Source organism: Pullulanibacillus camelliae (assembly GCF_014642655.1).
Classification (GTDB): domain Bacteria; phylum Bacillota; class Bacilli; order Bacillales; family Sporolactobacillaceae; genus Pullulanibacillus; species Pullulanibacillus camelliae.
The window spans coordinates 1-57,671 of the sequence record NZ_BMIR01000021.1 but is presented as its reverse complement, the minus strand read 5'-3'; the positions used below and the strand labels follow the sequence as shown (position 1 = coordinate 57,671).

At 41.1% G+C, this 57,671-nt stretch carries 56 protein-coding genes, 2 tRNA genes, 1 pseudogene and 1 other annotated feature; of the genes and pseudogenes, 43 read left to right on the top strand and 16 right to left on the bottom strand.

The features are described from left to right. Positions 1-110: 110 nt before the first annotated feature. From IEW82_RS16860 to IEW82_RS16840, 5 genes are all read left to right on the top strand, one after another. Entirely contained in the window at positions 111-458 is a 348-nt protein-coding gene (locus tag IEW82_RS16860) for an ArsR/SmtB family transcription factor (RefSeq protein WP_188697323.1), read from the top strand. A gap of 14 nt (positions 459-472) precedes the next feature. Further along, positions 473-1,771: an arsenic transporter gene (locus IEW82_RS16855; protein WP_308422170.1), complete on the top strand. Its 1,299-nt coding sequence runs from the start codon at positions 473-475 to the stop codon at positions 1,769-1,771. Between the two features lie 14 nt (positions 1,772-1,785). After that, complete coding sequence (gene arsC, locus IEW82_RS16850; protein WP_188697320.1) at positions 1,786-2,208, top strand: arsenate reductase (thioredoxin); 423 nt, start codon at positions 1,786-1,788, stop codon at positions 2,206-2,208. A 388-nt stretch (positions 2,209-2,596) separates the two neighbouring features. Next, complete coding sequence (locus tag IEW82_RS16845; RefSeq protein WP_188697317.1) at positions 2,597-3,181, top strand: DUF6944 family repetitive protein; 585 nt, start codon at positions 2,597-2,599, stop codon at positions 3,179-3,181. Between the two features lie 163 nt (positions 3,182-3,344). Continuing rightward, on the top strand, positions 3,345-4,403 hold the full coding sequence (locus tag IEW82_RS16840; protein WP_188697315.1) for an NAD(P)/FAD-dependent oxidoreductase: 1,059 nt from the start codon (positions 3,345-3,347) through the stop codon (positions 4,401-4,403). A 64-nt stretch (positions 4,404-4,467) separates the two neighbouring features. Here IEW82_RS16840 and IEW82_RS16835 read toward each other — a convergent pair whose 3' ends face one another. Then, on the bottom strand, positions 4,468-5,526 hold the full coding sequence (locus IEW82_RS16835) for a YkvI family membrane protein (protein ID WP_188697310.1): 1,059 nt from the start codon (positions 5,524-5,526) through the stop codon (positions 4,468-4,470). A 202-nt stretch (positions 5,527-5,728) separates the two neighbouring features. Here IEW82_RS16835 and IEW82_RS16830 point away from each other — a divergent pair, with 202 nt between their 5' ends. From IEW82_RS16830 to IEW82_RS16820, 3 genes are all read left to right on the top strand, one after another. Further along, positions 5,729-5,923: a twin-arginine translocase TatA/TatE family subunit gene (locus tag IEW82_RS16830; RefSeq protein WP_188697307.1), complete on the top strand. Its 195-nt coding sequence runs from the start codon at positions 5,729-5,731 to the stop codon at positions 5,921-5,923. 110 nt (positions 5,924-6,033) lie between these two features. Next, on the top strand, positions 6,034-6,852 hold the full coding sequence (locus IEW82_RS16825) for a YitT family protein (RefSeq protein WP_188697364.1): 819 nt from the start codon (positions 6,034-6,036) through the stop codon (positions 6,850-6,852). A gap of 322 nt (positions 6,853-7,174) precedes the next feature. Continuing rightward, on the top strand, positions 7,175-7,507 hold the full coding sequence (locus IEW82_RS16820) for a L,D-transpeptidase (RefSeq protein WP_188697303.1): 333 nt from the start codon (positions 7,175-7,177) through the stop codon (positions 7,505-7,507). Between the two features lie 85 nt (positions 7,508-7,592). Here IEW82_RS16820 and lexA read toward each other — a convergent pair whose 3' ends face one another. Continuing rightward, positions 7,593-8,207: a transcriptional repressor LexA gene (gene lexA, locus IEW82_RS16815; RefSeq protein WP_188697300.1), complete on the bottom strand. Its 615-nt coding sequence runs from the start codon at positions 8,205-8,207 to the stop codon at positions 7,593-7,595. A 200-nt stretch (positions 8,208-8,407) separates the two neighbouring features. Between lexA and yneA the strand changes: the two genes are divergently transcribed. From yneA to IEW82_RS16755, 12 genes are all read left to right on the top strand, one after another. After that, positions 8,408-8,722: a cell division suppressor protein YneA gene (gene yneA, locus IEW82_RS16810; protein WP_188697297.1), complete on the top strand. Its 315-nt coding sequence runs from the start codon at positions 8,408-8,410 to the stop codon at positions 8,720-8,722. Between the two features lie 87 nt (positions 8,723-8,809). After that, a complete protein-coding gene (locus tag IEW82_RS16805) occupies positions 8,810-9,043 on the top strand; it encodes a DUF896 domain-containing protein (protein WP_188697293.1) in 234 nt (77 codons plus the stop codon). Positions 9,044-9,334: 291 nt separating this feature from the next. Then, a complete protein-coding gene (tkt, locus tag IEW82_RS16800; RefSeq protein WP_188697290.1) occupies positions 9,335-11,332 on the top strand; it encodes a transketolase in 1,998 nt (665 codons plus the stop codon). Positions 11,333-11,474: 142 nt separating this feature from the next. Next, entirely contained in the window at positions 11,475-11,936 is a 462-nt protein-coding gene (gene sirA, locus IEW82_RS16795) for a sporulation inhibitor of replication protein SirA (protein ID WP_188697287.1), read from the top strand. A 212-nt stretch (positions 11,937-12,148) separates the two neighbouring features. After that, complete coding sequence (locus tag IEW82_RS16790) at positions 12,149-12,367, top strand: YneF family protein (protein WP_188697284.1); 219 nt, start codon at positions 12,149-12,151, stop codon at positions 12,365-12,367. Between the two features lie 369 nt (positions 12,368-12,736). Continuing rightward, complete coding sequence (locus IEW82_RS16785; protein WP_188697281.1) at positions 12,737-14,731, top strand: BglG family transcription antiterminator; 1,995 nt, start codon at positions 12,737-12,739, stop codon at positions 14,729-14,731. Between the two features lie 47 nt (positions 14,732-14,778). Beyond that, positions 14,779-16,056: a PTS sugar transporter subunit IIC gene (locus IEW82_RS16780; RefSeq protein ID WP_188697278.1), complete on the top strand. Its 1,278-nt coding sequence runs from the start codon at positions 14,779-14,781 to the stop codon at positions 16,054-16,056. 11 nt (positions 16,057-16,067) lie between these two features. Next, positions 16,068-17,138 (top strand): SIS domain-containing protein, encoded by a 1,071-nt coding sequence (locus IEW82_RS16775; protein ID WP_188697273.1) that lies wholly within the window; start codon positions 16,068-16,070, stop codon positions 17,136-17,138. A 33-nt stretch (positions 17,139-17,171) separates the two neighbouring features. After that, on the top strand, positions 17,172-17,501 hold the full coding sequence (locus IEW82_RS16770) for a PTS sugar transporter subunit IIB (RefSeq protein WP_188697270.1): 330 nt from the start codon (positions 17,172-17,174) through the stop codon (positions 17,499-17,501). Further along, entirely contained in the window at positions 17,491-17,835 is a 345-nt protein-coding gene (locus IEW82_RS16765; protein ID WP_188697268.1) for a PTS lactose/cellobiose transporter subunit IIA, read from the top strand. The genes IEW82_RS16770 and IEW82_RS16765 overlap by 11 nt, the downstream gene beginning before the upstream one ends. Then, complete coding sequence (locus tag IEW82_RS16760; RefSeq protein ID WP_188697265.1) at positions 17,823-19,103, top strand: 6-phospho-beta-glucosidase; 1,281 nt, start codon at positions 17,823-17,825, stop codon at positions 19,101-19,103. Before IEW82_RS16765 ends, IEW82_RS16760 begins: the two co-directional genes overlap by 13 nt. A gap of 372 nt (positions 19,104-19,475) precedes the next feature. Then, positions 19,476-19,802, top strand: coding sequence for a helix-turn-helix domain-containing protein (locus IEW82_RS16755; protein ID WP_188697262.1), 327 nt, complete (start codon positions 19,476-19,478; stop codon positions 19,800-19,802). Between the two features lie 10 nt (positions 19,803-19,812). On the opposite strand, the gene sinI is transcribed toward IEW82_RS16755, so the two are convergent. Then, positions 19,813-19,944: a DNA-binding anti-repressor SinI gene (gene sinI / locus IEW82_RS16750; protein WP_229672714.1), complete on the bottom strand. Its 132-nt coding sequence runs from the start codon at positions 19,942-19,944 to the stop codon at positions 19,813-19,815. Positions 19,945-20,254: 310 nt separating this feature from the next. On the opposite strand from sinI, the gene mnmH reads away from it, so the two are divergent. The 5 genes from mnmH (at position 20,255) to IEW82_RS16725 (ending at position 24,455) form a co-directional block, all read left to right on the top strand. Beyond that, positions 20,255-21,310, top strand: a complete 1,056-nt coding sequence (gene mnmH, locus IEW82_RS16745; protein WP_188697256.1) for a tRNA 2-selenouridine(34) synthase MnmH — start codon at positions 20,255-20,257, stop codon at positions 21,308-21,310. A gap of 86 nt (positions 21,311-21,396) precedes the next feature. Continuing rightward, complete coding sequence (locus IEW82_RS16740) at positions 21,397-21,768, top strand: cupredoxin domain-containing protein (RefSeq protein WP_188697253.1); 372 nt, start codon at positions 21,397-21,399, stop codon at positions 21,766-21,768. A 178-nt stretch (positions 21,769-21,946) separates the two neighbouring features. After that, positions 21,947-22,768, top strand: coding sequence for a M15 family metallopeptidase (locus tag IEW82_RS16735; RefSeq protein ID WP_188697250.1), 822 nt, complete (start codon positions 21,947-21,949; stop codon positions 22,766-22,768). A gap of 100 nt (positions 22,769-22,868) precedes the next feature. After that, positions 22,869-23,360, top strand: a complete 492-nt coding sequence (locus IEW82_RS16730) for a CcdC family protein (protein ID WP_373285732.1) — start codon at positions 22,869-22,871, stop codon at positions 23,358-23,360. A 486-nt stretch (positions 23,361-23,846) separates the two neighbouring features. Continuing rightward, on the top strand, positions 23,847-24,455 hold the full coding sequence (locus IEW82_RS16725; RefSeq protein WP_188697247.1) for a DUF4352 domain-containing protein: 609 nt from the start codon (positions 23,847-23,849) through the stop codon (positions 24,453-24,455). A 686-nt stretch (positions 24,456-25,141) separates the two neighbouring features. Here IEW82_RS16725 and IEW82_RS16720 read toward each other — a convergent pair. The 3 genes from IEW82_RS16720 to IEW82_RS16710 form a co-directional block, all read right to left on the bottom strand. Further along, positions 25,142-26,653 carry an AMP-binding protein gene (locus IEW82_RS16720; protein WP_188697244.1) on the bottom strand — a complete coding sequence of 504 codons (1,512 nt, stop codon included), beginning with the start codon at positions 26,651-26,653 and terminating at the stop codon, positions 25,142-25,144. 172 nt (positions 26,654-26,825) lie between these two features. Then, positions 26,826-27,248 (bottom strand): DUF2621 family protein, encoded by a 423-nt coding sequence (locus IEW82_RS16715; RefSeq protein ID WP_188697240.1) that lies wholly within the window; start codon positions 27,246-27,248, stop codon positions 26,826-26,828. Between the two features lie 100 nt (positions 27,249-27,348). After that, positions 27,349-27,423: transfer RNA gene (locus IEW82_RS16710), tRNA-Gln, on the bottom strand. Positions 27,424-28,336: 913 nt separating this feature from the next. Between IEW82_RS16710 and IEW82_RS16705 the strand changes: the two genes are divergently transcribed. Together IEW82_RS16705 and IEW82_RS16700 are read left to right on the top strand one after the other, a co-directional pair. Continuing rightward, the gene (locus IEW82_RS16705; RefSeq protein ID WP_229672712.1) at positions 28,337-29,140 is read left to right on the top strand and encodes a hypothetical protein; all 804 of its coding nucleotides are present in this window, start codon (positions 28,337-28,339) and stop codon (positions 29,138-29,140) included. After that, positions 29,118-29,570 carry a hypothetical protein gene (locus IEW82_RS16700; protein ID WP_188697237.1) on the top strand — a complete coding sequence of 151 codons (453 nt, stop codon included), beginning with the start codon at positions 29,118-29,120 and terminating at the stop codon, positions 29,568-29,570. Before IEW82_RS16705 ends, IEW82_RS16700 begins: the two co-directional genes overlap by 23 nt. A 7-nt stretch (positions 29,571-29,577) precedes the next feature. Here the strand turns inward: IEW82_RS16700 and IEW82_RS16695 are convergent. Further along, positions 29,578-29,675 (bottom strand) — tRNA-Sec (locus IEW82_RS16695). 104 nt (positions 29,676-29,779) lie between these two features. Next, positions 29,780-30,772 (bottom strand): acyltransferase family protein, encoded by a 993-nt coding sequence (locus IEW82_RS16690; RefSeq protein WP_229672711.1) that lies wholly within the window; start codon positions 30,770-30,772, stop codon positions 29,780-29,782. A gap of 121 nt (positions 30,773-30,893) precedes the next feature. On the opposite strand from IEW82_RS16690, the gene IEW82_RS16685 reads away from it, so the two are divergent. After that, complete coding sequence (locus IEW82_RS16685; protein ID WP_188697232.1) at positions 30,894-31,526, top strand: GNAT family N-acetyltransferase; 633 nt, start codon at positions 30,894-30,896, stop codon at positions 31,524-31,526. Between the two features lie 106 nt (positions 31,527-31,632). Here the strand turns inward: IEW82_RS16685 and nagE are convergent, their stop codons facing one another. Beyond that, entirely contained in the window at positions 31,633-33,549 is a 1,917-nt protein-coding gene (gene nagE, locus IEW82_RS16680) for an N-acetylglucosamine-specific PTS transporter subunit IIBC (protein ID WP_188697229.1), read from the bottom strand. A 123-nt stretch (positions 33,550-33,672) separates the two neighbouring features. Here nagE and nagA point away from each other — a divergent pair, with 123 nt between their 5' ends. The 5 genes from nagA (at position 33,673) to IEW82_RS16655 (ending at position 37,377) form a co-directional block, all read left to right on the top strand. After that, positions 33,673-34,827, top strand: a complete 1,155-nt coding sequence (nagA, locus tag IEW82_RS16675; RefSeq protein WP_188697226.1) for an N-acetylglucosamine-6-phosphate deacetylase — start codon at positions 33,673-33,675, stop codon at positions 34,825-34,827. A gap of 11 nt (positions 34,828-34,838) precedes the next feature. Beyond that, positions 34,839-35,591 (top strand): glucosamine-6-phosphate deaminase, encoded by a 753-nt coding sequence (gene nagB / locus IEW82_RS16670; RefSeq protein ID WP_188697224.1) that lies wholly within the window; start codon positions 34,839-34,841, stop codon positions 35,589-35,591. After that, positions 35,591-36,316 (top strand): GntR family transcriptional regulator, encoded by a 726-nt coding sequence (locus IEW82_RS16665; RefSeq protein WP_188697221.1) that lies wholly within the window; start codon positions 35,591-35,593, stop codon positions 36,314-36,316. Before nagB ends, IEW82_RS16665 begins: the two co-directional genes overlap by 1 nt. An 89-nt stretch (positions 36,317-36,405) precedes the next feature. Further along, a complete protein-coding gene (locus tag IEW82_RS16660) occupies positions 36,406-36,672 on the top strand; it encodes a phosphocarrier protein HPr (RefSeq protein WP_188697215.1) in 267 nt (88 codons plus the stop codon). Between the two features lie 240 nt (positions 36,673-36,912). Beyond that, positions 36,913-37,377: a flavin reductase family protein gene (locus tag IEW82_RS16655; RefSeq protein ID WP_188697355.1), complete on the top strand. Its 465-nt coding sequence runs from the start codon at positions 36,913-36,915 to the stop codon at positions 37,375-37,377. Positions 37,378-37,589: 212 nt separating this feature from the next. On the opposite strand, the gene IEW82_RS16650 is transcribed toward IEW82_RS16655, so the two are convergent. Then, on the bottom strand, positions 37,590-38,588 hold the full coding sequence (locus IEW82_RS16650) for a tryptophan--tRNA ligase (RefSeq protein WP_188697212.1): 999 nt from the start codon (positions 38,586-38,588) through the stop codon (positions 37,590-37,592). Between the two features lie 97 nt (positions 38,589-38,685). Then, positions 38,686-38,897: a binding site (T-box leader), on the bottom strand. A 361-nt stretch (positions 38,898-39,258) separates the two neighbouring features. Between IEW82_RS16650 and selB the strand changes: the two genes are divergently transcribed. Then, positions 39,259-41,142, top strand: a complete 1,884-nt coding sequence (selB, locus tag IEW82_RS16645; protein WP_188697208.1) for a selenocysteine-specific translation elongation factor — start codon at positions 39,259-39,261, stop codon at positions 41,140-41,142. Positions 41,143-41,181: 39 nt separating this feature from the next. On the opposite strand, the gene selD is transcribed toward selB, so the two are convergent. Beyond that, positions 41,182-42,228 carry a selenide, water dikinase SelD gene (gene selD, locus IEW82_RS16640; protein ID WP_188697205.1) on the bottom strand — a complete coding sequence of 349 codons (1,047 nt, stop codon included), beginning with the start codon at positions 42,226-42,228 and terminating at the stop codon, positions 41,182-41,184. A gap of 166 nt (positions 42,229-42,394) precedes the next feature. On the opposite strand from selD, the gene selA reads away from it, so the two are divergent. Next, on the top strand, positions 42,395-43,813 hold the full coding sequence (gene selA / locus IEW82_RS16635; protein ID WP_188697202.1) for an L-seryl-tRNA(Sec) selenium transferase: 1,419 nt from the start codon (positions 42,395-42,397) through the stop codon (positions 43,811-43,813). Positions 43,814-43,920: 107 nt separating this feature from the next. Further along, positions 43,921-46,656, top strand: a complete 2,736-nt coding sequence (gene acnA / locus IEW82_RS16630; RefSeq protein WP_188697200.1) for an aconitate hydratase AcnA — start codon at positions 43,921-43,923, stop codon at positions 46,654-46,656. Here the strand turns inward: acnA and IEW82_RS16625 are convergent. From IEW82_RS16625 to uptA, 3 genes and pseudogenes are all read right to left on the bottom strand, one after another. Beyond that, positions 46,649-47,200 (bottom strand): annotated as a pseudogene (locus tag IEW82_RS16625) (transposase); the annotation flags it as partial. The gene acnA and the pseudogene IEW82_RS16625 overlap by 8 nt on opposite strands. 259 nt (positions 47,201-47,459) lie before the next feature. Further along, the gene (locus tag IEW82_RS16620; RefSeq protein ID WP_188697196.1) at positions 47,460-48,851 is read right to left on the bottom strand and encodes a dipeptidase; all 1,392 of its coding nucleotides are present in this window, start codon (positions 48,849-48,851) and stop codon (positions 47,460-47,462) included. Between the two features lie 51 nt (positions 48,852-48,902). Further along, positions 48,903-49,463, bottom strand: a complete 561-nt coding sequence (uptA, locus tag IEW82_RS16615) for an undecaprenyl phosphate transporter UptA (RefSeq protein ID WP_505891275.1) — start codon at positions 49,461-49,463, stop codon at positions 48,903-48,905. Between the two features lie 305 nt (positions 49,464-49,768). Between uptA and IEW82_RS16610 the strand changes: the two genes are divergently transcribed. The 6 genes from IEW82_RS16610 (at position 49,769) to dat (ending at position 53,766) form a co-directional block, all read left to right on the top strand. Beyond that, on the top strand, positions 49,769-50,062 hold the full coding sequence (locus tag IEW82_RS16610; protein WP_188697190.1) for a DUF5316 family protein: 294 nt from the start codon (positions 49,769-49,771) through the stop codon (positions 50,060-50,062). A 366-nt stretch (positions 50,063-50,428) separates the two neighbouring features. Further along, a complete protein-coding gene (locus tag IEW82_RS16605; protein WP_188697187.1) occupies positions 50,429-50,983 on the top strand; it encodes a GNAT family N-acetyltransferase in 555 nt (184 codons plus the stop codon). A 93-nt stretch (positions 50,984-51,076) separates the two neighbouring features. Next, positions 51,077-51,196 carry an FbpB family small basic protein gene (locus IEW82_RS16600; protein ID WP_188697184.1) on the top strand — a complete coding sequence of 40 codons (120 nt, stop codon included), beginning with the start codon at positions 51,077-51,079 and terminating at the stop codon, positions 51,194-51,196. A 202-nt stretch (positions 51,197-51,398) separates the two neighbouring features. After that, positions 51,399-51,704, top strand: a complete 306-nt coding sequence (locus tag IEW82_RS16595) for a hypothetical protein (RefSeq protein ID WP_188697181.1) — start codon at positions 51,399-51,401, stop codon at positions 51,702-51,704. A gap of 40 nt (positions 51,705-51,744) precedes the next feature. Next, positions 51,745-52,542, top strand: coding sequence for an SGNH/GDSL hydrolase family protein (locus IEW82_RS16590; RefSeq protein ID WP_188697178.1), 798 nt, complete (start codon positions 51,745-51,747; stop codon positions 52,540-52,542). A gap of 393 nt (positions 52,543-52,935) precedes the next feature. Then, positions 52,936-53,766 (top strand): D-amino-acid transaminase, encoded by an 831-nt coding sequence (dat, locus tag IEW82_RS16585; protein WP_308422169.1) that lies wholly within the window; start codon positions 52,936-52,938, stop codon positions 53,764-53,766. Between the two features lie 99 nt (positions 53,767-53,865). On the opposite strand, the gene IEW82_RS16580 is transcribed toward dat, so the two are convergent. Beyond that, positions 53,866-54,153, bottom strand: coding sequence for a hypothetical protein (locus tag IEW82_RS16580; protein WP_188697172.1), 288 nt, complete (start codon positions 54,151-54,153; stop codon positions 53,866-53,868). Between the two features lie 152 nt (positions 54,154-54,305). Between IEW82_RS16580 and IEW82_RS16575 the strand changes: the two genes are divergently transcribed. Further along, entirely contained in the window at positions 54,306-55,535 is a 1,230-nt protein-coding gene (locus IEW82_RS16575; protein ID WP_188697170.1) for an MFS transporter, read from the top strand. Positions 55,536-55,830: 295 nt separating this feature from the next. On the opposite strand, the gene zwf is transcribed toward IEW82_RS16575, so the two are convergent. Beyond that, positions 55,831-57,303, bottom strand: coding sequence for a glucose-6-phosphate dehydrogenase (zwf, locus tag IEW82_RS16570; protein WP_188697167.1), 1,473 nt, complete (start codon positions 57,301-57,303; stop codon positions 55,831-55,833). Positions 57,304-57,671 lie beyond the last annotated feature (368 nt).

Below are 57,671 nucleotides of genomic sequence, written 5' to 3'. Positions count from 1 at the left end.
GTTCGGGTACTGATTGCAATGGAAGGCACTTACTCTTCACTTGAGCATATAATTATATGCTTATATAATTATATTTGACTGTGAGCATTGAAGGAGAGGGGGAGCAAGTTATGGAGAAGACAATCATGGCTATTGAACAAGTGGCTGGGGTACTCAAGCTTTTTGGCGATAAAACAAGGCTAGCAATGATAAGCTTATTAGCCCATAATGAATGCTGTGTATGCGAATTTGTAGAGATTTTTCAAATGAGTCAACCGGCAATCAGCCAGCATCTCAGGAAGCTGAAGGATAGCGGCCTGGTCAAAGAACGGCGCAGTGGTCAATGGATGTTCTTTTCTTTAAATAAAGAAAACGAAGCTTATCCTTTGATCCGCTCTTTATTACCACACGTTCCTGATCAAAAGGAAAGATTAGAAGCGTTGGAGGCTGAAGGATTACGCATGAGCTGCTGTGATTAAGGAGGATCTGATTTGTGATGGCATTGATTTTAGCTGTGGTTATTTTCATCATTACTCTTGGGCTGGTCATATGGCAGCCTAAGGGGTTAGGCATTGGCTGGACAGCATGCGGTGGTGCCCTGCTTGCTCTGATTGTGGGTGTTGTTGATTTTCATGATGTTGCAATAGTGACAGGGATTGTTTGGAACGCGACACTGACATTTGTAGGCATCATCATCATTTCCCTTATTTTGGATAATATTGGATTTTTCGAATGGTCAGCACTCCACATGGCAAGGGCAGCGAGAGGGGGCGGCACTAGAATGTTTTTATTCATTGCGTTCTTGGGTGCGCTCGTTTCAGCGTTGTTTGCCAATGATGGGGCGGCGTTGATCCTAACCCCAATTGTATTGGCGATGGTACGGGCATTGAATCTCAATGACAAAATGGTTCTTCCTTTTATCATGGCAAGCGGATTTATTGCTGATACAACCTCCTTACCCTTGGTTGTGAGCAACCTCGTGAATATTGTATCAGCAGATTTTTTTCACATTGGTTTTGGACATTATGCGTTACATATGGTGGTTCCAGATCTGTTCTCTCTAGGGGCTAGTATTCTAGTACTCTATCTCTTTTTTAGAAAAAGCATACCTAAGCAGTACGATATGACGCAACTTAAGCTTCCCTCAGAAGCAATTAAGGATAAGCGATTATTTAAGCTATCATGGTTTGTTCTGGCGATACTCCTCATCGGTTATTTTTTCGGAGAGTGGTTGCATATCCCTGTATCCTTCGTTGCCGGGATCATGGCGATTTTCTTATTGGGGATGGCGAAGAAAAGTGCGGCTGTGTCAATTCGTCAAGTCATAAAAGGGGCCCCGTGGGCCATTGTCTTTTTTTCTGTTGGCATGTACGTCGTGATTTATGGTTTAAAGAATGTTGGATTAACAAAAGTGTTAGCCACAGTTATTCAAAGCGTGGCACATCAAGGGTTATTTGTAGGCACCGTTGGGATGGGGTTTATAGCTGCCCTTTTATCCTCCGTGATGAATAACATGCCTACTGTCATGATTGATGCGCTTGCGATCGCTCATACAGACATTACTGGGAGTGTCAAAGATGGTTTAGTCTATGCGAATGTAATAGGGTCTGATTTGGGACCTAAAATTACACCGATTGGTTCTTTAGCGACTTTACTGTGGCTGCATGTTCTTAAACAAAAGGGTGTCACGATTTCTTGGGGATATTACTTTAAAATGGGCATTATACTGACCATTCCCACGCTATTTATTACACTTTTAGGTTTGTACCTTTGGTTAGTTTGGATAAGTTAAATAGGAGGATTCTGATGAAAGAAAAACCGATCATTTATTTTTTGTGTACAGGAAATTCGTGTCGAAGTCAAATGGCGGAAGGCTTTGGACATCAGTACCTTGCTCAAGCTTATCATGTGTATTCGGCCGGTATAGAAGCCCATGGCTTAAATCCAAAAGCAGTTGAAGCGATGCAGGAGGTAGGCATCGATATCTCCACTCAACAGTCGACGATTATTGACGCGTCTTTATTAGCAAAAGCAGACTATGTTATTACCTTATGTGGAGATGCTAAGGATAAGTGTCCAATGACGCCGCAACATGTCAAACGCTTGCATTGGGGGCTGGAGGATCCTGCCCGAGCTACAGGGACGGATGAAGAAAAATGGGCGGTCTTCCAACGGGTCAGAGATCAAATTGGAGAGAAAATCAAGGCGTTTGCATTGGCCCATGCCTAAGTAAGAATTTAAAATGTTGAGGAGAAGTGTATCCTATTGCGTAGACACTAAAAAGTTTACCTATAGGGTCCATTTTTTTTAATTTTTCCTTATGCTATAAAAATTTATAAATTGGGAGCTCTTAGAGGGCATGTTTTGATGAGATTTTAATGCTTTTAGCATGAACCAAATAGAACAAATCAGAGGATGCAAGCTTCCAAATTAATAAAGAGTGGGGCATTTTAACAATGCTCGGCTCAACATAACAAAAGGCTGTCAAGGTTCAAGTGACTATTCTCATCTATTGGGAATAACGCACAAATAGACAAATCTATGCGCATGCACCTTTCCCTGGGGCTTCTAAATGAATAATGTATAATAAGTAAAAATTGGAATAGGTTGATTACAAATGAATAATCATTCAAAAGAAATATGGGGTGCAATCACCGTCGCTTTGGGAACGATTGAATCAGCAATCGGCAGTACGCCGCTTAAGGAACTGAGCTATGATATGCGGTATAATTTGCAGCTTATGGGCAATGTTTTGCAAGCGACTGGCAACGGATTAGAAGCGGATGGTCAAGATACGATTTCTCTTGAGATGCTTGGAGATGAAATCCAAGCGATTGGAAATATCACCGTCATTTCTGGAATGCTCATTTACCTTAATCAAACAGAGGGGCAAAAGCTGATCATCACTGGGAATTGGTTACAAGCCTTAGGGAGCTTTGTCGCTCTGACGGATGAATTTGAGGATACAACAGAGTCGGGACGTGCCTATAACATTATTGGGAATCTCCTGCAAGGTATAGGGAATGCGTTGCAAGCAATGAGTGGCACCTATCAACTCGAACAGACGACAAGGCTCAATACCAATGATGTGAACCTTCTTGGTGTGCTTGGAAATTGGGTACAAGCAATAGGTTCTGTTGTCACTTTAATTGGACAAATTAAAGAGGAAACAGAGGAGGTTGAAGAGGGAAACAGTGAATAAGAAATAAGGCGGATTAAGCTTAGAAGATACTTTTAAAATAACGTCATGCAATTTGCATATTTTAAGCTGTCGCTTAGTAAAGATTTGTAGAGGATTCGTTTGCTGAGCTGACTTATATAAAGGCGGTTGAAGCACCGGGATGTGAAAAGCGAGGAGGAACCTCATGAGTCACATTGTCGTTTTAGGTGGAGGATATGGAGGACTTGAGGCCATTAAGCAATTGATTAAAAAACACACTAAACAGCCCTTTTATATCACTTTAGTAGATCGTCATCCTTTTCATTCCTTAAAAACTCAACACCATGCCTTGGCAGCTGGAACTCTTTCAGATGAAAAAACGAGAATGAAATTCCCAAAGCATGAGTGTTTAAATGTTTATTATGCAGAAATCCTTCGTGTCGATCTCAAACAGCGATGTGTCGTAACCGATAGGGAGACAGTGTATTATGACTATTTGATCATTGCTTTAGGCGCTGAAGATAAATGGCAGTCGCTTAAAGGGGCACAAACGTTTACGAGAAGCTTGCAAACGATAGAACAGACTAGAAAAACCTATGAAGAGATACAAAATACAAAGCCCTATGGAACTATCAAGATCATCGGGGGCGGATTAACAGGCGTCGAATTAGCGAGTGAACTCAGGGAGTCGAGAAAGGATTTAAACATACATATCCTTGAAAGAGGACACAGTGTTTTAAAACATTTTTCGCCAATGATTCAATCCTATGTGAATGAGTGGTTTAATGCTCATGATATTCAAGTTAAACAACGGTCTCATCTCGAATACATTAGCGATCACGCCATATACAATAATGGTCAACGAGAATATGCGGATCTCATCATATGGGCAGCTGGCATCCAGCCGAGTCATGTTGTTAGCAAGCTTCAGGTAGAAAAGGATCGGTTTGGCAGAATCCTTATCAATCGCCAGAGTCGATTAATCAGTGATAAGCGGGTGTTTGTGGTTGGGGATTGCTCCTCAACGCCCTTTTTCCCCAGCGCTCAAATTGCTAAGCAGCAGGGGAGGATTGTTGGCAACAGTCTGTTAGATGAGTTGAGTCATAGAGCAATCAAGCAAAAAAAGGGACTGACTCATAAAGGGACTCTTGGTTCTCTAGGTAGAAAAGTAGGATTTGGTGCTATTGGGAACCGGTCATTGATTGGCCGCGTGCCTAAGATAATGAAAAATTATGTAGAATATTTACATGCTAAAGGCCATTGATAGATAAGGTTAAGCATAGGCTCATGCTATGAAAAAGGGGATGAGCCTTTTTTTCAATACAGACCTACTTCAGTCGCTTTTGTGAACGTAGAGTAAAGACAGGGAAAAAAATAATAAAGAAAAGAATAAATAAACCGATGGTTCCAAATAAGCGATAAAAGAAGGCCAGAAGAGTGCCAAAATCACCTAGCCCGATACAGACGCAAATCAATAAAATGAGTATAACGATTTTATTCTGCGAAAGGTGGAGCCAGTTTTGGAGTTGACGCCCTAAGCCGAAGACATTACCAATAACTGTCGAGAAAATTTCTCCAAAAACGACGGCAACATAGACATAATGGATGAGTGGACCATAAGCTTTAATAGCTTGAGCCATTGGGATATTAAATGTCTTAACATGAGGAAGGGTGCCCAAGACAATGAACGAGGATAAGAGGATCACTGTTAAGCCAAGTCCCCCTATGAACCCGCCCCATTTCAATATTCTTTCATCATTAATTTCATTGCCCAAGGGAGCCAACACAACAATAGCCATGGTGACATTATAAGAGACGTAGACGAGTGCATTGATGAACCAACGTGAATCGCTCCAAAGCTCTGGAAATGGAAAGGACCAATGTGATAAGGTAGGGTTCCCTAGTGTCAAATAGGCGATTAAAAGTGTGAAACCAATCATAATCGGAACGATAATCGAATTGACGGTAAGAATCCCTTGCAGCCCTTTTAACATCGCCAAAAAGCAGAACAGGACAATGAAAAGAATCCCCCAAATTTTTGCAATCCCTAATTGCTCTTGAAACAGGGAACCTGTGCCAGCAATCATGACAGATGTTGTGCCAAATAAAATGACAAGAAAAAGGCTGTTGATAAACAGGCCAAATTTTTTCCCGAATAAATAATCATTAAAGGCTTGATAGGAGTCAAAGCCATACTGGCTGGACAGGCGCATAATCTTTGTGCCAATCCAAATAAAGCCTAAGCCTGTGAACAAAATCCCCAATAAGCCAGCCACTCCCGAGCTAATAAAAAACTCTACAATTTCTTTACCCGTAGCAAAGCCGGCCCCCACCACGGTTCCTATATATGTCGCTGCGACTTGTAATATCTTTTTTTTGTTGCTCAATCGTGTCGACCCCTTATTGATCTGATATGTTAATGCCTTGTCCTTTTCATTATATTCTTGAGTTGGTCCTTCATTAATAAAATTGGCAGAGAGTTTGATGAAGGCTGGACGGGGAATTGAAAATCTCTTGCCCAGGCTCTGTCAAATGCGCAATCATTTGATTTAATGTATAATGAAATAAAACGATTAGGAGATGTTATAGATGGGTGATCTTTTTGCTCCAAGTCATATCATATTGATTGTTATAGCTGCTTTGCTTATATTTGGTCCTAAAAAACTTCCTGAATTAGGAAGAGCAATGGGGAAAACACTGCGTGAATTTAAGGCAGGAACAAAGGGTCTCTTGACGGATGACGATGAAGAGACGAAGCATTCTAAACAAATATCAAAAGAGTAAAAAACACCCACACCTACATAGATAAAAGCATTAATAAAAGAGGTGGCAAGTTGTTAGACACACCAAAAGTTAAACACCGTAAAATAACCAAAGCGGAAGTTACGCGACGCATGATCTTTATCCTTATCGGTGTCTCGTTAGAAGCTGTCGCACTTGAGATTTTTCTTGTCCCAAATGGGATTATAGATGGGGGAATTACCGGGATATCCATCATGCTATCGCATATTACTGGAATATCCCTTGGACTATTTCTATTTATAGTCAATCTGCCGTTTTTTATTTTAGGGTACAAGCACATGGGGAAAACCTTCACGATTACTTCCTTGGGTGCCATAGTTGTTTTGTCGATTTTGACCGTGCTCTTTACACCTATTCAAGCCTTTACTGATGATCCGCTTCTCGCTGCTGTTTTTGGTGGTATTTTTCTTGGGATTGGTATCGGTTTGGTCATTCGTAACGGTGGAACATCAGATGGTACCGAGATTTTAGCGATTCTTTTTAATAAATCGATTCCATTCTCTGTTGGAGAAACCGTGATGTTTTTTAATATCTTCATTTTAGGGAGTGCAGGTTTCGTCTTTGGATGGAATCACGCGATGTATTCCTTGATCGCTTATTTTATTGCCTTTAAAATGATCGATGTTACTGTGGAAGGGCTTGAATCCTCTAAATCCGTTTGGATCATCAGTGATAAGCATACCGAGATTGGGGATACCCTCAATGATCGTTTAGGACGAGGTGTGACCTATCTCAATGGTGAGGGTGCTTATTCAGGGGATGATAAGCAGGTGATTTTCACAGTTGTCACCCGACTTGAAGAAGCGAAGCTCAAAAATATTGTCAGTGAAATCGATCCCTCCGCATTTTTGGCGATTGGAGACATTCATGATGTCAAGGGTGGAAATTTCAAAAAAAGAAATATTCATTAATTCAAGAAACCAGGGCTGCTGTTACCATACAGCAGCCTTTTTTAAAAGAAAAGAAAGCATAAAATTTCTGGTCATGAGGACGGTGCGGATTTCCGTTCCAGGCCGCTCGCTTTCCGCGGGGGAGTGGTAAGCCTCCTCGCGCCTTCGGACTGCTAAGTTCTTACCGATCTCCCACTTCCTGCAGGACTAAACACATGATAAATGTTTTGTTTGAATCTATAAAAAATGCCGTGCGTTTCCGTCTGGTTTTCACATCACGCTTTGTGTGACAGATTCATATGCAATAGGGAGGGACTTCACCTAAAAAATAGGAGTGTTGATTGTGGCACTATGGATCGATATCAATAAAAAACGGCATCAACTCACTCTTTATGATGGGAATCAAAAGATTAAAAGCTATTCCATTGCGATAGGGAAAATGCTAACACCGACTCCTCCAGGAAATTTTCAAATTATAAATAAGGCGCCCAATCCTGGAGGCCCATTCGGCGCCATGTGGATGGGACTGTCTAAGCCGCACTATGGAATACACGGTACCAATGATCCTTCATCGATCGGTAAAGATGTTTCTCATGGCTGTGTAAGAATGAACAATTGGGACGTTTTGGAACTGTCGGCACGTGTTCCAATTGGCACCAATGTTTATATCCACTAAAAAAGCTTAGAGGACAAGAAAGCGTCTCTAAGCTTTTTCTTTTGCATTAAGTTATGTAAGACACAAGGAAGTCTCTACACATTTATTAATGAATTCTTCTGTAAACGCCGATCACTTTCCCTAATATTATACAGTTTTTAACAATAATAGGCGCCATGTTCGGATTTTCAGGCTGTAATCTGATATGATCTTTTTCCTTAAAAAAGCGTTTGATCGTTGCTTCATCTTCCTCGGTCATTGCCACGACGATTTCTCCATTATCCGCCGATTGTTGCGAACGGACAATCACCTGATCACCACTTAAAATACCGGCATTGATCATACTGTCCCCAACGACATTAAGGATATAAGCATCACCGCCACTAGCTAAGCTTTCAGGGACGGGTAAGTATTCATCGATGTTTTCAATGGCAGTAATCGGCTCGCCTGCAGTGACTTTTCCGATAACAGGTAAAAGCGTGCTTCCTTGCTTTGGAAGGGAAGCCGTATCCGGATCGATGACTTCAATCGCGCGTGGTTTTGTTGGATCTCTTCTTAAATAGCCTTTTTTCTCAAGTCTTTCTAGATGGCCGTGGACCGTTGAGGTTGATGCTAACCCAACAGCATTTCCAATTTCCCGAACGGACGGTGGATATCCCTTTGCCTTAACCTCATTTTTTATAAAATCAATAATGGCTTGTTGTCTTTTGGAAAGCTTCATAAATAGGCCTCCATTCATAGATTAATAACTTCCTAAATTACCAAAAGAACGCTTATTCGTTTTTTCTAAAATCAGTATAGCATTTATGAATTCTTAACGCAAACATTCGTTCGAAAAAAAGCATTGACACGAACGTATTTTCGTTTTAGAATAAAAACAACAAAAACGAACGTTTATTCTTATGGATGGGAGAGTTAGTCATGAACAAACGAAAAACTATTAAGAATGAGATCATTTTATATGGATTATTTATTGCAATAGCTCTGGGTTGTATTTGGGCAGTTATTCATGCGCTTACACCCGTTGATAAATCATCTTATCAAACCATCACCGTTGAGAAAGGCGATACACTGTGGGCCATCGCAAAAAAACAAGGAAAGCGCGAAGATACAGATATTTCTTCATTTGTTACTTGGGTTGAAAAAAATAATCGTATCGAGGGAGATAGTATTCATTCAGGGGATAAGCTAGTGATTCCTATTAAGAAAGAAGTTAATGAAATGGCTTCTCAATAAAGCCGTCATTCCCTTCATACTAAAAAGCTTGAAGAATAGAGAGAGATAAGTTAAGCTGATGTCAATATGTATGAAAAGGGAGATACTATGTTACCAAGTGATCTGCTAACCCGTATTAATGAATTAGCTCGCAAAGCTAAGCAGGATGGGTTGACAAAAGAAGAAAAAATTGAACAGCAAGAATTACGTGCAAAATATTTACAAGCTTTTCGCAATCGCTTTAAAGAACAGTTGCACTCCATTACAGTTGTTGATGAAGAAGGCAACGATGTCACGCCTCCAAAGCTAAAGCAAAGCAAACAAAGGCGTAAAAAACACTAATCTTCATTATAATAATTTATTGCTATATTGCCAAAGGTCATTTGGGTGATTTCGTTTATCATAGCTGCTTTAGTTCAATGAGTGGCAGGAGCAAATCCAATATGAGGTTGGGCAACACTGCTAATTAGTGTATGATTGGGAAGGTAATGGAGAAGTGATAGGCTTTATCCTTTTGGGAAAAGATAAAATGAAAGATAAGGTCTTTAGTGCCGCTGAAGTATTAACAGTTTAGCTCTTTTTTGTGCTAAAATAAGAGAATAAGTATCAATTATTGGAAGGAATGATCTTAAATTGGGACAATCCATTGATCAATTATCTATTAATACGATTCGTACGCTTTCCATTGATGCCATTGAAAAAGCCAATTCTGGGCATCCTGGGATGCCAATGGGCGCTGCTCCAATGGCCTATGCATTATGGAAAGATTTTATGAACCATAATCCACATCATCCAAAATGGTTTAATCGCGATCGATTTGTTCTTTCGGCTGGGCATGGTTCGATGCTTTTATATAGTCTGTTGCATTTGTTTAATTACGATGTGAGTATTGAAGACTTAAAATCATTTCGTCAATGGGGTTCCAAAACGCCTGGACATCCCGAATTTGGACATACACCTGGCGTTGATGCAACAACAGGTCCATTAGGGCAAGGGGTAGCGATGGCTGTCGGTATGGCAATGGCTGAGCGCCATTTGGCTGCTACTTATAACCGCGACGATTATAATGTTGTTGATCATTTTACATATTCCATTTGTGGTGACGGCGATATGATGGAAGGTGTAGCGTCTGAAGCTGCTTCTTTAGCTGGGCGTCTTAAATTAGGAAAATTGGTCGTCCTCTACGATTCCAACGACATCTCTCTTGATGGTGATCTTAATATATCTTTTAATGAGAATGTACAAAAACGTTTTGAAGCCTATGGCTGGGATGTGTTACGTGTTGAAGATGGTAATGATCTTGACGCTTTAAACAAGGCGCTAGCCCAAGCAACACAAAACATTGACAAGCCCACTCTAATCGAAGTGAAAACGACTATTGGTTATGGATCGCCTACACACGGCGGAACAAATAAGGTCCATGGTAATCCTTTAGGTGCAGAAGAAGCCAGTGCTGCAAAGAAATTCTATGAATGGACTGAAGAGCCGTTCACTGTCCCAAGTGCTGTTCGTGATCACTTTGCTAAGCTCACTGAAAAAGGTGAAGCGATTGAAACCGATTGGAACCGTCTTGTTTCAGAATATGAAAAGGCCTATCCAGAGCTTGCTAAGCAATTTAAGCAAGTCATTAATAATGAATTACCAGAAGGCTATGATGCAAATCTTCCTCAGTATAAAATTGGTGATAATGAGGCAACGCGAGCAACTTCATATGAAGTCATTAATGCTTTAGCAGACACAGTGCCTGCATTATTTGGTGGTGCTGCTGACTTAGTGTCATCAACAAAAACAGTGATTAAAAATAGTGAGGATTTCTTACCTGAGCATTATCAAGGGCGCAACGTCTGGTTTGGTGTTCGCGAGTTTGCTATGGCGGCAGCTGTCAATGGTATGGCGCTACACGGCGGTGTCAAACCTTATGGCTCGACATTCTTTGTCTTTTCCGATTATCTGCGTCCAGCGATGCGGCTATCTGCTATCATGTCTGTACCATCTATTTATGTGTTTACACATGATAGCATTGCAGTCGGAGAGGATGGCCCAACTCATGAGCCTATTGAACAGCTTGCTTCCATGCGGGCGATTCCGAATCTATCGGTTATTCGTCCAGCGGATGGCAATGAAACGCGCGAAGCTTGGAGATTAGCAGTTGAGAGTGTGAACAAGCCTACTGCTTTAGTTCTTACGCGTCAAGGGCTGCCAACACTTGAAGGAACGATCGCCCATGCAGCTGAAGGGGTAAAGCGCGGTGCTTATGTTGTCGCTGAAGCTGATGGACAGCCAGATGGCATTATTCTTGCTACGGGTTCAGAGGTTCATCTTGCTGTAGAGGCTCAAAAAGTATTGAAAGCCGATGGTATCAATGTTCGCGTTGTAAGCATGCCATCTTGGGATCTTTTCGAAGCACAGTCAGAGGATTACAAAAACAGTATTCTTCCATCTGAAGTGAAGAACCGTTTAGCAGTAGAGGTAGGAAGCTCACTTGGTTGGGCGCGTTATGTTGGTGATAAGGGACGAACAATTACCATTGATCGCTTTGGTGCATCAGCTAACGGCAATAAAGTTCTTGAAGAATATGGCTTTACTGTTGATAATGTTGTGAAAGAAATGAAGGCTGTTATTGGCAAGTAATCCGAGCCTTTTGCCATTATTATGAAAAACGACAAATTATTATAATATTTTCGCCTCATGGCTCCCTTGTTTAGACATAATGTGAAGTCTTCGATCATTATAATAATGGTAGGTAGACAGGCTAATATGGGGAGGGGTTGCCATGAGGCTTTATGAAATTTATCTCGTACATGAGCATGTTGCAAATGATTACTTCGGTAAGGATGAAAAACTCTTTCAATTATTTGTAGAAATGAAAACGACTCAAGATATGGATTTAAAGGAAATTATCAATAAGCAAATTAAGTATGTGACGCAAACTATTCCTGCTCTGACTGTTTTTCATTGTGTTGAGCGAAAAGCGAGATTCACTCAAAATAAATATTTACATAAAGCGTGGCAAGACCTGCGAATATCGGATGGTAAAGGCTTTGTCAATCTGCGCTGTCTCTCGGGGCATCTTATTGTTGAAGCAACAGGAAGTTTAAATCAAGAAGCGTGGGTATTTGAAGTCCTACGAACATTAGACGATTATTTTTTAGCAGTTGATTGTCAAAACTATAACAGTGGATGGCTAAAGCCGCCAAAGACAGTGGCTTTAATTAAAACAAAATCAGAAGTTTGAGATGAATAGATGTAAAGGTGCACTTTGCTTCAAGCGCTGGATCGATAAATCAGCATTAAGTGAATCATAAAAGCACTGAGGATATATAAGGTATTGTGTTCAAACAGGGCTTATAGTACACTATGAAAGGGAATGACTCTATAGTGTCTTTTTGGCTATAAGAACGAAATTTGGCACATATGGAAAGATTTTAGAAGGAGGACACAGGCGGTATGTTGTGGCTATATATATTAATTGGAGTCCTAGCGCTGATCGTAGGCATTTTATTAGGATTCTTTATTGCCCGGAAATACATGATGGATTATTTGAAAAAGAATCCGCCGATTAATGAAAAAATGTTACGTGTCATGATGATGCAAATGGGACAAAACCCGTCGCAAAAGAAAATCAATCAAATGATGAAAGCGATGCAAAATCAGCAAAACAAGTGATACGAAGCACAGCATCATTTCAATCGGATGTTTTTAAAACCACTTATTCTGTTTAACCGCAGAATAAGTGGTTTTTTATTTTGCTCTCAGACCAATGCGCTGACACGAGCGGGCTGGTAGGAGCGACTTTAATAATCAAACGACAAATCCTTTTTCATACTATCAGAATTTGCTGATGGTAAGGAGATTGCCAAACAAGGCGAAGACATTTGGTATATGCAGCATTTCTCATTTCGTTATAATTAAATCCATAAAGAAAAAAGATTCTAAATTCACCAAAAACAGCGGCTTGTTAATCAGGTTAGGGTGATTCCTAAAAGCTATTATGGGAGAGATTTTATATTCAGAGAGTATAAAGGGGATGAAAAGATGCAGCGAGTTTTTCTTACTTCAAGGCAAAACGAAATGCTGAAATTAATGTTGTCAGAAGACAATTATCAGCCTCTTCAATACTTTTCACAAAAGATGGGGGTGTCCATTCGATCGATTCAAAATTATTTACACGACCTAAAGGATTTCTGTAACACTGAAGAGATCATTATCATTAAGAAACCAGGTGTTGGGATTAAGCTAGAAGCTTCTACTAGTAAAAGAGCTCGACTCTTAAGTGAGGTCTTAACAAAGCGTGCAGGGGGCCAAACAGATAGCATTAACATCAGAAGATTAAAAATGATTGCGCAACTATTGGTGAGTAAAGACAAGGGAACCTCCATTAATAGACTTTCTGAACAATTCTTTTTAAGTAAAACCTCCATTGTAAATGATCTCACTTTTGTTGAAAAATGGGCGCAAAATTGTAACCTTGCTTTACTTAAAACAAAAAAGGGAACAAGATTGGCGGGAGAGGCAGAAGCTTTTAGAAAAGCGATAGTGGAAATTATCAATGCGTTGGAAAAAAATATTGGCAGACATAACAAGGGACGCTCAGAAAGAATACCACCTGCAACCTTTCAAGCGCTTTCGATTGTTTTTGGTGAAGAGCATGTAAAACGTGTGGAAGCCACTCTATTACAAGTGGAAGACAAAGTTTTGGGTTTAATGAATGAACTTTACTTTGTGAGTATCGTTACAAATATTTTGATTGATTCAGTATTTAAAGAACATGTCACGGATCGTTTTCGAATTGCAGAAGAGCATTTTCAAGCCGTAAATGGCACGATGCTTTATGCTACTGCCCAGAAGATCGTCTTTGACTTATCAAAGTGTCATATAGTGGATGTTTCTCCTGCTGAAATTCACAATGTGTATTGTTATTTGTTAAGCGGGGGTTATCAAAAACATCAGGAATCCTCTATACATCCTACTGTTTTTAATGATGCTAACAAGTCGCTGGTTGCTTCATTCACAAATGAGCTGATTTCGGTCATCTCCAAAAATATCGACATTAACTTTTCAGAGAATAGAAAACTCTACTTAGGTCTTTTATCACATATCAAAGCCATGTTTCATAGATTTCAATATCATATCAAAGTAAAAAATCCACTTCTTGAAGATGTCAAAAAGAAATATACTGCGTTATTTAGTGTGATTAGACTGGCGTGTTCATTGATGGAAGATCGTTACACTATCAAGGTAGATGATGATGAGCTTTCATTCTTAACCATCTATTTTCAAGCGGCCATTGAAGAGAGCAAAGTGTACAAAAGAGTAGTTATTGTCTGTTCCTTTGGTGTTGGGACCTCTCAACTTATTGCAAACAAAATCAAACATAGTGTGCCACAGCTTGACATTGTCGATTGTCTAGCTGTGCCAGAGTTAAATCAGCTGAATCTTAATGCGATTGACTTGATTATATCTACAGTACCTTTACAGATTTCTTCAGTCCCTGTCATTGTGATTTCTCAACTTATCAATTTTTATGATATCAAGACGATACACCAATTTATTATGAAGGATGAAAAGAAGCTGATTCAATGCCGACATTTAAAGCAGATTTTGGACAATGAGTTGATTTATTTAGACCTTAATTATAGCACTAAACAAGAAATCCTTACTTTTCTTTGCCATCAGGTCATTCAAAGGGGCTATGTAAAGGATGGGTACCTTCAGTCTGTTCTTAATCGCGAAAAACAGGCACCAACATGTTTTGGCAACGGCGTGGCTCTGCCGCATGGAGAAAGTCAATATATTATAAAGCCCTTCATTGCAATCGCAGTGCTACGAGGACGTGTGGATTGGGGAGACACCGTCTGGGAGGATAAATCAGTCACTATTGTTTTTCTTACGGGATTAAAGATAGATGACCCTGCACATATTCAAAGTATTATTTCGGATTTATACACGCTTTTCAACTCACAGGAGGCGCTTAAAGCTATATCTACATGCCGCACGGAAACTGAATTAGTAGAGCTGTTTACAGGATAGAAGATCACTGTTATTTTTCCAATCTATTATAAAGTGAGGCGAGACCAATGGATAGGTTAATGAGGCTATTTGATGATAGGATTACCCCCTTTTTAGTCAAAATAGGGGAAAACCGTTACATGATTGGTGTGAAGGATGGAATGATTGTCACCATTCCCTTTACGATTATTGGTTCCTTATTCTTGATTATTGCTTATTTTCCTGTCAAGGCTTGGACGGACTTCATTCAGCCCTATCAAGCAGTATTGACAGTTCCAGTCTCTGTAACCTTTGATATGCTTGGTGTCATTGCGGTTATAGGTATCTCTTATCACCTGGCTAAAAACTACGGCTTGGATCCAATATTAAGCGCGATTCTATCATTAATCGCTTTTTTGATTGTGCAAACAGGCAAAGTAGGTCAGGAGTACACACTCACCATTGATAATTTTGGTACAAAAGGCATCTTTGCAGCGATTATTGTAGCGATTATTTCTGTTGAGATTTTAAGGTTTATGCTGAAGCGGAATTGGGTGATTAGAATGCCGGCATCTGTACCGGCTACAATTAGCAAATCATTTGAATTGCTCACCCCACTTGCTGTTGTGATTATGTTCTTTTGGTTGATCCGCGTTGTCATCGGTATAGATATTAATCATGTTTTGAATTTACTTTTTAGTCCGCTTGTCTTCTCGTTAAACACACTTTGGGGGATTCTTCTCTTTATGCTCCTTAGATCACTCTTATGGTGTGTGGGAATTCATGGAGCAGCTGTTCTATCTGTTGCTGATCCGATATTCTTGCAAATGTTGGGCGCCAATACAAGTGCTGTGACCCATGGAGACCCTGTCCCGTTCATTACGGCAGCTGGCTTCATGAATTATGTATTTATTGGCGGCGGTGGCGCGACCTTAATGCTGGTTGTTTTCATGCTTTTTTCAAAGGATAAGGGTTTAAGAACATTAGGTAAGCTATGTTTGCCTGGAAGTATTTTTGAGATCAATGAGCCTGTTGTCTTCGGCGTTCCTGTCGTATTAAATCCTATTATGATGATTCCTTATATCCTCGGAAATATCATTCTAACCTTTACCACTTACCTTGTGATGTATTTTGGTCTAATTGGTAAGCCGGTCGTCAACGTTCCTTTTACGATGCCACCCATACTCATGCAGTACTTATCATCAGGAGGTGATTGGCGTGCAGCAGTGTACGGTGTGATAGAAATTATCATATCCGCAGTCATCTATTATCCTTTCTTTAAAGCTCTAGAAAAACAGCGCTTAAACCAAGGGCAACAAGGTGGTGAACAGCATGAGTCAGATTTGACGCAACCTATGAATGGATAAGGAGGAGAGCTATGGAGTCAAATCTCATGGAAGCGTATATCAACAAACAACAGGAGACATTGCTAGACCTACTAGAAGATGAACAGTCCATTAAAAATGTGGTGAAAAGCATTGATGAAGAACAGAATTACTTAGTGTGTCTCGTTGCATGTGGAAGTTCATTAAACGCCGCCATGGCAGTCAAACCAATATGGGAACACTATACCACTGCTGAGATCGTTGTCTGCAATGCATTCCAATTCAGGCATTATGCATTTAAAAAGTATCAAGGTAGAAAAGGGATAGCCATAGTTATCTCACAGTCGGGAAGAAGCACAGGAACGTTAGACTGTATCCAAGTCGCCCGACAAATGGGCTTATCTGTGGTCTCATTAACGGCGGATGCGACTAGTCCAATTGCAAAAGCAGGGGATAGCGTCATTGACATTGGGTGTGGGGAAGAAGCTATTGGCCCGAAAACCGCAGGCTATACAGCCACCCTTATGAGATTGATACAAATAGCCGTAGCATTTGGTGAAAAGCATGCATCCCTATCAAGACGTGATCATCAGCAGCTTATGGATACATTGAAGAAAGACCTTAATGATATTCAGACACTTATTTTACAAATGAAGCACTGGGTAAAGCAACATGTGGCTTGGAAACAGGCGCCATATATCACTGTTGTTGGTTATGGTCAGGAGCTTGGGACATTGTATGAAGGACAGCTCAAGCTTCTTGAAACGTTGAGAATTCCTGTTTTAGCCTATGACATTGAGGAATTTACACATGGCCCCCATCGCTTGATTCAAAGCGATAGCTTTCATATTTTTATTAAAACAGATGAGAGTGGAAGGGCGATGACAGATGCGATCACTCAATTTATTGAAGGGGTCAACCGTAATATCCTTGTTTTGACAGTGTTTGAACCCCATTCGAAATATGAGTTAACTATTCAATGTCAAGGGCAACTTTCGAAAGCTATCAAATTTGTCATCCCTTTTCAAGTCTTGGCAAATGAATTGGCACTGCTCACGGGATTTAATCCTGATACGAGCGTTTATCCCGAGTTTTTTTCGAAATTACGGACAAAAACAACCTAGATATCTAATCATTATTAAGGGGTGTGAATGAGGTTGAAGATTTTATTAGCATGTATTGCAGGAATGTCGACGGGATTATTAGTGGAAAGAATGAATGAAAGTTTAATAAAGAAAGGCAGAAATGACATTAGTGTGCAAGCGGTCTCGATGGATAAGCTGGATAAGGACTTTGTCCAGCAGTATGATGTGGTTTTAATTGGACCACAGGCGCGCTTTAAGGCTCCCGCGATTCAGAAAATGTGTGCAGAATTTAATATTCATAGTGGAGTGATCCCTATGGACATTTATGGGAATTTAGATGGAGAACGGGCGATAGCCTTCGCCTTCCAGTTGAGCAATGATGGTGAAAATCATGAGCCTTGAAGAACAAGCCATGCGATTAATCTTATTTGCCGGTGATGCGAAGTGTTTATGTCAGGAGGCCATAACCATAGCCAAGAAAGAGGAATTCACTCGAGCCTTAGACTTACTAGAAGAGGCTAGAATACATTTGCTTAAGGCCCATAATATTCAAACACAGTTAATCTCAGAGGAAGCCAAAGGAATCAGTATGGACATTAACCTTATTTTGATTCATGCGGAAGACCATTTAATGAATGCGATCAATTTTAGGGATATGGCAGTGGAACATATTCAACTCTATCAAGAAATGAATGACTTAAAAAGGGAAGTGGAAAAATTAAAATGTCTAAAATGAAGCTGACGATTATAGGTGCTGGAAGCGGCTATAGTCCTGAGATTTTGGAAGGGCTTGCTAGCCATAAAGCAACATTACCTGTTGAAGAAATTATGCTGATGGATATAAACCCTGAAAGATTAGAGATCATGTATCATTTTTCTAAACGTTATGCAGCGTTTCATGGGTTAGATGTGACTATTAATAGGACAACGGATCTTGAGGAAGCTGTAAAAAACAAGGAGATTATTTTGACGCAAATTCGGGTGGGTGGCAACCAAGCCCGTGTCAATGATGAAAAAATTCCTCTAAAATACGGGATCATTGGTCAAGAAACAACAGGACCGGGTGGATTTATGAAAGCTCTGAGAACCCTACCGGCCATGCTTAAAATTGCCAAAGCTGTTGAAAAACACAGTCCTAATGCTTGGATTATCAATTATACCAATCCCACAGGGATTGTAGCGGAAGCAGTCAATAAATACACAAAAGCAAAATTTATTGGGCTATGCGCTGGCGGTATGCGCCCGCGCACTTGGGTTGAGCAAGCGCTTGGCATTCCTTATCAGCAGGTTAAGTATGATTTTATTGGTTTGAATCATATGAATTTTGCTTATAACATCAAGGTGAATGGCAGAGCTTTAACAGATGAAGAGTTTGATAAAGTTGCCGAAGTTCATGCAACCATTGATCCAGCTTTAATTAAGAAGCTGAGAATGCTCCCTAGTCAATATTGCCAATACTATTTTCACAAGCAAAGGAAATATAACGAGTTGAAAAAGCAGGAGCAGACTAGGGGTGAAACGATATTGGAATTAGAGGCAGAGATTTTTAAGGCATTCTCAAGAGAGGATCAGGTTGAGAAGCCGGAGCTCTTAAAGAAGCGTGGCGGTGGTGGTTATTCAGAAATTGCCCTTCAAGCGATTCATTCTATTTATAATGATCAGGATATGTGGATCGTGGCTAATGTTCAAAATAGAGGTACGCTCTCATTTTTGCCAAATGACGCAACCATTGAGACTGCCTGCCTATTAAATAAATCAGGTATTAAACCACTACAAATTGATGATATTCCAGACACTGTACGGGGGCTGATTAGTTCAGTGAAAAATTATGAATCACTTACAGTGGAAGCTGCTGTGAGTGAAAATAGAGATAGGGCATTGCTGGCTCTTTTAGCCCATCCATTTATCGGGGATTATGATCTTGCTCAACCTTTATTGAATGAATTGCTCGAAGCGAATAAAGCATGGTTGGGATCCGGATTTTATCAAACACAACGGGTATAACGCATGCACGCTGATAAATCGCTCCTTTGGTTGATGAACTAAGGGAGTGATTTCTTCATCCCATCAACGCAAACCTCCTCAAGCTTCTATTTTCCCCAGAACTCTAGCTCAAGCATTCCTTTACCTAGTGGTGCTGCGGAACATGTCATGCGGTCGATTCAGACGTAGAGCCACTTTCAAAGGTGGTATCATCCCCTTAATCTAGAAGTGTCAATCGAATAAATTTTAATAAGATGTGGATAGGCAAATTTTGGACGGTTATTTTTTATAGTTGTCATCACAATGCTAAAGACAATATGAACGAAATGGTATATAATAAGTTATGAATTTCTACTAAAAGTTCGGTGTAATGTTATGATGATGGGTGATTAGATGATTGGAAAAAAAATAAAAGAATTAAGAGTGCAGAAACGCCTTTCACTAACCGAGTTATCTGAAAAAGCAGGTGTCTCTAAATCCTATTTGAGTACTATTGAGAGAAACTTACAACAGAACCCATCTGTCCACTTCTTAGAAAAGATTGCTGAGGTGCTGGGGGTCAGTGTTTTAAGCTTGATTCATAGTGAAGAAGATCCACGGGAATGGCTAGACCCAGAATGGGTTGAATTGATTGAAGAGGCAATGGATTCCGGGATGGATAAAGAAGAATTCAAAGAATTTTTAGATTATCAAAAATGGAGAAAGAGCCAGAAGAGTTAATTTCTATTGATTAGGAAGTAACTCTTTTCTGTGTTTCAATCGTTTTTTTATGTAGGAAAAGACGAATGTCTTCTTTTGAGAGATGTAATTCTTTCGCTTTTAAAATAAGAAGTACCCATTCGGTGTCTAGTATTTTTTCCATTCTCATTCCTCCAATGTAGGGTTTGTTTTTTGTAAAACTATGGACTGATATTATGTATAAACTTGTAAGTATTATAAGGCAAAGGGACTATCGAATTTGTCAAATTAGCGACATTTATTGAAATAAATATCAGCAATAAATAACAAAAAAATACACATTTCACTGAGGGATGAGGTTTAAAATCTGGAATGTTGAGTAAATGTTGTAGCCGAAAGAAAATAAATGGCTCATGACGATTACATTTCAGTTATTTTGTCAAAACAATGAATAGAGGTATGACGGCTTATTATACTATGTTAGGGATGAAATCATGGACTTAAAGCAAATCGAAATCAATGATCTTTTAGCGATTCAACATAAACTGGCACTTATCGATGTGCGCTCACCTTTAGAATATGAAGAGTTTCATATTCCCGGAGCTATAAATCTTCCGCTGTTTTCAAATGATGAGCGGGCAGAGGTTGGGACTTTGTATAAGCAGAAAGGACCAGAAGAAGCTAAGGAGCGTGGCGTTGAAATTGTTTCACACAAGCTCCCTTCCCTTTATAAGAAGATTAAGGCTCTGGCGGCAGAGGCTGAGCAAACTGTGATTTACTGTTGGCGTGGGGGGATGCGCAGTAAAAGCCTTGCTAATTTTATGACTGTCATGGGTGTCATGTGCTGGCAACTAAGAGGGGGCATTCGCTCTTTTAGGAAGCTCGTCACTGAACAGCTTCATGTTTTTTCACAAGAAAAAAAGCCTTTTGTTGTCATTGAAGGGTATACAGGGAGTCGTAAGACAGACATACTCAAGCAGTTAAGCGAAAAAGGATATCCAGTTATTGATCTTGAAGGGCTAGCCGGTCATCGGGGGTCGATTTTTGGTTCAGTGGGCCTTAACCCGCAGTCACAAAAGGCTTTTGAATGTGGGCTATGGCAGCGGCTATGTGATTTAAAGGATGCTCCCTATTATATCGTTGAAGGCGAGAGTAAGCGGATTGGTCGCGTGGTCCTCCCACCATTCATTAATGAGGGAAAGGCACAAGGGGAGCGTATCATGATTGACTATCCTTTTCAGGCGCGGGTTGAGGCCATTTTAAAAGAGTATAATCCGGAAGAAAATAAGGCAGCGGTGAATGAAGCCTTTTGGCATTTACAAAAATATTTACGACAACCATTCCTTGGAGAATTAGAAGCAGCATTACAGAACGAGGATTACGCTTTATTTATAGAACAGCTCCTTGAGCATTATTACGATCCAAGGTATCAGCATCAATTAAAAAAGTATCCAAAGGAAGCGAAGCGTCTCTCGATAACGTCAGTTGCTGAAGGGGTCGAAGGTGTCGAAGCTATCCTTAATACACTGTACGCGCCAGCGCTCGGATAAATAGAAAAGTTCACATGATCGCCTTTGCAATAGCTGTTTTCATCCATTAATATAGGCATGAGAACATGACTTTGGAGGTAACATCTATGAAGAAACACAGATGGCTTATAGGCCTAGCGCTATTATTGATCAGTATTGGTCTTGCAGGCTGTGGCAGTGATAAGAGTGATCATCATCAATCATCAACCAAGACGATCAAAGGGACTACATTAAATGTAACAGCAACCAACTTTCAATTTGATAGTAAAACATATAAGGTTCCTGCAAATAAAGAATTAACGATACACTTTGAAAGTAAAGAAGGGAACCACGGCATGAGTATTGAGGGGACGAAAGTGGATATCAAAGGGAAGGGAATGGCCAAAGTTAAGCTAAAGCCTGGAACCTATATGGTGCACTGTAGCGTCTTTTGTGGAAGTGGACATGCCGATATGATGTCAAAAATAATCGCTGAATAATGCAACAGATGTGGGTGGATGGCTGCTTAAGCAGCCACCTTTTTATTAAGCTGCTTTTTGAAGAGAATAAAGACATCTCTTTTATCCATTATTACTATACAATTCGAAGTGAACATGATACGCTAGGGTTGCCCTTTGCCAAGCGGGAAGGCGAGGGAGAAGGAGAACATATGACACCATGAAGATAATTAAAATTGTAGCCTTATGTTTAGGCGTATTACTGCTTATCGCTGGCTGCTCATCGGACAAGTCCAGTCAGTCAGAACAGAAGCAATCTGAAAAGAAAACTGAACAGAATAAGACAGAGAGCCCAGCAGATAAAGGGAGTAGTGAAAAAAAGGCTGATAAAAAGAGTCAGGAAAATAAACAGCCGACGCCCGTTAAGCGTGATAAGGATGGGCTGATTATTGATCAAAATCCAGAATCTCTTTTAGTGCTTGTAAATAAAACACATAAATTGCCCGATGGTTATGTACCACCAAATCTTGTCTATCCAGATGTGCGTTTCCCGTATTCTGATATGATAGAGAAAAGACAGGTGCGCTCGGTCACTGCTAAAGCACTGAAACAGCTTTTCAAAGCCGCAGACCAAGCTGGGTATAAGCTGTATGGTGAATCAGGTTATCGCTCCTATGATCGACAAGTGAATATTTATAATGGAAATGTCGATAAATATGGAGCCGCTAAAGCAAGCACGATCAGTGCGCATCCTGGCACTAGTGAGCACCAAACGGGGCTGGCAATTGATATAACCTCACAAGAGATGCTGGATAATAACTCGGCCGATCCGTTAGTAGAAAAATTTGGAGATACTGCTGCAGGAAAATGGGTGGCAGCCAATGCCCATAAATACGGTTTTATCATTCGCTATCCTAAGGGGAAAGAACAGATTACCGGCTATGAGTATGAGCCTTGGCATATCCGCTATGTCGGTGTTAAGGTTGCCACGGACATCTACAATCATGGATGGACGTTAGAGGAGTACTTGCAGCATCAATAATCACTAAAGGCGGAGAGAGTGGCGATAAAACCACTCGTCTCCTTTTTAAAAGATGTGGTATAATAGGATACGACTTACTTTGTGAAGAAGGTAGATACCCTTGTTAGTTGAAATCATAAGCTTATTGATTGGTATCCTTTTTGCGACGTCGATTATTATTGTCCGATTGAAGGCTGCGAATCAGCCCACTAACAGCAGAAAAATTTTATTGCCGCCTTTGTTTATGTCTACGGGGTTTCTCATGTTCATTGCCCCACAGGTGCGCGTATCGGTCGTTGAGCTTTTGGAAGCGTTCTTAGTGGGTGTCATCTTTTCGATATTGCTTGTTAAGACGTCAAAATTTAGTGTGCATGATGGTGACATTTATTTAAAACGGTCCAAGGCCTTTATTTTTATCCTCGTTGGCCTCCTTTTGGTAAGAACGATTTTAAAAATTGTCCTCGAAAAGGATATGAACATTGATATCGGACAAACTGCCGGTTTGTTTTTTACCTTAGCCTTTGGCATGATCCTTCCATGGCGGATTGCAATGTATGTCATGTACAAACGCTTGGAAAAGCAAATCAACAATGGAGATATCCTATCAACATAAATGCGGCTGTCTCCATAGCCTAGATGTCTAACCAGATACCGTTTCAATGAAATGGATATCGGCCTATAGCTTAGATTATTTCACTATTGTTATTAATGGAATAAGCAGGCTACAGGCCGTTACTTTTTTATAACACCAGAATTTATAACTTTAATTGGGAAAATACATAGGAGCACCAAAGTGGAAGCGCTACGAGTAGGCGCAGGAACAGGGAATTGGTAGCTTAAATACCTGGAACACAAATCGCCATTCCAAAATGGGCTGAGGCCACTAAAGGCGATCAGCTAAACCTGTCACATTCATTAAGGAACGTCGGTTAAGTGCGTCACATCCATGTGACAACACCGAAGCTAGCACCTCAATATCCTCGATTGAGTGTCTTGGGAGTGTGCTTGCAGAATGCGGCTACCTTAGTATTCTACTATGAAGTGGATGGATTTATTTTCTTATATTCTTATAAAACTGTGGATTGAGGAGGGACAATTTATGAAAACAAAAACACTGAAGGTGATGCTAGGCATGTTATTATTGATCAGCATGTTAGCAGCTTGTTCAGAAAAAGGAAATTCTGGTGAGAAAAGTGGCAAAAATGATCCATCAGAAACAGAACAAAGTGAAAATAAAGATGATGATTCAGCGCCGGATCCCAAGGCCACTAAGCAACAGGGAAAGCTGACTATCGGTGATACCGGTAAAGTAAAGATCGCATATCAGGGAACTTTTAAGGTCACTTTAGAATCGGTAGAAAAAAAGGATAAGATAGGCATTGAAAAGCCAAATAACGATCTGTTTATCGTCGCTAAAGTAAAAGTTGAAAATATTGGTAAAGAGACGATGGATCTTGCAGATTTAACAGGTTTTGTCGACTTATTAGATCTCGGGGAAAATGGTGGAAGCGCACCAGATTATGCTAACCAAATAGAGGGTGTTCAAGATCCATTGAGTAATAAAGGGCAAATTCAACCCGGAAACGCTGCTGAAGGTGAATTGGTTTTTGATACTTGGAATACCGATAACTATCAATTTGTATTCGGACATGCAAATTCATCAGTCACTAAGACAATATGGGCGTTTACAAGGGATGAGTTGCAGTAGCTGACGGATTAAACTTAAGAAAAGTGATAACGTGTTTGCCAGAGAAGCCTTCGCAAAATGTGAAGGCTTCAAAAAGTCGAAAATGAAAATAGAGCTGGAGTGAAGTATTCACCTCATAGAAAAGAAAGTATAAAATTTCTGGTCATGAGGACGGTGCGGATTTCCGCTCTAGGAAGCTCACTCACTTTCTACGGGAGAGTGAGTGGTAAGTCTCCTCGCGCCTTCGCACTGCTAAGGTCTTACCGATCTTCTACTTCCCGCAGGGCTCTAGTCTTCGCATCATGAGTCAGCGGCGCCCTAGGAACACACGATTTTAGAGTGTTCCGAATCTCGCGCCTTGCGCTCCCTTCCACTTGACCAGGCAATGAAGCCTCTTTCATATTGGATGATGCTCTATACTAAGGACAAGGACCGGGCATGCTTTTCGCCCGGTTTTTCTTAGTATGTCATGAAGCGCTTCGCCCAAACACTTCACTTTCCGCGGGGGAGTCTCCTTGAGCTGCTGCCTTGCGGGGGATTGCTGATCCGCAGGATTCTGATTGAGTACCTAAGAGTCAGCGAGCTGCAGAACATACCATGTCTGAAGTTTTCCCATCACGCCCCTTTTGTCCCATTCCTGCTGATAGGAGATTATTGTTTCAGGTGGTAGCAGTTTTTCAGTGCTGCGCCTTGTTCGTCTCTTGGTATTAAGCTTCTTCTTTTGCTATTTTAGTTAAGGCTTGGTAATCCGCCTTGCCGCTTTGAAGGGCGGGAATTTCTTCTATAAACGCCAATTTATTCGGAATATATAAAGACGACATTTGCTTTTCTTTAATAAATTTCTTGAATACCTTCTCGGAAATGTTCGTTTCTGTTGTGAATAGCACAATTTTTTCACCCTTGCGCTGATCGGGAATGCTCACGGCATAAAAGCCTGACTTTCCAAAGCATTCCAGGGCGAGCTCCTCAATTTTATTTAATGAAATCATCTCGCCAGCAATTTTAGCAAAGCGTTTTAATCTTGAGATGATAAAGAGATATCCTTCCTCGTCAATGGTGACAATATCTCCTGTGTTATACCATTCGCCACAAGGGATAAAGCCTTTGCCATGAATCAAATAACCTTTCATGACATTGGGGCCTTTTAAGAGTAAGCTGCCACCTTCAGTAATGCCTTCCACTTTATCAAGCTTATAGTTCATTGAAGGGAGCGGCTTACCGACTGAGCCGTATTTGCTAAATGTCGGCGTATTAAGTGAAATAATTGGAGAGGTTTCGGTGGCGCCATAGCCTTGCAGGATAGTAACGCCAAAATCTTGTTGGTATTTATCATAGGTATTCTTTTTTAATTTTTCAGCCCCGGCGACGACAATACGTAGAGTTGCTAGATTTTCCCGTGTTGCGTATTTCGCGTAGTGATCAAAAAATGTGTTGGTTGCAACAAAAACTGTACTTTTATCTTTTCCAATCATTCTCGGTATTTCTTTGTAATGTAGGGGAGAAGGGTATAAAAATGATTTGACATTGGAAATGAGCGGAAGGACTGCCCCAACCGTTAGCCCAAAAGCATGAAAGAGTGGTAACGGATTAAAGATACGATCCTTTTCAGTCAAATCAACCGTCGATAAGGATTGTTTGATATTGGCATAAATATTTCTATGCGTTAAAATCACTCCCTTAGGTTTACTCTCAGTCCCTGAAGTAAACAATATCACTTCTTTTTGTTGCCGCTTTTTGAGAGAAGGCAGCTTAGCTTCAGCAGCTCCCTTTAATTTGTGAGTAAGGGTAATACCATGCTTCAAATCTTCAAGGTAAACAATCCTTACCTTTTTTTCCATTTCATCTATTACAGAGGTTAACTGCGCCACTTTAATAAATTCTTTGGATGTAAAGACAGTTTTTAAGCGGGCAGTTTCAATACAATCCATCAAATTTTGCGTCCCCATAGAAAAATTTAACAGGCAGGGATTTTGTTCATTTTTAAAAAGAGCAAACAGCGCCACCACTTGAGCGATCACATTAGGTAAATAAAAGCCGACCCTTTCTTCATGGACAGTGACTTCTTTGATTTTCAAGCTCAGAACATTAACGGCTAGCAAAAATTGATTATACGTCAGTTTACCGGTAGGCTCCTCAAGAATAACCCTTTTGGGATGCAGCTTGGCTTGTTTTCTCATTTCATCATATAGATTGACTTGATCAGGTAAATTCAAGTTCATTGATACAACTCCCCATATGTAGTCAATACTTAACGGATTCTTGCAGGATAAAACCTTTTGTAAAGCGTTTACAATTATTTGTTCTTCACCAGTGGCTAAAGAAATTTGACACTATCATCCGGATGTTCATGAAGGCTGGACTCATTTGTATGTAGCCATGATTTATTTAACTTTAGAAAAATTGTTCATATGGCAATGTGTCGATATTATGCTTGATGAGTGTCTTGCGTAAAAACTTATGGTCTCGCTTAGGTGTAGCCTTGATATATCCCTCAATGATGAGTGCCTGAGTCATCTGCTTTGCTTTCTTTCTCAGGGCAAGCTCCCCAATTTTTCCAGCGATTTTTTGCTTGGCCACATCACGAAAGAGCGGAGGGACGGGGGAAACGAGTTCATCTAAGAAGCGGAGCTGTTCTTCAGACCATAGCTTGCGTGTTTTTTTGATATAGTAATTTTGCCAATCTAATAATGATTTACCATCACTCTTTGGTAGGCTCTTTAAAAATTTGCGAAACATAAAAAAACCACCGATGCCCATGAAAACAATGAGAAGAACGGACCAAAATATGATGAAAAGCATAAAGTAAGAAGACATGCTAAAATCACCTCTAGCTATAATCGTCTGATTATCGTCATTATAGCCCGAGAGGTTTTAGAGAGGCAAGTCATTTATAAAAAATAAGGCATTATCTAAATGGCTGGGCCAGCTGGATTCGAACCAGCGCATCATGGAGTCAAAGTCCATTGCCTTACCGCTTGGCTATGGCCCATCAATTTACTTAAGGCGCCTTGTCGATACTTATCATGAACCAATTCGCTTTCCTTTATTCGCATCCTGAGCTTTTTTTCTAAAAGATTTGGGTGTTGTTTTGTTATAAACTCAAAGCGCCTTAAAGGTCAACACACAGCTTTGTCAAAGAGCGCTGATTTATCTCATCCTAGACTATTCATAGAAGTTCCCAAAACACAGTAAAAAGGCTTATCTATCAAGTGGTTTATTCTGTATTTCAACGCATCAAATAAATGAAAAAAGAATCCGTTTCTGATAAGGTTAAAACGACGAAGAAATAACCATCAGAAAGGCTTCTTATAATGGCTCCTTTACCGCAAATAACGCTTGATTTCAATCGTAGAATTAAATTGTCAAATGATGGAGGAGCCCTTTCCTCCAAGGAGGCTGAGGCCGTGCCCGTGGAAAGCGAGCATCCTGGAGCGGAAATCACCTGCCAATACCATGCCTAAACTTCAGAAGGCTAATAACCTACAAATCTTTAGAAGACCTTTTTAACATTATTTTAGGCCCCAAGGGAGCAGTATGCCCAAAAACAGGTGATTTTGTGGAGAGTGACCGTTTTAATTCCTCAATCGGAGACAATTCCAACATAAATTCCATAAAAGGGGCATGGAAAATTTAGCTTTGATCCCAGATCTCGTTTTCTCCCGAAGTATGAATAAATCAGGCTCATATATATTTTTTTGCTGGAGATAGTAATAATGAGTTAACGTTTAGAATGGATGTCATTGACGAAAGACAGCTTTCTTCCTTTGATAAATAGACGCTGGCTTTTACATAGAAGATCGACTTTACAATAAAAAACAAAGGTCAAGTCATAAATAAAAGTATCACATGAGAATCACCACAACTAGTGAAACCTTTTGTCATTCAAACGGGAGGGGTGTATCGTGATTCAGTGGAAGAGGGGGTCTCGTCGTGAGATTGCCAACTTGAGCATTTGGGGAACATCCTATATTCACCCGAGAAATCCTTATATCGTTGCACTTTGGTCAACCACTTTTCCGGGGTATGGGCATCTGTTATTACATAAATATATACGTGGATTTGCCTTAATCATATGGGAAATATTTATTAACCAAAGTTCCCATTTAAATCTTGCTATGGTCTATTCATTCACTGGACATATTGAGGCAGCCAAGCACGTATTAGACGTCAATTATGTTTACATGTACATTCCGCTCTACTTATTTGCTATTTGGGACAGTTACCGGACAACAGTCGAGCTCAATAATCTTTATCAATTAATTGAAACAGAAAAACCTTCCGTCAATGCCTTCACGATTAAACCATTAGAAAATAACTATCTTGATAAAAGGAATCCATTTATGGCTATCCTTTGGTCAGCAACTGTCCCCAGTGTTGGGCAGCTCTATCTCAACCAGATTATCTCTGCCTTTTTTACTTTGGTTGTCACAGTTATTTTCGTTCATTACTCTCATTTTATTGAGGGCATTCATTATATATTGCAAGGGAATATACCGAAGTCCACTGCTGTTATGGACAAACAGTGGCTTCTCTATATGCCCTCTCTATATTTATTTAACATTTTTGAAACCTACATGAATGTCATTGAAAATAATAAATTGTTTAAAACCGAGCAAAGGCTTTTTTTAAAAAGAGCATATCAAACCAAAAATTTGAAGATTAAAGGTAACAAGGTGACAGGAAATGCAAATCGTAGCAACTTTTGAGCATTCAATACAGCTAGAAATGGCCATCTCTAAAATGGAACAGATGGGGATAAATGACATCTTTGCTATACCCATGGACAATAGACCTGAGCAACCTAGACTATTTGATACCATTCATCGATCAGATGGAATCTCGCTGTTCAGCACAGGGATGATTCTTGCCGTTTTTTTCTCAGTGATTGGGGCAAGCAGAGGGTTTGCCCTCAATTGGGGACCCATTTATTGGGGGTTGATCGGAGCAGGATTTGGATTTATCGTAGGCTTCTGTATTGATCTATTTAGACAGACGCGTAAAAAGAAACGTCATCGAGAGATTAGAGGGAAAAAAACAGAGGTGGTTCTCATTATAGAATGCAAAGATTCGGATGGACAAGAGGTAGAGAAAATTCTTTGGGAGCAATTAGCTGTAGGAGTGGGAAAAGTGCATTAAGGCAATTTGGCGGGACTGTGTCGGAATCGAACCGACCAGAGACGAACACGCGCCTCTCAAAAAGTTTTGAAGACTCAGGCAAGCACCAGCTACGCAACCAGCCCCATTTTTTCACGCCGATTTCTATTATAAAGACTTAATGACGCTAGGACAAGAAAAAAACCAAACCTCCTTAATAAAAGGGGTTTGGCAAGGAGCTCATCTACCTGCTATTCTCGCTGAGCAGCAAGAAAGCGAGGAGGCTTTAGCTCTATCAAAGGCTGTGTCAGCCGCTTGACAGGCCGACTTCCCAGTATAAGACAAAGGGTTATTGCAATCAATAACAATGTAAAATACTGTAAGAAGGAACTCAGATTTTCTAATGGATTGTTTAAGCCGATAATCTTGATGAAAAAGCCATGGAGCAAGTAAATATAGAGCGTGCGCTGCCCGTATTTGGTAAAAGAGAACTGTTTAGACGGTACAATAGCTAGAAAACTAAAGGTTGTGACGAGCATCGCCAGATAAAAGAAGGCTCTAAAGACACCACCTGTCCAGTCCCCAGCGCCCATATCTGCATAAGAGTTGGAGCAGAGCAGCCATGTTCTTAAAGAATCTGGGAATATCGTGTAGCACACAGCGAAAATCCCAATTAACACGGGGATTGAAATCCATTTAAATGTTGACCGCCTCAAAATTAAGAAGTCTTTTTTATTGAGCATATACCCGAGTAAGAATATCGGGAAAAATGTAAAGGTGCGGTCAATGCTAAGATACGAACCAAAAAAGGGGACATAGCCGACGGCGATCCCTAATGCAAAAGCGATGGGTAAGGCATAGGGAAGCTTTGCAAAGAGCTTCAATAAAAGATTCCAGAAGAAGAGGCTCATTAAGAACCATAATGTCCAGTGTGGATCAAATAATTTTAATGTTAATTGATCCTCATACCCTGTTGCGTAATAAAAGATGCAGTAAATCAATTGAAAAAAGGCATAGGGAATAAGTGTTTTCTTGAAGACTTTTTTGACATACCCTGGCCGATCAAATCCTTTAGAAAAGAATCCAGATATTAAAATAAAGGCAGGCATATGAAAGAGATAAATAAACTTGTACAGGGCATATAATAGATCGCTATCTGCCTTTATCGGAGTGATTAAATGACCCATGACAACAAAGAGGATGAGAAATATCCTAGCATTGTCAAAATAAGCATCGCGCTCCATAATTTCCACCTACCTAAAAAATCATTTATCAAAGCTTTCGGATAGGGGAAGAAATTGTTGTCGGTCATTTCTATCGTGATTACAGTTAGAATTTGTTAAACTAAACACGAGGAGGGACCCTATGGCTGAGAATATAATCATTAGACCTATAAAAAAGGACGATCTTCACACGCTTTACGCTATGATGCATGATAAGAAAACGGGTATACCCGAGTGGAAAAAATGGGATGCGCCCTATTTTCCTTATAAACGGCCCTCCTTTCGCTCCTTTAGGAATCAGATATTAGATGGAATGGTCGAAGGGATGCGCTATTTAATTATTAATGCCGGTCAAATCATTGGCATGGTGACATATTATTGGGAGCATCGCTCGTCTAACTGGCTTGAGGCAGGTATTGTTATCTTCAATCCTGATTATTGGAGCGGTGGGTACGGGACTAAGGCTATGTATTTATGGATCGATCATCTTTTTGCAACGCTACCGATTGTCCGTTGTGGATTTACCACATGGTCTGGCAATGGACGAATGATGAAAGTTGGGGAAAAATTAGGCATGACCCTTGAGGCCCGTTTAAGAAAATGTCGTTTTTATAATGGGAATTACTATGATTCTATTCGTTATGGTGTATTGAGGGAAGAGTGGTTGGAGCAGAAGGGTGTACTATATGATAAATTGTTTGGAAATTATAGCCACAGTCACTTCAATAGCAGTACGTTTACAAAGGATGTATTAGATAACCCTCAAAAGGTTTGATGCATTTAGCAATTCAGAGCATAGTAGTATCTGTAAAAATAGAATCTTTCTAATTAACGTCATTCACCCCAGTCTACGAAACTGGGGTGAATGACGTTTTATTCTTTTATTCTATTGTGATGATGTTATCTTCACCTTGTTTGATCTGACCAGTTTTTAAGAGTTTAACGTGCTGGTTTTCAGGTAGATTGGTGAATATAACCGGTGTGATAAGTGATGGGACTTTGTCTTTAATCGCGTTAATGTCAATTTTAGCCAGGCGCTGATTCACTTTGACTTCATCGCCTTCTTTGACATAAACGTCAAATCCTTCGCCTTTTAGATTGACGGTATCTAATCCAAAGTGGATTAATAATTCATGACCTTCTTTTGTTTTCAAACCAATGGCATGCTTGGTTGGGAAAACAGTGACCACTGTACCATCAACAGGTGAGGTGACGAGTCCATCGCTGGGATCAATTGCAAATCCATCCCCCATCATTTTTTGAGAAAAGACCTGATCTGGAACCTTGTCAATTGGAACGATGGTTCCAGAAAGCGGTGCTTTAATACTTTTGCCATCGATAGAAGGCAAGGTATCCTCTGCTGATGGTGGTGTAACTGCAGATGTTCCGGCATATTGACTAAGCGCTTGATCATCTAATTGTTTCATTGCATCAGCCACGAATTCCACGGTTGTTCCTACGATGACCTGCAAGCTTTTTCCGCCTGTTCTAACGACACCGCGAGCGCCGTGACGCCTTAAGGCTTTGTCATCAACAAGAGATAAGTCGTCTATTGTTAAACGTAACCGTGTGGCGCAATTATCGATGTTTGTCACATTCTTCTTGCCACCTAAATCAACAAGGAAATGGCCAGCCATTGCTGTAAAACGATCGTCTCCTGTCAGAGCAGGATCCTCTTCGGCTTCTACGTCTTCATCGTCTTCGCGTCCCGGCGTTTTAAGGTCAAGCCATTTGATCAGGAAGTAGAAGACAACGAAGTAAATGACGCCATAGATAATACCAATCAATAAGAGTAATAAGGGCTTCTGGGCGATACCATAGTTTAAAAGATAATCAATTAAACTCGCCGAAAAACTAAAGCTATCATGAATTCCCAGTAGATAAGTAATAGCTAATGAACTTGCTGTTAATAGGGCATGAACAACGTATAAAAGTGGTGATAAGAACATAAATGAAAATTCAATGGGTTCTGTAACCCCTGTAATAAATGAGGTTAAAGCAGCTCCTAATAATAAACCGGATACAATTTTTCGACGTGTGGTCTTTGCAGTGACGATCATAGCCAAGCAGGCAGCAGGAAGACCGAACATCATGATGGGGAAGAAACCAGCTGTAAATGTTCCTCCAGATGGATCATGATGAAGGAATCTGGTAATATCCCCGTGATACACCTTATGATCGGTTGGATCAGTAAATGAACCAAAGTCAAACCAAACGAGTGTATTGATGACATGGTGCAATCCAAGTGGAATAAGGATACGGTTGAGGAACCCATAAATCGCTGCACCGAGTGCTCCAGCATCGATCATCCAATTGGCGAGCCAATTAATAAAGTTTTGGACGAAAGGCCATACATAACCAAAAATAAAACCAACGACAACACCAGCTCCAGAGGTGATTATCGGGACAAAGCGCCTGCCTCCGAAGAAGGCTAACCAATCTGGTAATTTAACATTGCTGTACCTATTATAGAGTGTTCCTGCAATAATCCCAGCAATGATTCCACCGAGGACATCCAAATTGATGTCAGAATTAATAGCGGTGGCACAAGCATTAAGTACAAGATAGCCAAGGGCACCGGCCAAGGCCGCAGCACCGTTATTATCCTTGGCAAACCCGATCGCCACACCAATTGCAAAAATCAGCGGCAGGTTATTAAAGACGGCATTGCCTGCCTCAGCAATAAAATCGATGTTGAGTAGGTCAGGTTGCCCGAGACGTAATAAAAGTCCGGCGGCTGGTAAAACGGCGATGGGGAGCATCAACGATTTACCGATTTTTTGTAAAAATCCTAACATAACACAAACCTCCTTTTATCAGACAAATTTAGATAAGCGTTTACATATAGAGTGTACCATTTTAAGATATAGTTGTCTAGACCACTAGTTTTATTGTAGACTAGAGGAAAGGGGTGACTCACAATGCTTTTATCAGGATTAACGGTTTATTTAGAAGATCGCGTGATTCAAAATGGGTATGTTTTATTAAAAAACGGAAAAATTGAAGAAGTAGGTGAGGGGCTGCCTGAGAACGGTGAAGGATTTGAACATCAATCATTTTCTCCCGGTTATAAGCTTATACCTGGAATGATTGATGTCCACATACACGGAGCAAATCAATCCGATGTCATGGATGCGACGTATGAAGCCTTAGCGAATATGGCGACCGTATTGCCTAAAGAAGGCACAACAAGCTTTTTAGCCACGACTATCACTCAAGAACCTCGTGCGATTGAAAAAGCGCTAACCAATGTCGATACTTATTTGCAGCATCCTGTTGCAGAGGGGGCAGAGGTGTTGGGGGTTCATTTAGAAGGACCCTACATTAATAAAGAAAAAGCAGGAGCGCAACCGCCGAATTATATCATTCCATCGGATATTGAACAATTTGACCATTGGAATACTCTATCAGGTGAGCGGATCAAGCTGGTTACTTTAGCTCCAGAAGTTGAAAACGGCCTAGCCTTCATTCGTCATCTTGTTAACAAAGGTATTGTCGCTTCTATCGGGCATTCTGCAGCGACATATAAAGAAGTCACTCAAGCGGTTGAAGCTGGAGCAACGCATGTGACCCATTTATTTAATGGGATGAGCGGGTTGCATCATCGCGAGCCTGGTGTTGTCGGGTCGGCCTTCCTGCATGATGCTCTATTTACAGAAATGATTGTGGACGGCATTCATATTGTTCCAGAATCTGTAAAGCTTGCTTATCAAATTAAAGGCCAAGACCGCATTATTTTAATTACTGATGCTATGAGAGCAAAATGCATGAAGAATGGAATTTATGATTTAGGCGGCCAACAAGTTACTGTAGAAAATGGCAAAGCGACACTGCCTGAGGGACAGCTTGCAGGAAGTGTGTTAAAAATGGCAGATGCTCTCCGCAATATGATGGCCTTTGCTGATACCGATTTACCTGCAGTAATTAAGATGGGTTCTGAAAACCCTGCTAAGCAATTAAATGTATTTGATCGTAAAGGAAGTATCGCAGCTGGTAAGGATGCTGATCTTCTTATTTTGAACGAAGACAATGAGATTGTCATGACCTTATGTCGTGGAGCAATGATTAAGCACTAGGAGGGATACTCATGGAACTGATACAAACACAAGATTATGCAGAAATGAGCCGAGTTGCTGCTGAGATACTGATCAAAGAAATCAAAACCAATCCACAAGCGGTCCTTGGCTTAGCGACAGGGAGTACTCCTGCTGGCACCTACGAGGCATTAATTCGTGACCATGAGCAGCATGGAACGAGCTATAAACAGGTTCATACCGTCAATTTAGATGAATATATTGGTCTGGATCAGAGCGATCCCAATAGCTATAAAAGTTTCATGAAAGCCCATCTTTTTAATGCAATTGATCTCCCAGAGACTCATGCCTTCTTACCCAATGGAGAGGCAACGGACATCCAAGAGGAATGTCGGAGATACGATGAAAAAATTCGTCAGCTCGGTGGAGTGGATCTGCAAGTCCTTGGCATTGGGCAAAATGGTCATATTGGTTTTAATGAACCAGGAAGCTCTTTTTCGATGACTACGCATGTGGTGGAATTGACGCATAATACAAGAAAGGCTAACGCTCGTTTTTTTAAACAATTAAAGGATGTTCCGACCCATGCGATTACAATGGGGATTAAGAATATTTTAGAGAGTCGTCGTGTCCTTTTATTGGCTTCAGGTAGTAGTAAAGCAGAGGCGATGGCACGATTGTTAAATGCTGAGCAACCGGATGAGGCTTTTCCTGCTTCAGCCCTTTATTTGCATCCACATGTGACCATCATCGCAGATAAGGAAGCCTTAGCTCTAGTGGAGGACCAGAAGAGGAGAGCGTTCTGATGATTGACAAGCAGTCTCCGATCCCTATTTATTATCAGATTGAGGAATATTTAAAGAAGATGATCGAAACCGGAAAATTTGCTGTTAATCAAGTCATTCCTTCTGAACGAGAACTTTCGGGTACCTTTCAAGTCAGTCGCATGACCATTCGGCAAGCGGTAAGTGACCTGGTGAATGAGGGGTATTTATATCGGCGAAAGGGAAAGGGAACGTTTGTAGCTGAGCAAAAGATTGAACAGCCTTTACAAGGGTTGACAAGCTTTACGGAGGATATGATCAAAAGGGGAATGACGCCATCTACTCGTGTTCTCCATTTTGACAAGAAAAAAGCAAGCGTCTCCATTGCCAAACAATTAGGGATTTCTGAGCAAGAGCTTGTTTATGAAATTAAGCGGATTCGGTTAGCGGATGACATCCCCATGGCCTTGGAAATGTCTTATATTCCTGTAAAGCTGGTGCCGAATCTAACAGAAACCATTGTTCAGGATTCCTTTTATAAATATATTGAGGATACGCTGCAGCTGAAAATAGAGGACGCTGTTCAGGCCCTTGAAGCGAGTATTGTGTTGCCTGAGGATGCCAAGCGCTTAGATATGAAACCAGGCGCGGCAGTCTTGCTGATCCATCGTCACACCTATCTCACCTCTGGTAAAGCGTTAGAGTGGGTGAAATCTGTTTATAGAGCAGACCGATATAAATTTCTTATAAATATGAAACGTTCTTAATAATTTTTTTGTTTGAAATTCGTCAATTTGCTTTGACGAGCGCGCGATTTAATGGTATCTTTTTTGCATAAAGAAAGGAATGAGAGACAATGGAAAAGAAAACGTTTAAGGTGACAAGTGAAACAGGTTTACATGCTCGTCCTGCTACGGTGCTTGTTAATCAAGCGAACCAGTATCAATCAGAGTTAAATCTCCATTATAAAGGGAAAACCGTAAACCTAAAATCCATTATGGGCGTTATGTCACTTGGTGTTGGCAAAGACGCAGAGATTGAAATCAGTGCTGAAGGCTCAGATGCTAAAGAAGCGCTTGAAGGCATTGAAGCAACATTGAAAAAAGAAAACATTGGAGAATAATTCTCTTGTCCTCGGTTTATTATGAACCGAGGTATTTTTTTACGTTGATTGTGAACACACTCTTCGCTTTTATATGAAGTGTGATACAATTCGTGACTTTATCATAAGTCTTCTAAAGGAAGCCTTCGCTTGTTTACATCCTTTTTTTATCTCCACTCCCCATTGCCGTTTCAGGTTTATTTTTCTTTCATACACTGGTAGTCAAGGAACTCTGTCGGAGATGGGAGGGAGTAAAGAGTGATGAATGAGCGACAGTATCGAGAGGCGATGGGGAAATTTGCCACTGGGGTAACGGTTGTGACGACCTTAGATGAAGAGGAGATCCATGGCATGACCGCCAATGCGTTCATGTCTGTTTCCCTCCATCCGCAGCTTGTACTCATCTCGATTGATCAAAAGGCGATGACATTACGAAAAATCGAAAAAACTGGAGTGTTTGCGATCAGTATTTTAGCAAATACACAGAAGCAGGCTTCAAAGCATTTTGCTGGCCAACTTCAAGAAATAGATGACAAGGTGTTTGATTGGTTCAATGATTTTCCAGTCATTCGTCAAGCCCTTGCTTATTTGCTTTGTCGTGTGCACGATACTTATGCGGTGGGGGATCACACTCTTTTTATTGCTGAAGTGGTTGATTTAGAAGTAAAAGATGGTCTGCCCTTGGTCTTTTATCAAGGAAGATATCATCAGCTTGAAGATAAATAGATGCTGGTATATAAAGGTGATGCCCCATTTGGCTACCTCTTGTTTTCCCTTTATAAACGAAAAAAGAACTCAAGGTTTCTTTCTAAAAACCAAGGGTATCCCAAAGGCTTAGTGCTTTTTGAGGATACCCTTTTTTCACTTTTTATCCTAATGCAAATGACTCTCTCGTCAGGAGCATCTCTTATACTTCTGCTTGAGGGAGTGATATGGCTTTAGTATCTTCCTATTTTATTGCGGATTTCTTGCATAAAGGGGTGTGCATAGTCACGGGCACGTTCTGCTCCGCGTTGTAATAATGCATCAAGCTTCGGTGTATCATTGATCAATTCGTTATACTGACGGCGTGGCTCCTGGAGCTTTTCGTTGACCGCGTCAAATAAAATTTGTTTGACTTCTCCATAGCCAATCCCTTCCTCGTAGCGCTTAGCCAGGCTTTCAATGTCTGCCTCACTGGCAAAGGCTCTATAAATATCAAATAGAGTGGACGTCTTGGGATCCTTTGGCTCTTCAGGTGTTTTTGAATCGGTCTTAATGCGAAAAATGGCTTTGTGCAGCTGCTTTTCTTCCGCGAATAAAGGGATGACATTGCCGTAGCTCTTACTCATCTTACGACCATCTAAGCCTGGGATGACAGCTGTTTCTTCCTCGATCAAAGCCTCTGGTAAGGTAAAGGTTTCTCCATAGATTTTATTAAAATGCTCAGCAATATCGCGAGCGATCTCAACGTGCTGAATTTGATCTTTACCAACAGGCACAAGATTGGTGTTAAACATTAAAATATCAGCAGCCATGAGGACGGGATAATTAAATAGACCCATATTTACCCCATTATCGGGGTCGCGATCATTGGCGATATTCTCATCGACTTTCGCTTTATAAGCGTGCGCACGGTTAAGCAACCCTTTGCTTGCTAAACAGGAGAGGATCCACGACAGCTCGAAAATCTCCGGAACATCGGATTGACGATAGAAAAGCACTTTTTCCGGATCGAGACCAAAAGCTAACCAAGCAGCGGCAATTTGGTAGATGCGGTCATGAAGTTCTTTACGATTTTGCATCGTGGTTAAGGCATGATAATCAGCGATAAAGTAACGCGGCAGGATATCAGACTCTTTGATGAGTGAAATAGCCGGGCGAATCGCTCCAACATAATTTCCGATGTGTAAATCACCAGTCGGTTTGATACCTGTTAATACAATTTTTTCTGTCATATGATTCCCTCCAATAATTAAAGCTGCCCGCTCTTCACCGTTCTGCAAAGAGGGCATCGTGTTGAACCTCAGTCATACAAAAAGGTCCCTCATCCAAAAAAAGGACGAGGAACCCGTGGTACCACCTTTATTCGCTAGTTAAGCGCACTTTAAGCCATGTTAACGGTTGGTGCCGCCCATCCCTACTCTAATGTTCGGGATAGAAGCTCAGAAGCCCATTCAGCGACGGGGATTACAGGCCTTCCACCTTGATGCCTGCTCTCTAGAAAATCCTTACGCACGCTTACTTTTCTTCCTCATTGCATTGATTTCATTTTTTCGTTTTTTATGTTGATAATCGTATGATAGCGATTGGGAAATGTCAAGTCCATTTATTTTTACATTTGATCACCTTGTATAGTTAACGAACCTGACAAAGCAACAGTAAGCAAATAGGGGAGGAAGGCATAGTTTTTTGTACAATTAGAATTTATCCCTTTTGCTGACGTTCTTTAAGGATGATCGTATAGCTCCGGCTTGTCTTTCACTTCTTGAGGGCTTGCAGGTCTCCCTTATGATTGTATAATCACGTCCGGTGTACTGGCAGTGGTGAAAGCCAAATCTTCTTTATTTCCCTTGGATTGCGTTATAATACCTTATATAGTACCGATTAAGGATAAGGTGAGCAGTGATGAAAAGACCCATCACCATTGGTGTTGCAGGACATATCGATCATGGAAAAACAGCATTAACAAAAGCATTAACTCATATTGAAACGGACCGATTAGCGGAGGAAAAGGAGCGGAATATCTCCATTGAAAATGGATATGCCTTTTTTGATCTAGAACCAGGCTGGCGCGCAGCTGTTATTGATGTTCCGGGGCATGAACGCTTTATCCGAAAGATGATTGCCGGAGTTGCGGGCGTTGATGTCGCTTTATTTGTCATTGCGGCTGATGAAGGGATGATGCCACAGACGAGGGAACACTTGGCGATTTTAGAGCTCCTAGGCATTACTCCAGCGCTATTTGTTGTGACAAAAAGCGATAAAGTGGATGCGGAGATGCTTTCTCTTGCACAGCATGAAATTGTGGAATACATTCAAGGATCAATTTATGAAAATGCTGCGATATACTGCGTGGATAGTCTTTCTGGACGAGGAATTGAGACATTGAAACAGGCGATTAGAGAGACAGCCATGACAGTAAGGTATAAAGGATATGGAAAAAGCTTACGTCTGCCCATTGATGATGTCTTTACGTTACATGGTCATGGGACCATTATTAGAGGGACTATTTTTGATGGGAAGATTACAAATCAAGGAAACTATGAGCTCCTTCCCGCTCATAAAAAGCTCCGGATTAAACAGCTTCAGGTCCATCATGAACGCGTAAATGAAGCCATCTCAGGACAGCGTGTTGCTGTGAATGTTGCGGGCGTAGAGCAGTCTGAAGTGAAAAGGGGAGATGTCCTTGTCACTCCCGGCGCCTATCATGTGACACAACGCATTGATATTCAATTACACACTTTGTCCTCATTGCAAACCCCTCTTAAACAAAGGATGCCCATTACTTTGCATATTGGCACCTCGCAGGTGAGAGGAAACTTGATCTTATTCGATCGCCAGCGCTTGAAAGAGGGGACGTCTGTTGTTGCCCAGTTAGCGCTCGATGCACAAGTCGTGACGCAAAGAGGAGATCGCTTTATTTTAAGGCGCCCAACGCCTGCAGAAACCATTGGCGGTGGAGAGGTTTTAGATGCGGATGCACCTAAGCATCGTTTTGGTGAGCAAACGGTTGAACAATTGTCTCTCTTGGCAAAAGGCACACCTGAAACCCTTCTACTTGCCGCGCTTGAAAAACAGCAAGTCATGTCCGAAGAGAATTTAAAAGCCGCCATACGCTCCTTTTATGAAGATGAAGGACACCAGCTGCTGCAACAATTACAGGCTGATCAAAAAATCATAGCCATCGACTCCAAGCAATATTTATTGGGCGAGACATACAGCTACTATATAGAGAGCCTGCTTGACATTTTAAAGACTTATCATGAGCGCTATCCACTAAAATTCGGCATGCCACGCAGTGAATGGTTTAGTCGATCGCCTGCGCCGGCAGAAATTACCCAGACACTTGCTCAGCAGTTAGTGGCCGATAAACAAGTCGTCTATCATGGTCCTCTGGTCAGTTGGAGCTACTTTGTTCCACACTATCCAAAGGAATGGGCAAGGCGCCTTGAGCAGGTAAAGGAACAACTAAAGGGATCGGGACTGCAAGCAGCAGGCTGGGCTCATATTGTGCAACATTTCCAGTTACCCGAGGATATCGCAACGGATTACAAATATTTTTTACTCAATTCAGGAGAAGCTCTGCAAATTGAAGAAGATCAGCTTGTAGATAAGTCAGTGTTTACTCATGCGATTGAACAGCTGCGCCAAAAGACGGCGGAGGTTTTTACGCTACAAGAAGCACGGGAAGTGCTTGAGCTATCAAGAAAATATCTCATTCCATTTTTGGAAATGTGTGATGCCCTTAAGATAACTACAAGAGAGGGACATTCAAGGCGCTGGCTGTAGGCGACATAAAAAATAGAGTTGCTCTTTACTTGAGCAACTCTATTTGACTGTGATCCATTTTTTCTCTTGTTCGACAACCTGTCCAATAATGGCTGCCTGATCAATCCCTTTATCATGAAGTGTTTGGACATAGGCTCTGGCCTCTGATGGACTCAGACTGACAAGCAAGCCACCTGATGTGACAGCATCAGCTAAGATGAGACGCTGGTGTGCCTGCAAACGGGAAGCGAAGTCCACGCTATCAGCTAACCATTTTAAGTTTTTCTTCGAGCCACCTGGGACAACATCCGCAAGGGCAAGGTCTTCAGTGCCGGCCAAGATTGGTACAGCATCATAGTCAAGCTGTAAGGTGACGCCACTGCCTTCGGCGACCTCTTTAGCATGGCCTAATAGACCAAAGCCTGTAACATCGGTCACGGCGTGAGGGGAAAACATTTTGAGACTTTCTCCAGCTGTTTTATTAAGCAGCGCCATCGTTTGAGTGACTGTCGCTATTTGCTCAGGAGTGGATTGATCTCTTTTAATGGCTGTGGTATGGATGCCGACACCGATGGGTTTTGTCAGCACAAGGAAATCGCCTGGCTTTGCCCCGACATTTTTATAAATGTGATCAGGATGAACGATACCTGTGACAGAAAGCCCAAATTTGGGTTCTGAGTCATCAATGGAATGCCCCCCAATGGTGATTGCACCTGCTTCAGCGACTTTATCGCTGGCTCCTCGTAGAATGTCAGTGAGCATCTCAGAGCCGAGTTCTGATACAGAGTAACCAACAATATTAAGTACAGTTTTAGGTGTGCCGCCCATGGCATAAATATCGCTCAAGGCATTTGCAGCAGCGACTTGTCCAAACATGTACGGATCGTCAACAATTGGTGTAAAATAATCCAATGATTGAACGAGCGCAACATCATCTGTTAATTTATAGACACCGCCATCATCCGATGTATCGTTGCCGACAAGGAGATTCGGATCTTCTTTTTGTTTAGGTAAACGACGCAACACGTGCGTCAAGTCCTCAGGACTTAGTTTGCAGCCTCAGCCAGCTTTGGATGATAGGTGAGTTAAACGTATTGGATTTGTCATGTGGTCCTCTCCTCCTTCTTTGTTCCCGCTGTGGTAAAGAGACCTAACGTCGCTTTGAACGGGCGTTTTCTTTTATCCAAGTGTAGAATGGACTACAATGAATACTATACCAAAAATTTGATAAAGTATAATCTGAATTGACTCGATTTGTAAAGCAGGTGAAGCAATGTCTGAATGGATAAGGCATCTTCCATCAATAAAACAAATACAAGATCAGCGAGCCTTTGCTGATTTAGTGCAAGAGGGAAAGATGGATGTGCACTATTTGACCCGTTTGGCTCAAGAGATCGTGCAGGAAAAAAGAGGGGCGCTTCTCAAAGGCAGTAAACTATCAAAGCCAATGACGCGTGAAGAGCTTTTAGGAGACATCATGGAAGAGCTCAAAAAGCGCCATGATACGCTGACAGCCACTGCCTTTCAAGCTGTGATTAACGCTACAGGTATTGTACTCCACACGAATCTTGGCCGTGCTCGATTGAATGAAGAGGCTGCCGCCGCGATGAGTAAGGTGGCAGCTGGCTATAGTGATTTAGAATTTGACCTGACAACGGGCCGACGTGGCTCCCGAAATGAAAAAGTGGAGCAGTTGCTCACGCTTTTAACCGGTGCGGAAGCAGCATTGGTTGTCAATAATAATGCGGCTGCTGTTTTCCTAATCCTCAGAGCTTATGCCAAGCATCGAGAAGTCATTGTCTCCAGAGGTGAACTCATTGAAATCGGTGGATCATTTCGCATTTCTTCAATCATGGAGGAAAGTGACGCGCATTTAATAGAGGTGGGCACGACTAACAAAACCCATGAGCAGGATTATATAGAGGCTATCAATGATCAAACAGCCATGGTGCTTAAGGTCCATCACAGTAATTTTAAAATGTCTGGATTCACTGCAGAAGTGCCAAGGGAAGAGCTTATTACACTCGCTCAGGAGCGAAATATCCTATACTACGAGGATTTGGGCAGCGGTGCTTTTTACCCATTTGAACAAAAGGGGATTGGTGAGGAACCGACTGTACAAGCGATTCTTGCACAGGGAGCCGATCTGGTTTCGATGAGTGGGGATAAACTCTTGGGCGGCCCCCAAGCCGGGATCATTTTAGGGAAAAAAAGTTATATTGATCGTTTGAAAAAGCATCAGCTTATGCGAACCTTGCGTACCGATAAGATGACACTTGCGGCATTGGCTATGACCCTGCAGGCGTATTTAAATCAAGCCACACTTGAAGCCACACTGCCAACGATTCAGGATATCATTGTTGATGAAGAAACGTTACATGAGCGAGCGGGCTGTTTATGCACTGGATTGAATGCGTTAGAAGGGATTGGGGCAGCGGTGCAAGCCACCGAGGCTTATGTCGGAGGCGGCACCATGCCGGATGTAACCCTGCCTAGCTATGCCGTTGTCGTCCAAGCCGCTAGATATTCTGCTGAAGGTTTGGCGAGGGCATTAAGAGCGCAGCAACCAGCCATTGTTGGTAGGGTGGAAGAGAACCGTCTTCTACTCGATGTGCGCACGATTAGGGAGAAGCAGCTCTCTGTCATTGTAGACGCTTTTAAGCGCTTGAATGGCCGTTCTTACAGTCAATAAGGAAAACTTATGACTGTTAATAACGTCATTGTATTTTACTTATGTCATATTTTCTATTAAAATGATAGGTGATGTCTTATTGATAGAGATGTAAAGGAGTGAAACACATGTCAGTATCTGTACAAGACAGAAAGAAAAATGATGTCTATCAAGCACGTGATACGTTTACTGTCAATGGCAAAACGTACAATTACTACAAGCTTGATGCATTGAAGCAATACGGAGATATCGAAAGACTTCCTTATTCCGTCAAAGTATTGCTTGAATCTGTCCTACGTCAATATGATGGTAAAGTAATTAAAAAAGAGCATGTTGAAAATCTAGCAAAATGGGGAACGGACGCATTAAATAATGATATCGACGTTCCTTTCAATCCTTCACGTATTATTTTACAAGACTTTACGGGTGTGCCTGCTGTAGTAGACCTTGCTTCCTTACGTAAAGCGATGGCAGACATGGGTGGTGACCCACAAAAAATCAATCCAGAAAAGCCGGTTGACCTTGTTGTTGACCACTCGGTGCAAGTTGACCGTTTTGCTTCCAATGATGCTTTGAAGTTCAATATGGAGCGTGAATTTGAACGCAATATTGAACGCTATAAGTTTTTGAAATGGGCGCAAAACGCCTTTGAAAATTACCGTGCGGTTCCACCAGCAACAGGTATCGTTCACCAAGTTAACCTTGAATATTTAGCTTCTGTGGTTCATGGTCTCGAAGAAGGCGATGGTGAATATATCGCATTCCCTGATACTCTCGTTGGTACTGATTCTCATACCACGATGATCAATGGTATTGGTGTTCTTGGTTGGGGTGTGGGCGGCATCGAAGCGGAAGCGGGTATGCTTGGTCAACCTTCTTACATTCCAGTTCCAGAAGTCATTGGTGTTCGCTTAACAGGTGAGCTTCCAAACGGAACAACAGCAACCGACTTGGCGCTTGTTGTTACGCAAATTCTTCGCGAAGAAAAAGTAGTCGGTAAATTTGTCGAATTCTTTGGTCCTGGTATGGCACAGATGTCACTCTCTGACCGTGCAACCATTTCCAACATGTCTCCAGAGAACGGTGCGACAGCGACCTTCTTCCCTGTAGATGATGAAACCCTTAACTACATGAGACTAACAGGTCGTAGCGAGGAACAAATTAAGCTTGTTGAAACGTATTGTAAAGAAAACGGTCTTTTCTATACACCTGATAAAGCTGATCCTAAGTTTACCAAAGTTATAGAATTGAACCTTTCTGAAATCGTTCCATCTCTAGCTGGACCTAAGCGCCCACAAGATCGCATTGTGCTTTCTGATATGAAAAAAGAATTCCAAAATGCTTTAACTCGTGAAGCAGGCGTTCATGGTTTTGGACTTGGAGAGGACGAAATCAATAAAAAATCAACGATCAGCTATAAAGATGGTCGCAAAGAAGAGTTGAAAACAGGTGACGTTGTTATCGCGGCGATCACAAGCTGTACGAATACCTCAAACCCAAGCGTTATGCTCGGAGCAGGGCTTGTGGCGAAAAAAGCTGTTGAAAAAGGACTTAAGGTCCCTGGTTACGTCAAAACAAGTTTAGCTCCAGGCTCTAAGGTCGTTACAGACTACCTTAAAGATGCCGGTCTTCTTCCATATCTTGATGAGCTTGGCTTCAATGTTGTCGGTTATGGCTGTACAACATGTATCGGTAACTCTGGTCCATTATTAGATGAAGTCGAAGAAGCCATCACAAAAGAAGATATGACGGTTGCGTCAGTTCTTTCAGGTAACCGTAACTTTGAAGGACGTATTCACCCGCTCGTACGTGCGAACTACTTGGCTTCACCACCTCTAGTTGTGGCTTATGCTCTTGCTGGTTCTGTAAACTTTGATCTTGAAAAAGACTCCTTCGGTAAGGATAAAGATGGCAATGATGTCTACTTTAAAGACATTTGGCCCACCTCTGCTGAAATCGAAGAAGTGCTTAGCAAGTCAGTTAGCCCAGAAATGTTTAAGAAAGAATACGAGCATGTCTTCGAAGAAAATGAACGCTGGAACAACTTGGAAACAAGTACAGGCGAGCTTTATGATTGGGATAGTGAATCAACTTATATTCAAAACCCACCATTCTTCGAAAATTTATCTATCGATCCAGAGCCAATCAAACCACTTAAAGGCTTGCGTGCGATTGCTAAGCTTGGGGATTCGGTAACAACGGATCACATTTCACCAGCTGGTGCCATTGCTAAAAACGGTCCTGCTGGAAAGTACTTGATTGAGCATGGTGTCGAACCACGTGACTTCAATTCCTTCGGTTCCCGTCGTGGTAACCATGAAGTGATGATGCGTGGAACATTTGCCAATATTCGTATTCGCAACGAGCTGGCTCCTGGTACAGAAGGTGGCTTTGCGCCATACTGGCCAACAGGAGAAATTCTTCCTTGGTATGATGCGGCAATGAAATATAAAGAAGATGGCACAGGTCTTGTCGTTCTTGCTGGTGTCGATTACGGTATGGGGTCATCCCGTGACTGGGCAGCTAAAGGTACGAACCTTCTTGGCATCAAGCTTGTCATTGCTGAAAGCTATGAAAGAATTCACCGCTCTAACCTTGTTTGTATGGGTGTCATGCCATTGCAATACAAAGAAGGCGAAAACGCTGAAACTCTTGGCTTAACAGGAAAAGAAACTTTCTCGGTTGATGTTGACGATCATGTTAAACCACGTCAAACCGTTACGGTTACTGCAACGGACGAAGCTGGCAACAGCAAAACCTTTGAAGCTACGCTTCGTTTTGATAGCGATGTGGACGTTGACTACTATCGTCACGGTGGTATCTTACAAATGGTCCTTCGTCGTAAATTCCAAGAAGCTAAGTAAGTGTTTTGCTATAAAATATATCAAAAGAGGCTGGAACATAACTAGTCAAAAAAAATGAAAAAAGGCTCCCGTTATCTATTTTTGGATGATGGGAACCTTTTTTAGTTGAATTATTCATCAATCGCTATATTTAGCGTTTTGGCAGTGTACTTTCTTAAGTTCACTGCCATAAACGCAAAGCCGAATTCATTTTCTACTTTCTCTTTGCTTTACACTGACATACGAGTGAAACGCAAATTCGCCTTCAGAAATCCAAAAACTGGTTCTACGTCACTTTTACGCTTGCCGTAGATTTCACCAGTTTTCTCTTCCAAAAGCTGTTTTCTAATCGTTTCTTTTTGTGGTTCTCATTTCTCATTGTCATAAACTCTTCGAGGATTCCCTTCCATAACCGGCGTCTGCGACGATATAATGCGGGAGTTCGAAAAAAATGTTTCTCGATGTTATTTAGAAAAGGAATCAACGTGCGTGTATCCGTTGGATTGGGAAAAACATCATAAGTGAGAGTTTTAATACCAAAAGCATCGTCGGTTTTCAATTGGATTGGGGCGAAAGACGCTCTGGCGCCTTCGGGAACAGCACGTGTCCGAAGATCCACTTGGGGCACAAATAGATCACTCCAAAGTGAGCTGAGGCCACTAAGGACTGACCCTACCCCCATCGTGTGGGCATGAGGAAAGCGAGCGCTCTGGAGCGGAATCGCGCACTGTCCTCGTGACCATAATTTTATACTTTCTGATCTTTTAAAAAAATATAAGGCGCTAGCATCCATCAATCGGACTCTAGCGCCACTCTTATTGAACCTATAATGCTTCCTTAATTCGGTGTAGATAATCGATGAGCGTTTCCATTCCCTTATCAAAATTATCAAGATGGAAGTGCTCGTTTGGGGCGTGAAAGTTTTCTGTTTCCAATCCAAAGCCCATTAATACTGCAGGCAAGCCAAGCAACGTGTTAAAGGTTTCCACGACAGGAACCGAACCCCCCATGCGCGTAAAGAGAACCTCATGTTGATATACTTTTTCTAAAGATTGGCCCGCTGCTTGGATGGCTGGATGATCATAAGGCGTAATAAAAGGCTTGGCTTGATCGAAAAGCGTGACATCAACAGTTACACCCTTCGGAAGATGCTTTTCAATATGCGTCTGAATGACCCGAGCAATCTCTGCCGGCTCTTGGTCCGGCACTAATCGACACGTGATTTTGGCATGAGCTTCACTTGGAATGACTGTTTTTATGCCTTCGCCTTGGTATCCGCCCCAAATGCCGTTGATTTCAAGGGTGGGTCGTCCCCATAAACGCGCCTTGGTGGAAAAGCCTGCCTCTCCAAAGAGTTCAGAAATACCCAGCTGTTTTTTTAATGCTTCATCATCACTTAAGTGTTGATAGGTAGTGATTTCTTCTTTATTTAAAGGCCGCACCTTATCATAAAAACCCTCAATGGAAATATGACCTTCTGAGTCGTGCATACTTGCCAACAGCTCGGAAAGCGCATGGAGTGGGTTTTGCACCGCGCCGCCATATAATCCTGAATGGAGGTCACTTGCAGCTCCTTTGATGTCAATCTGTAGTCCTGTTAATCCACGAAGTCCGTAGCAGATGGAGGGTTGTCCTTCACCTACCATTGTTGTATCGGAAACGAGCAGGAGATCAGCGGCTAATAGCTCTTGATGGGCTTCTACAAAAGGATCAAGACTGGGGCTGCCGATTTCCTCTTCACCCTCATAGATAAATTTAACGTTCACTGGCAATTTGCCTTCGGTTTGCATGATCGCTTCGATCACTTTTATCTGCATGAAGACCTGGCCTTTGTCGTCACTAGCACCTCGTGCATAGAGCTTATTATCTCGTATTGTCGGCTCAAATGGCGGTGTCTCCCATAATTCAATAGGGTCGACAGGTTGAACATCATAATGCCCATAAATGAGAACCGTTGGTGCATTGTCGGCATGGAGCCATTCCCCATAGACAACGGGATGCTTATCCGTTGCCATCACTTGAACCTTTTCCATTCCTGCTTCTTTAAGAGCTTGAGCTGTCCATTCTGCTGCTCTTAGAACATCTTGCTTATATGAGGAATCGGAGCTGATACTAGGAATGCTAAGAAATTGCTTTAATTCTTGCAAATGCTTTTCACGATGTTCTTTTAAAAACGGGTGTGTTGAAGTCAAAATAATGCCCCCTTTAATAAACATTCAATGTAATATGTATAGTCATCATAAGTGTATCAAAAATCAATCATTGCTTCACGGCTTGAACTTTCGACGGGAGGAGAACATCTTGATGATGATAATCAAGACAGCGATAGCAATGATAATCACTGCAGCTGTATCAAGATATGGAGCTGTGACCGTCTTGATTTGATCCCAGCTTTGGCCCAGCTTTTCTCCTAAATAAATGAAGAGAATACACCAAGGAACAGTGGCGAGCAGTGTGTAGAAAATAAACTTAGATAGCGGCATTTTGGCAATCCCTGCAGGTAAGGAAATCGCCTGACGGACAACAGGGACAAAACGCGCAAAAAAGACAACACCAGCTCCGTATTTTTGAAACCACCTTTCCGAGACATCCAGATGCTTTTTATGTATGAGCAAGTATTTCCCGTACTTTTCTAGAAACGGTCTACCACCATAAGCGCCAATCCAATATAAAAAGACTTGAGCAACTGTTGCACCAATGGTCCCAGCGATGACGGTTCCTATAAAACTCAAGTGACCTGATCCCACCATAAAACCGCCATAGGCGAGAACAAGTTCACTGGGGATAATTTCGATCATAAGTGCCAAAGCCACACCAAAATAGCCCATGCTTATGATTGTTTCAAGAAGCTGTGTGAGAATATGTTCCATGTTATTATGACCTACTTTTTATGAAGTATAGTTTTAGTATATCTAAACTTGTCCAATTGATAAATATGCAAAAACCAAAGATTTCATGAATAAAGTGCGGGAAAGTAATCAAACGTTAGGAAGGGGATAGGAAAATGTAAAAGGTGTATTAAATTATGTGAATTTGGCCATATTTATCTAGTAAATTTCACAAAGTGTGCTAAAATTAAAAATAGAAGATATCGAAAACACCCACATGAAGAGTATAAAGGAGGATTGACTCAGTGATTCGTTCATTGGTTTACGGCTTCATCATTTTTTGTGCAATCGTATTGGGGGCGGTCCTCATTGGGGATATGCAGGTTGCGATGTCATTTGCGGGTGGCTTAGGATTGGTTTGTCTATTCGCCGCACCTATATTATCACGAGTTTTTGCCAACGGTCATCATGTGAACATTAAGCTTGCTAATGAGACGCAGCAATATAGACGATTGCGGTTGCAATGGGTTGGACGGACGATATCCTTTGCAGCTCCGAATATTATCGGCGCAATGATTGTCTTTTTTATACATTTTTAATAAGGTAAACTAAAAAGTCCTTTGAAGGGCTTTTTTTTAAAGAAAAGAAAGCCTCTTCCATATTGGATGATGCTCTATACTAAGGACAAGGACCGGGCATGCTTTTCGCCCGGTTTTTCTAATGATAATAATGCAAAATTTGGTGTCATTGAGTGACTTGTACTTGCTTCCAGTTCAATCCACTGGATATGTATATTGGCTTCAATTCATTTTTAAGGCCAACATAGGCACGGGCGAGGCGTATTTTGCCTCATTTGTCTTATTGCATGCCAGCTTTATGTAGGTGTCTAAAAAGAGGGAAGGGTGTACCATTCTATCCAACGCTTAATATTCTATTGTTAAAGATGGAATTTTGAGGTGATAAATATGATGCACGCATTTCCAACATTTGAAACAGAACATTTTTCTTTTGGTCCTGTCACATACGAGGATGTACCCAATCTCTATACATTATTTTCTGATCAAGAAACCATGAAATTCGATGGTGGTCAAACGATGCAGAGCATGGATGAGGCCTATCAGTTTGTTCAATATTTCTCTGTGTACAATCCAGAGTTCCCGGTGCTTCGTTGGGCCATTCGCTCAAAGGATGGGCGTATTTTTTATGGGACTGGAGGCTTTTATAAGATTAATCTCCAACATAGACGAGCGGAAATTGGTGGTGAGCTGCTGAAACAGCATTGGAGTAAAGGGGTGGCGACTGAGGCGATGAGCGGCATCGTTAACTATGGGTTTAATGTGCTCAGGCTCAATCGTATCATGGCAATGGTTGCGCCAGACAACAAAGCGGCTAATGCATTGATTAACAAGGGGTTTTTTAAGCGTGAAGGCTGCCTGCGACAGTGGGAGAAGTGGGGGGATAGATGGGTTGATTTAAATATTTATAGCCTATTACAAGAAGAGTGGCGCAAAATAAAATAAAATGAATCACTTAAATTTCTTATTTTTGTAATAATTGAGTGTCTTGTTGTCCATCCTGTAGTATATAATATAATTAGAGAAAGAAGGGATAACATGCGAAAAAGACTTGGATTTCAGGAACTCATCAGCAAAAATAAGTCTGAAATTTTAAAAGATAATAATGCGCTTCAAAAAATTGAGGATAAAATTGAAAAAAAACATAGTCCAAAATAAAGCAGTGGCTTAGGCCTCTGCTTTATTTTATGGGAGAACAGCTTATCATTTATCATCATTAAGTGATAAAGGGTGCGGGGGGAATGGAACTTTATGGATTGTTATTAGTTTGTTAAGAATTTGTTAATGCTTGCCCAAATTTAATCATAATCTATGATAAAATAATGAAGGTGATTTATAGAGAGATGAAAGAAGGCATTACATGGCATTCGGTATAACAAAACATGATGTTGAGCGGTGGAAGGAGCAGGTGAGCAACGGTCAGATTGCATTTCTAACCCACTATTGGTTTGATCCCCGCTTTCCACAATATAAAACCGTTACTAAAGCTGGATGTAGTACTCTTGAGCGGCTGATTGATTGGGGTGCTCAATATGGCCTTGAAGCAGAATGGATCGACTATCATGAAGGGTATCCACATTTTGATTTATTAGGGGATAAACAATATCAGATCTTATTGAAAGAAAATTGCTTGGAGCAGATCCAACGCTTCAGTCTATCCAAATGAGGCGTTATAGAGAGAGATTGTGAGATTGGATAAAAGGGGAGTGGAGACATTTAAAAGGAAAGTACTGTGGCGGCTTATCACGATCCTTTTAGTGGCACTTTTTTTAGCTGTTATACTTTTCAATGTGTACACGCATTATTTTAAGGATTATGAAGGCAAGCCACAAAGACTACACACAATACCATCTGAGCACGTGACAATGCAAATGGACTTAAATATAACGGCTATTGGTGATTCCTTAACCCAAGGTGTCGGGGATCCTGAGGAGCAAGGGTATGCTGGGATCACGGCTAAAGGCTTGCAAGCATCATCGGCAGTCGCTCAGGTTAACTTTGAAGATTATGGTGTACGCGGGGATACCACTAGTGATTTATTAGACGTTTTGAATAAAAGTAAGGTTGAGGACGCATTAGCACACTCCGATTATATCTTTTTAACCATCGGTGGGAATGATCTAGTAGGTGTATTAAAAAAACATTTTTTACAGCTTGATCTCGATGATTTCGAGGCCCAGAGGGTCACATATACAAAAAATCTGTATGCGATATTGACGAAAATTAGGCAGCTTAATAGCCAAGCAACTATATATTATCTTGGGCTTTATAATCCATTTGAAGATTATTTTGGTGAACTGAATAGTCAATTTGTTACCATTCTTGATGAATGGAATAATGCGACACAGACGATATTGAATTTATATCCTAACACCACTTTTGTGCCTACTTATGATCTCTTTCATGGCAAGACTGATCAGCTGCTTTATACGGATCACTTTCACCCAAATAAAGAAGGTTATCATTTAATGGCCAAACGCTTACTTAACACAATAGAAAAATAGAAGACACAAACAAGGGTGAGACAAAACGAAAAGAAATCACCCTCATACCGAATGATAGTAGCCAGGGAAACGGGAAACGTCGTCAAAATACGGAGACTCCTACGGGAGCAGCTTACTTCACAAGTAAACTTCGAGTTGTTCCGAGAAAGCTGATTTCGAAGCCATACGCGTAGACGCAGGAACAGGGGGCTTTTCAATCCCTTCAAAATGGTGAATGCGTTCGGATTCTCTATGAGCTGAAGACTTCTGTCTCGGCCCCGTTTTTATAGCCGTAAGTAAATAAGCTCTATTCAATGGAAGGCCTTTTATAAAAATCATCATGTTTGATTTGTGTTAAAATAATGAATAGTAATAAAAAATAGTGATCTTAATTCAAGCAAAGGAGATTTGACCATGATTCTTGTGAATGATCAATGGCTTTCAAGAGGAGAAGCTAAGGTTGATATTGAAGATCGTGGCTATCAATTTGGCGACGGTGTTTATGAAGTCATCCGGGTATACAACGGGAAGCTCTTTGCGTTAGATGAGCACCTTCAGCGCTTAAAAAGAAGCTTGGTTGCCATTCGCATCAAGCCTCCATATCCGATGGAGGTGCTTGAGAAGAACCTGTATCAATTAGTCGAACACGATCAATTGACCGATGGGATTGTCTATCTTCAAGTGACAAGGGGACAGGCACCAAGAGGACACGGCTTTCCCAAAGCTGCCCAAAGTGTCCTTACAGCGTACACCAAAAGCATTGACAGACCTCTAAAAGAGATGACTTCGGGTATTTCTGCTCATTTGACAGCAGATATTCGCTGGCTACGCTGTGATATCAAAAGTCTGAACCTTTTAGGCAATGTCTTAGCAAAACAGGAAGCACTTGAGAAGGGCTGTCAGGAAACCATCTTCCACCGTGATGGGATGGTAACAGAAGGTGGGTCCTCAAATGTATTTATCGTACAAAACCAGCAGTTAGTGACACATCCGAGCAGCCATTTGATTCTAAACGGGATTACGCGGCAGCAAATTATAAAGCTGGCTACAGTATTAGGTATTCCAGTTGTTGAGCGGGCGTTTTCAATTGACGATTTATTTGCAGCTGAAGAGGTCTTTGTATCAAGTACTGTTCAAGAAGTGAGTCCTGTCGTTACTGTCGATAAGGTAGTCATTGCCAGTGGTAAGCCAGGGCCGCTAACTCAGCAGCTTCAAAAACAGTTTGAAACTTTGATTAACAAATAAGTTTACTTTAATTATATTATGTCAACCTATGTATTAAAGTCCGACGGGATCAACCGTCGGGCTTTGCCATTGTATCGAGCTGGTGAGGCTAGATGAGCCCTAAGATTGTTGTTGTGATTGGGCTTCTTGCACTTTTTGTTGCGCTGCCTGAAGCTGAGACTGAGCGATTTCCACATGATTTTGCTCTTCAGGATTTTTGGCAGATGAAAGGGCTTGGGTTAGTGTTTGCTGTGCTTTTTGAATATTTTGCTCGAGCTGCTGTGACGCTTGATTATTTTCTAAAGCTTGGGCTTGTGTCACAGATTGAAGTGCCGCCTGCAAATATTTTTGTGTTTGCTGTAATGGGTTTAGTTTTTGTTTGGATTGAATCTGATCTGATTGTGCCATTCTCAACACTCCTCTTTTCGATATTATCCTTACTATTTCCAATAGCAGTTGAAACATGCTGCCCACATTCTTTATTCCAGTTTATTCCATAGTGAATATTCCACTCTCATCCATTGCACACTATAAGTAAACAATAATGTTGGAGGATCAAAATGGACGATAAAAAAACGATGGAACTGATTTCACTAGCGTCGATCCCGCTCATTATGACTTTAGGGAACTCAATGCTTATCCCGGTTTTACCTTTGATAGAAGAGACGCTTAAGATTTCTCCATTTCAATCCAGTTTAATTATTACGACGTTTTCTGTCGTTGCCATTGTTTTTATCCCGATAGCCGGTTATTTATCCGACCGAATAGGGAGGAAAAAGGTCATTATTCCGAGTCTGATTATAACTGCAATAGGAGGCCTTGTCGCTGGGCTTGGGTCTATTTTTTTTGCGCATTCGTATTCCTTTATATTAATAGGTCGTCTTTTGCAAGGACTTGGGGCCTCTGGTGCCTTTCCTGTCGTCATCCCCTTAGTTGGTGATATGTTTAAAAATGAACAAAAGGTCAGCAATGCTTTAGGAATTTTGGAAACGTCTAATACCGCAGGAAAGGTTCTAAGTCCTATCATCGGCGCATTGTTTGCGGCCATCATTTGGTATGTGCCTTTTTTAGCGATACCCGTGCTCTGTCTCATTTCCATTGTCATGGTGGGCTCAAGCGTCCATGTTCCTAAATCAAAGGAAAAACCTAAACCCTTTAAACAATTTCTGCACAACATTTGGCAGATTTATAAGAATAACTGGCAATGGATCAGTGCCGTGTTCCTTATTGGTGGCATTATTATGTTTGTGCTTTTTGGTACCTTGTTTTATTTGTCGCAGCTTTTGGAGACTGAATATCATCTAAAAGGTGTACGCAAAGGCTTTATCATCGCCATTCCACTTTTTGCTTTATGCGTGGCTTCTCTTATTACTGGTAAACAAATCGGTCAAAATAAGCTATTGATGAAATGGTTAACCTTCGCCGGCATGATTTTGATGGCACTCGCGATGTTTTTGCTCAGCTTTGAACCAGGTATTCGCTTGTTTTTATGGTATCTTTTCATTGGTGGCATAGGCATTGGCGTGGTTTTGCCTTGCTTGGATGCTTTTATTACTGAAGGAATAGAAAAGGAAAATCGAGGAACGATGACCAGTCTTTATAGCAGCATGCGCTATATTGGTGTAGCCGCTGGACCACCGTTTTTTGCCCTTGTTATGGAGATGTCTGTGCGTTGGATGTTTTTAATGGCAGGTGGCACTTCCATTATTGCCATTGCTTTAGCGATCATCGCCATTAAACCCGACACAAATAAAGCGTCAAAAGAGGGGAACCCGCATCCCGTTAGCTAATCAAGGAAAGGCAATGCTTAAGATAAAAAAGGGTGTTCTAATGTTCTAGAAAAACGACTTTCTTTCAAGCAGACAGAAAGTCGTTCAGTCTTTAAAAACAGCCTTTGTTTACGTTAACGAATAAAAGGGCTTGAACATAAGGATTCAGCTCGTAGAGAAGTCGAACGCATTCACAAATTCAAAGGGATGCGTTCGACTTTTTTTAAAGAAAAGAAAACATAAAATTTCTGATCATGAGGATGGTGCGGGATTCTGCTCCAGGCAGCTCGCCCACTGTTTGATTTTTTGATGGTCTTTAATGTTCAACAGTAGTGATCGGCCACCAATGAAAATGATTCTTTGCTAATAATTCATCAGCCGCTTTGGGTCCCCTCGTTCCAGCTTCATAATAATCTAGAGGAGCTTTGGCTTCGTCCCATGCTTTGATAATGCTATCAACGTATTGCCAAGAAAGAGCGACTTCATCCCAGCGTGTAAAGTTTGTGGAATCACCACGCATACAATCGTGAATGAGCCGTTCATAGGCATCAGACGTCCCGAGTTCATTGGTACAATTATGACAAAAATCCAATTTGATGGGCATCGTCTCTTGAGATTCTCCGATTTTTTTGGCGTTGAGAATCAATGAAAGTCCCTCATCAGGCTGAACGTGAATAACCAAGCGGTTAGGTTGTTGATCCAAATAAGGGTTTAAAGGAGCGTCCTTAAATTGGATGACAATTTGCGTAGATTTTACTTTCAGGCGCTTCCCAGTTCTAATATAAAAGGGGACTCCCGCCCATCTGAAGTTATCAATATAGAGCTTAGCGGCAACAAATGTATCCGTTTGAGAATTCTCCTTAATGTTGTCCTCATCCCGATAGCCCTTAACCTGTTCGCCATTTTCTAAAATCCCACTTTTGTATTGTGCTTTGATAATATCTTCCTTTACTGATTCAATGGTCACAGGGCGAATGGACCGCAATACTTTTACTTTCTCATCGCGAATATCTTCGGTTTCCAATCGGCTTGGCGGCTCCATTGCTGTTAAAGCGGTCATCTGCAGAATATGGTTTTGTACCATATCCATTAGCGCACCTGTTCTGTCGTAATAACCAGCGCGTTCACCTACGCCCAATGTTTCACTTGAGGTGATTTGTATATTAGAAATGTAACGATTATTCCAAATCGATTCAAAGAGTGGGTTAGCAAAGCGAATCACTTGGATATTTTGAACCATTTCTTTACCAAGATAATGGTCAATGCGATAGATTTCTTGTTCATCAAATACGTGATTAATTTCTTGATTAAGTTTTTGAGCGGAAGAGAGGTTATGTCCAAACGGCTTTTCGATAACAAGTCGCTTCCAGCCTGATGTATTTGTCAAACCTGATTCCTTAAGATGAGTTGTGACCGTACCAAAGAAATTAGGGGCTAAAGCTAAGTAAAACATGCGGTTCCCCGATAAGTTAAAGTCTTTATCCACCTTATTGGCAAGCTCACCAAGCCCTTTATAAGCTTCGACGTTCTCTACATCAATGGAGTAGAAAAAGAAGCGTTTTAAGAAATCATCTGCTTCTACCCCCTCGGCCTTGATGGATTCTTTGACGACCGCTCTATATGTTTCGTGATCATAGGCCCGCCGACCTGTACCGATAATGGCAAAACGTTCGACATCGTTTTGCTTTTTATATAATTGATATAAAGCAGGGTAAAGCTTACGTACAGCTAAATCTCCTGTTGCTCCGAATAAAATGATGGTTGTTTCTGTTTGGTTTGCTGATCCCATGACTATGCCTCACTTTTTTCCTATTTTTATTAGAAACACTTGGCTGACACCAACTGATTAGTTAAAAGTCTAACCTTTTACTAAAGTTGTTTATCCAATTAAAACATCAGCATATAATAAATATGACATTATTATATCGGTTCTTTGACGGGCAAACAACTGTCCTGTTTCAGACAGAATAAAATTGTATTTTTCTCCTATGAGATAAGTGTTTACTATTGCCTTATAACGTATGAATAAAAAGAAAATAAAAGTGAAAAATAACGGTATGTGTAAAATAGTTCTCGGTGGTATTTCTACAAAATCCTAGCCAAAAAAGAAGAGGCACTCTATCATAAATGTATGCCTACCAGAGCAAATACATCGTA

Coding starts and splice junctions, on each gene's coding strand:
- IEW82_RS16735 (WP_188697250.1), top strand. CDS start 21,947: ATGAAGATAATTAAAATTGTAGCCTTATGTTTAGGCGTATTACTGCTT.
- zwf (WP_188697167.1), bottom strand. CDS start 57,303: ATGGGATCAGCAAACCAAACAGAAACAACCATCATTTTATTCGGAGCA.
- IEW82_RS16860 (WP_188697323.1), top strand. CDS start 111: ATGGAGAAGACAATCATGGCTATTGAACAAGTGGCTGGGGTACTCAAG.
- IEW82_RS16780 (WP_188697278.1), top strand. CDS start 14,779: ATGGATAGGTTAATGAGGCTATTTGATGATAGGATTACCCCCTTTTTA.
- IEW82_RS16650 (WP_188697212.1), bottom strand. CDS start 38,588: ATGACAGAAAAAATTGTATTAACAGGTATCAAACCGACTGGTGATTTA.
- IEW82_RS16755 (WP_188697262.1), top strand. CDS start 19,476: ATGATTGGAAAAAAAATAAAAGAATTAAGAGTGCAGAAACGCCTTTCA.
- IEW82_RS16685 (WP_188697232.1), top strand. CDS start 30,894: ATGGCTGAGAATATAATCATTAGACCTATAAAAAAGGACGATCTTCAC.
- IEW82_RS16715 (WP_188697240.1), bottom strand. CDS start 27,248: ATGTCTTCTTACTTTATGCTTTTCATCATATTTTGGTCCGTTCTTCTC.
- IEW82_RS16805 (WP_188697293.1), top strand. CDS start 8,810: ATGTTACCAAGTGATCTGCTAACCCGTATTAATGAATTAGCTCGCAAA.
- acnA (WP_188697200.1), top strand. CDS start 43,921: ATGTCAGTATCTGTACAAGACAGAAAGAAAAATGATGTCTATCAAGCA.
- IEW82_RS16845 (WP_188697317.1), top strand. CDS start 2,597: ATGAATAATCATTCAAAAGAAATATGGGGTGCAATCACCGTCGCTTTG.
- IEW82_RS16690 (WP_229672711.1), bottom strand. CDS start 30,772: ATGGAGCGCGATGCTTATTTTGACAATGCTAGGATATTTCTCATCCTC.
- IEW82_RS16790 (WP_188697284.1), top strand. CDS start 12,149: ATGTTGTGGCTATATATATTAATTGGAGTCCTAGCGCTGATCGTAGGC.
- selA (WP_188697202.1), top strand. CDS start 42,395: ATGTCTGAATGGATAAGGCATCTTCCATCAATAAAACAAATACAAGAT.
- IEW82_RS16595 (WP_188697181.1), top strand. CDS start 51,399: ATGGCATTCGGTATAACAAAACATGATGTTGAGCGGTGGAAGGAGCAG.
- nagE (WP_188697229.1), bottom strand. CDS start 33,549: ATGTTAGGATTTTTACAAAAAATCGGTAAATCGTTGATGCTCCCCATC.
- IEW82_RS16765 (WP_188697268.1), top strand. CDS start 17,491: ATGAGCCTTGAAGAACAAGCCATGCGATTAATCTTATTTGCCGGTGAT.
- arsC (WP_188697320.1), top strand. CDS start 1,786: ATGAAAGAAAAACCGATCATTTATTTTTTGTGTACAGGAAATTCGTGT.
- IEW82_RS16660 (WP_188697215.1), top strand. CDS start 36,406: ATGGAAAAGAAAACGTTTAAGGTGACAAGTGAAACAGGTTTACATGCT.
- IEW82_RS16575 (WP_188697170.1), top strand. CDS start 54,306: ATGGACGATAAAAAAACGATGGAACTGATTTCACTAGCGTCGATCCCG.
- IEW82_RS16740 (WP_188697253.1), top strand. CDS start 21,397: ATGAAGAAACACAGATGGCTTATAGGCCTAGCGCTATTATTGATCAGT.
- IEW82_RS16655 (WP_188697355.1), top strand. CDS start 36,913: ATGAATGAGCGACAGTATCGAGAGGCGATGGGGAAATTTGCCACTGGG.
- uptA (WP_505891275.1), bottom strand. CDS start 49,463: ATGGGCTATTTTGGTGTGGCTTTGGCACTTATGATCGAAATTATCCCC.
- IEW82_RS16620 (WP_188697196.1), bottom strand. CDS start 48,851: ATGTTTATTAAAGGGGGCATTATTTTGACTTCAACACACCCGTTTTTA.
- nagA (WP_188697226.1), top strand. CDS start 33,673: ATGCTTTTATCAGGATTAACGGTTTATTTAGAAGATCGCGTGATTCAA.
- IEW82_RS16725 (WP_188697247.1), top strand. CDS start 23,847: ATGAAAACAAAAACACTGAAGGTGATGCTAGGCATGTTATTATTGATC.
- IEW82_RS16775 (WP_188697273.1), top strand. CDS start 16,068: ATGGAGTCAAATCTCATGGAAGCGTATATCAACAAACAACAGGAGACA.
- nagB (WP_188697224.1), top strand. CDS start 34,839: ATGGAACTGATACAAACACAAGATTATGCAGAAATGAGCCGAGTTGCT.
- selB (WP_188697208.1), top strand. CDS start 39,259: ATGAAAAGACCCATCACCATTGGTGTTGCAGGACATATCGATCATGGA.
- yneA (WP_188697297.1), top strand. CDS start 8,408: ATGAACAAACGAAAAACTATTAAGAATGAGATCATTTTATATGGATTA.
- IEW82_RS16665 (WP_188697221.1), top strand. CDS start 35,591: ATGATTGACAAGCAGTCTCCGATCCCTATTTATTATCAGATTGAGGAA.
- dat (WP_308422169.1), top strand. CDS start 52,936: ATGATTCTTGTGAATGATCAATGGCTTTCAAGAGGAGAAGCTAAGGTT.
- lexA (WP_188697300.1), bottom strand. CDS start 8,207: ATGAAGCTTTCCAAAAGACAACAAGCCATTATTGATTTTATAAAAAAT.
- sinI (WP_229672714.1), bottom strand. CDS start 19,944: ATGGAAAAAATACTAGACACCGAATGGGTACTTCTTATTTTAAAAGCG.
- mnmH (WP_188697256.1), top strand. CDS start 20,255: ATGGACTTAAAGCAAATCGAAATCAATGATCTTTTAGCGATTCAACAT.
- IEW82_RS16700 (WP_188697237.1), top strand. CDS start 29,118: ATGCAAATCGTAGCAACTTTTGAGCATTCAATACAGCTAGAAATGGCC.
- IEW82_RS16840 (WP_188697315.1), top strand. CDS start 3,345: ATGAGTCACATTGTCGTTTTAGGTGGAGGATATGGAGGACTTGAGGCC.
- IEW82_RS16600 (WP_188697184.1), top strand. CDS start 51,077: ATGCGAAAAAGACTTGGATTTCAGGAACTCATCAGCAAAAATAAGTCT.
- IEW82_RS16605 (WP_188697187.1), top strand. CDS start 50,429: ATGATGCACGCATTTCCAACATTTGAAACAGAACATTTTTCTTTTGGT.
- sirA (WP_188697287.1), top strand. CDS start 11,475: ATGAGGCTTTATGAAATTTATCTCGTACATGAGCATGTTGCAAATGAT.
- IEW82_RS16785 (WP_188697281.1), top strand. CDS start 12,737: ATGCAGCGAGTTTTTCTTACTTCAAGGCAAAACGAAATGCTGAAATTA.
- IEW82_RS16580 (WP_188697172.1), bottom strand. CDS start 54,153: ATGGCACAATCAGATCAGATTCAATCCAAACAAAAACTAAACCCATTA.
- IEW82_RS16825 (WP_188697364.1), top strand. CDS start 6,034: ATGATCTTTATCCTTATCGGTGTCTCGTTAGAAGCTGTCGCACTTGAG.
- IEW82_RS16760 (WP_188697265.1), top strand. CDS start 17,823: ATGTCTAAAATGAAGCTGACGATTATAGGTGCTGGAAGCGGCTATAGT.
- IEW82_RS16720 (WP_188697244.1), bottom strand. CDS start 26,653: ATGAACTTGAATTTACCTGATCAAGTCAATCTATATGATGAAATGAGA.
- IEW82_RS16830 (WP_188697307.1), top strand. CDS start 5,729: ATGGGTGATCTTTTTGCTCCAAGTCATATCATATTGATTGTTATAGCT.